The organism is Mixta sp., assembly GCF_024610815.1.
GTDB classification, from domain to species: Bacteria; Pseudomonadota; Gammaproteobacteria; order Enterobacterales; family Enterobacteriaceae; genus Mixta; species Mixta calida.
In genome coordinates this window covers 1-52,481 of record NZ_JANION010000219.1, presented here as the reverse complement: position 1 = coordinate 52,481, position 52,481 = coordinate 1, and the positions used below count along the sequence as shown (strand labels likewise).

Below are 52,481 nucleotides of genomic sequence, written 5' to 3'. Positions count from 1 at the left end.
TTTCTGAATCTTTAAAATGTGTAAATGCGCACATTTTTCTTTTTCAGCGACGCCTTTTTAGGGCTCCTTATGCCTGGCTGTGGCTGAGGTTACCCGATCGGATGCCGCATGGCGAGTGCTTTTACGCACTTTTTTATAGGTTTTTATGATGTGAAATCAATATATAACCATTTGGTTACTTTATAGACAAATGTGTGCAAATAATGGGGAGAGTAAAGGGGCTTTAACCGGCCAATTTAGCGGATTGAGGATGTTTTAAGAAAGTAGGGGCTGGACAAAAGCCTTTTCGTCATAATATGCGTTTAATATTGCCGAAATAGCGTCTTTGCGAATTTATCATTAGCATGCTTATTATCAACTGGTAAAAAAGGCCCGTCGGTTCATCGCCGACGGGCCTTTTTCAGGCGACGCTGCCGGGTTTGTATCTGCCTGGCAACGTACGATAGAGCCAGTTGACCAGCCAGTCGCTGGCGGGCGTGATTAGCCACCAGCTGAGTCCCACCAGCACAACCGACAGCGATCCCACCGCCACATCGGTAAACCAGTGCGCCCCGGCCATAATGCGCGGCAGGGAAAACAGCACCGCAATCACCAGCGCGGTAGCAAATGCCTTAACGCCGAAATAACGCAGCATAAAGCAGGCGAAAATGATCAGCATCATGCCGTGATCGCCGGGAAAGCTGTCTTTCGACGCATCTTTCGCCGGAATGCCGGTCAGCTCGCTGACGCGCCAGATATTATCGAAGAACAGCGTTGGACTGGAATGCTTCACCGGCAGCAGGTGGCCCAGCTGATTCAGGATCACCGCTGTCAACAGCATACAGATGCCGATAGCCAGCATGCGGCGACGCCCTTGCGGCGTCTCACTGCGCCAGTAAGACCAGTAAAGCAGGCCCATCGCCAGTAAAGAGACGGCGTCGAAACCACGGAAGTTAGTCACCGCCAGCAGCAGGGCGAAAGCATAACTGGTTGCCATATGCTGGTTGAACCAAAAAAATATCGACTTATCAATGCCGAACCAGGGGCCGTGGTTGCCTGGTAAATACCAGGATAAAAACAGCGCCGCTCCAGCCAGGTTCAGCAGCAGAATAATCGCTAACCGTTTTGCGTTCATAGGGACTCAAGTTAAAGGTCAAAAATAACGGCATAAGTTAACGCTTATCACTTAAACGGAGTTTCAACAATTCGTTTTGCAGCTGATTCCAGTCCGCGTCGCTGTGATGAATGATCTCGATGCGGCTATCCGGCGGCGGCGCCTGGCGCGTTTCAATGCGAAAGTCGGCGCCCTGGCGGTTAATGCTGACCGCGCCCTCGGCGATGCGCATCACGCCTTTTACGCGTTCGACCGGCGCCAGGCGCGCCCACTCCAGCACGCCGACGGTATCGAAAACGGTCTCGCTGTCGAAAGCCCAGCCGCAGGCGTAGTAGCCCTGGCCCTGATTAAAGGCGCGCCGCCAGCGCGCATTATTGTCAAGACGCAGCGCGCCCAGACCGGAATCGCGCCGCGGATGGCTATGCTGATGCGTTTCGCTCTGCGGCAGGGCGCGCAAATTGCGGCGCGGCTGCGCCAGCAGAGCGGGATCGATGCGGCCATACTCGGTGCCGATCAGTTGACGATCGCCGAGTTCCTCTGCCTGCCACTGCGCCAGCGCCTGTCGATCCTGTTCCTGCCAGCGATCCTGCTTATTGGCGACCACGATATCCGCCGCCGCCAGCTGATCGCGAAAGTTCTCGTTTTCCCGCACGCGCGCGTCGCTGAGCTGGCGCGGATCGAGCAGCGTCAACGACGCCTGTAAGGTTAGCCAGGGCTGATAGACCTCGGCGCTGAGCATATCAAGGATCTGTTTGGGATGGCCCAGGCCGGTCGGCTCAATGAGCAGTCGGTCAAGCTGATGCTGACGCAGCAGCATGTTCAGGCCAACCTGCATCGGCAGACCGTTCACGCAGCACATGCAGCCGCCGGGGATCTCTTTCAGCACCGCGCCGCTTTCCGCCAGCAGCGCGCCATCGATGCCGATTTCGCCAAATTCGTTCACCAGAATCGCCCAGTTTTCTCCTTCCGGCTTATTGGCCACTAAATGCAGCAGCGTGGTGGTTTTGCCGCTACCGAGAAAGCCGGTAACTAAATTGACCTTGATCATACTTACCTCTTTTTATCTGCATCAGGCGTTTTTCTTATACGCAAAAAAGCCAGAAGCGTTTTTAGTTAATCGTATTACTAATGAACCAACCTATCGCCTGGAGCAATTATGAAGCCTGTAGCTTTATCTGGCCTGATGCTGTTCAGTGTTGCCGCTTCTGCAGGAAACGGCATGATACTTTTTACCGGCAGCATTTATGAAAGCGGCTGTCATTCTTTCGTTATAGAGCAAGAGCTGCGCATCAGCTGTTATCAACAGGGTGAATGGCGACAACAGGCGGAATCACTTGCTGAACTTGGCCTGGAAAAAATGCGGTCAACGCCCGTGGCGGATATGCAGCTGACCTGGCTCGACAGCCAGCAAAAAATGGGCATAGTGACGATCAGTTTACATTAGATGTTTTGTTATAATATAACAAAAATACCGGCGGGGATGCCGCCGGGTGAGGGCGTTACTCGGCGCGGCCCATATAGCGGCGCTCAGCGATATGTATACGAATTTTTTCGCCGTTGCTGAGATATTCCGGCACCTGAATGGAAAGGCCGGTGCTCATTACGGCGGGTTTGGTGCGCGCGCTGGCCGATGCGCCTTTAATGCCCGGCGAAGTATCGACGATTTCCATATCTACGGTCTGCGGCAGTTCAAGCGCCAGCACCTGACCATCCATTGTTAATACCTGAATGCCGGGAATGCCGCCTTCAGGAATAAACAGCAGTTCTTCTTCAATCTGCTCTTTTTTGAAGGTGTAGGGCGTATAGTCTTCATCGTCCATAAAGACATACTCGTCGCCGTCGACGTAAGAGAAGGTCACCGAGCGGCGGCTCAGCGAAATGACGTCCAGAATGTCGTCGCCTTTAAAGCGTTCTTCCACTTTCAGGCCGGTGCGGATATCGGTAAAACGCATTTTATACAGGGTTGATGCGCCGCGGGCGCTGGGACTCTGGATATCGATATCTTTCACCAGCAGCAGCTTGCCGTTCCAGGTTACGGCCATTCCGCGCTTAATTTCGTTAGCTCTTGGCATGTCAACTCTCTCTGCGTGTCGAAATAAAGAATCGCGACAAAGTACTCCCGGCCAGCTGATCAGGCAAGATCCCCATGGAATTTTTCCCGGCGCGCATGGCAATTGCGGCGGCGGACTGATATTGTCGCGGAAATTTCTGAAGGGGAAAGGTATGGAGTGTCGCACCGCCTGCGGCGCCTGTTGTACGGCGCCGTCTATCTCATCGCCTATTCCCGGCATGCCGCAGGGCAAACCGGCCAATACGCCCTGCGTTCAGCTCGACCCGCAGCAGCGCTGCAAAATTTTCGGTTCGCCGCTGCGGCCGAAAGTGTGTGCCAGCTTACAGCCGTCCGCAGAGATGTGCGCCTCGACGCGCGAGCAGGCGATGACCTGGCTGCTGACGCTGGAAGCGGCGACCGCGCCCTGACATTATCCTGCTGACCTGCTGACCTGCTGACCTGCTGACCTGCTGACCTGCTGACCTGCTGACCTGCTGACCTGCTGACCTGCTGACCTGCTGACCTGCTGACCTGCTGACCTCTGACCTGTTGACCTCTCTTGCCCTGGTCCCTCTGTGACTTTCGCGCGCTTTCACGCCCCATGAGCGTAGTTAAACAACGCAACGGGAACGTGCGCCTGCGTCTGTTTTCCGCCTGCTGATAAAAGCTGAAATATGAGCGTTGAGTTTAGTTCCTTTCAGCAAAGGCATCAGCTGCACAGCAGGTTTATTCCGAAAAGGTAAATGAAATGTGCGTTGCTTCAAAAATATGCTACGCAAATTTACGTATAACTTGCGTGCAAACGGCACTCTGTACCAAACTCATTGAAACGTTTCAGCGTTATCTCGGGAGTCATGTTGGCATGGGATAACGCTTTTTTTCTCAATACAGCTGAAACGATTCAATTTCGGCAGGAGAGGAGAACTATGTTCCAGCTCGATATTAAGGCCATTCATCCAGGTCAGACGGCCAGCAATAAGGAAGAGGCTATTCGTCAGGTTGCCGCCGCGTTGACCGCCGCTGGCAACGTAGGCGAAGGCTACGTGCAAGGCATGCTCGCCCGCGAACAACAAACCTCAACCTATCTGGGCAACGGCATCGCAATTCCGCACGGCACCACCGATACGCGCGACTTAGTGCTGCAAACCGGCGTGCAGGTGTTTCAGTTTCCGCAGGGCATCGCCTGGGGCGACGACCAAACCGCTTATGTGGTGATCGGCATCGCCGCGCGCTCCGATGAACACCTGGCGCTGCTGCGTCAGCTGACGCACGTGCTGAGCGATGACGATGTGGCCGCGCAGCTGAGAACAACCCACTCCGCAGAGGAGCTGCGCAGCCTGCTGATGGGCGAAAAGCAGGGCAGCGAATTTAAATTTGACGCCTCCCTGATCGCCCTTGACGTCAATGCCGGCGATCTGATGACGCTAAAGGCGCTTAACGCCGGTCGTTTACAGCAGGCGGGCGCCGTAGACGCGCGCTTCGTCACCCACGTGATCGGCGCGAAGCCGCTGAATCTGGGGCAGGGCATCTGGCTGAACGACAGCACCGAAGGCAACCTCGGCAGCGCCGTGGCGGTCAGCCGCGCCGCGCAGCCTTTCACCGTTGACGGCGAACCGGCAGCGATGCTGGTGACGGTCGCGGTGGCGGACGATAAACCGTTGCAGGTGCTGAACTATCTCAGCGACCTGCTGCTGAAGCAAAAAGCGGATCGCCTGCTGAAGGCGGACGCGGCGGGCGTGCTGGCGCTGATGACCAGCGAGGTGAACGAACAGGCAGAGGTGTTGACGGCGGAGTTTATCATTCGCAACGAGCACGGCCTGCATGCCCGTCCGGGCACCGCGCTGGTCAGCGTGATCAAACAATTTAACTGCGACGTCACCATCACCAATCTTGACGGCAGCGGCAAACCCGCCAACGGACGCAGCCTGATGAAAGTGGTGGCGCTGGGCGTGAAAAAAGGACATCGCCTGCGCTTTACCGCCAGCGGTGAAGATGCACAACAGGCGCTGGACGCCATTGAAGAGGCGATTAACAGCGGCCTCGGCGAGGGGGCAGCATGAGCAGACGCGTCGCAACCATTACCCTTAATCCGGCCTATGACCTGGTCGGCTATTGCCCGGAAATCGAGCGTGGCGAAGTCAACCTGGTGAAGACCACCGGCCTGCACGCCGCAGGCAAGGGCATTAACGTCGCGAAAGTGCTGAAAGATTTAGGCATCGACGTCACCGTCGGCGGCTTCCTTGGTAAAGAGAATCAGGACGGTTTTCAGCATCTGTTCAGCGAGCTGGGCATCGCCAACCGTTTTCAGGTGGTGCCGGGCCGTACCCGCATCAACGTCAAGCTGACGGAAAAAGATGGCGAAGTTACCGATTTAAACTTCTCCGGCTTCGACGTCAGCGCGCAGGATTGGGAACGCTTTACCACCGATTCTCTCACCTGGCTGGGCCAGTTCGATATGGTCTGCGTCAGCGGCAGCCTGCCTGCGGGCGTCGCGCCAGAAGCCTTTACGCGCTGGATGAGCGATCTGCGCACTCATTGCCCGTGCATTATTTTCGACAGCAGTCGCGAAGCGCTGGTGGCCGGTCTGAAAGCCGCGCCCTGGCTGGTGAAGCCTAACCGCCGCGAGCTGGAAATCTGGGCCGGACGCAAGCTGCCGACGCTGGAGGATGTGATTGAAGCGGCGCACGCCCTGCGTGAACAGGGCATTGCTCACGTAGTGATTTCGCTCGGCGCGGAAGGCGCGCTGTGGGTGAACGCCTCCGGGGAATGGATCGCCCGACCGCCGGCCTGTGAAGTGGTCAGCACCGTGGGCGCCGGCGATTCCATGGTCGGTGGGCTGATTTACGGCCTGCTGATGCGCGAATCCAGCGAGCACACTCTGCGTCTGGCGACTGCGGTCGCCGCGCTGGCAGTCAGCCAGAGCAACGTAGGCGTTACCGATCGTACTCAGTTGGCCGCAATGATGGCGCGCGTCGACCTGAAACCTTTTAACTGACAGCAGGAGAGGCATAATGAAAACGCTGCTGATGACAGATCCTTCGCTGGGGCTTGCTTCCGGCTATATGGCAAAACAAATTCTTGCGGCGGCGGCGGGCAAAGCTGGCCTGACGCTGGTGGAAAACCCGGCCGAGGCCGAACTGGTTATCGCGCTGGGCGACAGGATGCCGACCGACAGCGCCCTGAATGGCAAAGCGGTATGGCAGGGCGACGCCGCCCAGGCGCTGCGCGATCCGCAGGCGTTCCTTGCGCGCGCCAAAGCGGAAGCGAAACCCTGGCAGGCGCCCGCCGCAGAGCCGATCGCCGCGCCGGTGAGCGCGGCCGCCTCGACCGGCGCGAAGCGCGTGGTGGCGATTACCGCCTGTCCGACCGGCGTGGCGCACACCTTTATGGCCGCCGAAGCGATCGAAACCGAAGCGAAAAAACGCGGCTGGTGGGTAAAAGTCGAAACCCGCGGTTCAGTGGGCGCCGGCAACCCGATCACCCCGCAGGAAGTGGCGGAAGCGGATCTGGTGATCGTCGCGACCGATATCGAAGTGGATCTGGCGAAATTCGCCGGTAAGCCGATGTATCGCACCTCAACCGGCCTGGCGCTGAAGAAAACCGCGCAGGAGTTCGATAAGGCGCTGGCGGAAGCGCGTCCTTATCAGCCGAAAGGCAACACGCAGAGCGCCGCCAGCGATGGCGAGCAGCAGCAGGAGCGCGCGGGCGCCTATCGTCATCTGTTGACCGGCGTTTCTTATATGCTGCCGATGGTGGTGGCGGGCGGCCTGTCCATCGCGCTCTCTTTCGCCTTCGGCATTACCGCGTTTAAAGAGCAGGGCACGCTGGCGGCGGCGCTGATGCAGATCGGCGGCGGCACGGCGTTCGCGCTAATGGTGCCGGTGCTGGCGGGCTTTATCGCCTTCTCTATCGCTGACCGCCCCGGCCTGACGCCGGGCCTGATCGGCGGTATGCTGGCCAGCAGCATCAACGCTGGCTTCCTCGGCGGCATCATCGCCGGTTTTATCGCCGGTTACGCCGCGAAGTTTCTCAGCAGTAAAGTGAAGCTGCCGCAGAGTATGGAGGCGCTGAAGCCGATCCTGATTATTCCGCTGGTGGCGAGCCTGATCACCGGTCTGCTGATGATTTACGTGGTCGGCACGCCGGTGGCGAAAATCATGGAAGGCCTGACGCACTGGCTCGGCAATATGGGTACCGCCAACGCGGTGCTGCTGGGCGCGATTCTGGGCGGCATGATGTGCGCCGATATGGGCGGCCCGATCAACAAAGTGGCCTATGCGTTCGGCGTCGGGCTGCTGAGTTCGCAGGCTTACGCGCCGATGGCGGCGATTATGGCTGCGGGCATGGTGCCGCCGCTGGCGATGGGCGTGGCGACGCTGCTGGCGCGTAATAAATTCAACAAAGGGCAACAGGAGGGCGGTAAAGCGGCGCTGGTGTTGGGCCTGTGCTTTATCTCTGAAGGGGCGATTCCGTTCGCCGCCCGCGACCCGATGCGCGTGCTGCCGTGCTGTATCGTCGGCGGCGCGGTCACCGGCGCCATCTCGATGATGGTCGGCGCGAAACTGATGGCGCCGCACGGCGGTCTGTTTGTGCTGCTGATCCCAGGCGCGATTACGCCGGTACTGGGTTACCTGCTGGCTATCGTCGTAGGTACGCTGCTGGCGGGCGTGGCCTATGCGGTGCTGAAACGTCCTGAGTCGGAGCTGGTGAAAGCCTGATTCTCTCATGCGAATAAAAACGCCAGCCTTCGGGCTGGCGTTTTTTTATCTGGCGCAGGACAATTTAACGCGCGATCGTGACGTCGCTCAGGGCGACCTCCATCATTTTGCCTTTCACGCTGCGCTTCAGCGGCAGGAAAATATTCAGATCGTTTAAGAAGGCGGACTCGGTTTTGAAGGTGCCTTCATCATTTTGCTGTTCACAACTGACGCGCCAGTAGCTGCCGCTAAAGGCGGTGTTCAGCGCGTGGGCGTCGCCTTTCTCCATCACCTCGCAGCGATCGGTCATCCTGTTTACTTTTTCCTTCTCGCCCAGGTCGCCGTTTTCTACCGTGGTGACGTAGCGCTGCCCCTGATAAAGCGGGAAGCGCAGCGTCGTGTCCAGCGAGCGGGTTTGATTAGGCACATGGCTGATGGAAAGAGCGGACTGCAACTGAATGGCATTGGCTATCATGATGCGCTGTCCCCTGAACAGACGATAGTCCTCCAGGCGCACCATCAGCCCGTCGGGACGCGCATCGAGGATATAGCTCACCTTGTCGCTGCTGGCGTCGCTTTCCGTCCAGCGCAGGCGGCGGAATTTTGGCGGCGCCCAGTTTTTTACCAGCTTCTGCGCCTGCGCCGTCAGCGCCGCATCGAGCGGAAACTGCGTCAGCCACTGGGTTGAGTTATCGCCGAACTGCGGCAGCATCGGTTTCAGCAGATCATCGCTGGCGGGCGTTTTTTTACTGACGTAACGGCCGAGGCCGCGAAAGTCGCTGGGCGCGCTGAGCTGGCAGATAGCGTCAAAGGCGGCGACGGTCGCTGGCGTATTTTCAAAGCTGTCGGCGCGGCGGATAGCTTCTTTATCGATCAGGCCGTCAGTGACCCGGCCCTGTGGGTCAACATCCAGCGCGCCAACCACTTTATCCGTCTTGTTGCCGCAGTGATATAAGTGCAGTTCGATTTTAAAATTATAGGGTGCGTCATAAGGCGGGTCCCAGCTGATTTTATCGTAGCCGAAGCCGACCCTGACGATAAGACTCTCGCCAGCCCGGATAATATTGGCGCGATCGATAAGCGTAGGGATATCCCAGCGGTTCTTTTTCTCTACGTAAACCCACTCCGCCTCTTTAAGCTTCACGTCGCAGAGCTGCGCGATCTGCTCCTGCGTGATTTCTGGCGCAGGCTGTGGCGGTGCGTAGCGGGCCAGATTTTCGCCGTAGAAGCGATGTTCTTTTAGCCCCTCTTTATCCAGCAGATCCCAGTAGAGCTGGTAAGCCTGGCGCTGCGTACAGTCAATCGCCGACCAACGCTGCACCTGTCGGTTGTCGCTAAAGGTGATGTTGGTGACTATATTGATCTGATTATGCAGGCGCATCATCATAAATGGATTAACCCAGACGGACTTGATGGTTTTCGGCTGGACGTCGGCGCTGGCGGGCGCGCCAATTATCGCGGCAAGTAATAGACTTGTAGAAAAAACAGCGCGTTTCATGTGTTACTCCCTGTAAAAGAATCTGGCATCCTTTATCGGCACTGCGCTGTTATTCTTCAGTTTTTTTAACCTTTTACCAGGCGGCAACGATGCCAGAAAGCAGGCGGCGGCCGTGGCCTGCAAGCATGTGGCGGGTCGAGACCAGCCCGTGCGGGCTGGCGGAAAACCGTAGCCTGGTCGATGCTGGCCGCATCGCGCTGCTGTGACTTCAGCCAGGCTATTTCATCCTTCCAGATATCGGGCTTAATGGTTTCCAGAATCAGCAGAATATTGTCGCGGCTGTCTTTCAGACGCTGGCCGCATCGCGCTGCTGTGACTTCAGCCAGGCTATTTCATCCTTCCAGATATCGGGATTGATGGTTTCGAGAATCAGCGGAATATTGTCGAAGCGGCTGTCTTTCATTAGCCAGCTAAACACCGTGGTGCCGATATTCCCTTCGCCTAAGCTATGGTGACGGTCAACGCGGCTGGCGTAAGCGCTTTTCGCGTCATTAAGGTGCATGCCGCGCAGATACCGGAAGCCGACGACGCGATCGAACTCGGCGAAGGTCGCCTCGCAGTCCGCTTCGCTACGCAGATCGTAGCCCCCGGCAAAGGCGTGGCAGGTATCGATGCAGACGCCGACGCGCGATTTATCCTCTACGCCGTCGATGATCGCCGCCAGATGCTCGAAGCGGTAGCCGAGATTGCTGCCCTGACCGGCGGTGTTTTCAATCACAGCGGTAACGCCGCGGGTCTTATCCAGCGCGATATTCACCGATTCCGCGATGCGCTTCAGACAGGCTTCCTCGTCAATCTGATTCAGATGGCTGCCGGGATGAAAATTGAGCAGCGACAGGCCCAGCTGTTCGCAGCGCTGTAGCTCGTCGATAAAGGCGGCGCGCGATTTTTCCAACGGCTCCTCCTGCGGATGGCCGAGGTTAATCAGAAAGCTGTCGTGAGGCAGGATCTGCGCGCTGCTGTAGCCATACTTTTCGCAGGCGTTGCGAAAGGCGCTGATGATCGCCGGCGTCAGCGCGGCCGCGCGCCACTGGCGCTGATTTTTGGTAAACAGCGCAAACGCGGTCGCTTCCAGTTCGTGGGCGCGCTGCACCGCCTGGTCCACTCCGCCCGCCGCGCTCACATGGGCGCCGATAAATTTCATGCCGTTCTCCTGTTAATGGCCTTACCTGAGCAAACCGGTCATGATAACTGATGCGCCAGCGGCATGAAATGGTGAACCAGCAGGTTAAGCGCGCCGCCGCCCACGATGAGCCAGAGAAACAACATTAACCCTAATAACAGCGGGCGCACGCCCGCCTGTTTCAGCGCGCTGAAGTGCGTCGTCAGACCCAGCGCGGCCATCGCCATCGCCAGCAACAGGGTATCGACCGCGTTGATCGCTGTTATCCAGCTGGCGGGCAGCAGATGGAAAGAGTTAAACAGCGCGACGGCGATAAACAGCAGCGCGAACCATGGGAAGGACAGGGCGCGCTTTTCGCTGCTTTCTCCCGGCGTCAGCCGCCGCAGCCGGGCGGCAAGCAGCAGCAGGAACGGGGCCAGCATCATCACCCGCAGCATTTTGGCGATTACCGCCGCGTTTTCCGCCTCCGGTCCGATGGCATGGCCCGCCGCCACCACCTGCGCCACTTCATGCACGGTCGAGCCGGTATAAATGCCGAACTGCGTCGCGCTCAGTTCGGCCCAGAGCGGGTGCGCCAGCGACCAGAGCAGCGGATAAACAAAGATCGCCAGCGTGCCGAACAGCACCACCGTGGCGATCGCCACCGCCACCTTCGACGCCTGCGCCCTGATTACCGGCTCGGTCGCCAGCACCGCGGCGGCGCCGCAGATGCTGCTGCCGGCGCCGATCAGCCAGCAGGTTTCCCGGTCGAGCCGCAGCCAGCGACGGCCCAGCCAGCAGGCGAGCAGAAAAGTGGAGCTTAACGTCAGCGCGTCAATCAGCACGCCGCTGACGCCCACATCGGCGATCTGCTGGAAAGTCAGACGAAAGCCATAAAGAATAATGCCGAGACGCAGCAATCGCTGCTTCGCCAGCAGCACGCCGCTGTCGCAGGCGCGGTGCAGGTGTGGATAAAGCGTGTTGCCGAGTATCATGCCGATGACGATCGCCAGCGTTAGCGCGCTCAGGCCCAGCGCGGCGATCCTGGGCTGGCTGCCAGCCAGCAAGGCGACGGCGGCGATCGCTGCGGTTAACAGCAGGCCGGGCAGCCAGCGTGACGGCGTATGCTGTGATTTGGTAACGATTAATTCAGCCATGGTTCGACTCCTCTCTGTTGCGGAGAGTGTGCGCCAGGAGTGGTTTAAAAGAGAAATTGATTATATATTTATTATTAACCGGAATAAGTGGTATAGCGCGGAGAAACTATGTTTGGTCGATTGCGCCGCTGGGCGCGGCTTATTAAGAGAGATGCGCTGACGCTGTGGTACGCCTGTCGCGATCCGCGCACCCCGCTGTGGCTGAAGCTGATGACCGGCGTGCTGGTGGCCTACGCCTTCAGCCCCATCGATCTGATCCCCGATTTTATTCCTATTATCGGCCTGCTGGACGATGCGATCATCGTGCCGCTCGGCGTCATGCTGCTGCTGCGTCTGCTGCCGAAAGAGATCCGCATCAGCAGCGAAGCGAAAGCGGAGCAGCGGCGGCGCAAGGGGAAAAAGGTGGTCAGCCGCGCCGGACTGGTGATGGTGCTGCTTATTTGGCTGGCGGTTATCGTCTGGTGCGTCAGACATTTTATGGCATAGGGAAAGCGCCATGCATATCACGTTGCGTCAGATAGAAGTGTTCACCGAGGTGTTGAAAAGCGGCTCGACCACCCAGGCTTCGCAGCAGCTGGCGCTGTCGCAGTCGGCGGTCAGCGCCGCGCTGGCCGATCTGGAAGGGCAGCTCGGCGTGCAGCTATTCGATCGCGTCGGCAAAAGGCTGGTGCTGAATGAGCATGGCCGCCTGCTTTATCCGCGCGCGGTCGGGCTGCTGGAGCAGGCCGCCGATATCGAACAGCTGTTTCGCGAAGATAACGGCGCCATCCGGCTCTACGCCAGCAGCACCATCGGCAACTATCTGCTGCCCGGCATGCTTGCCGTCTGGCGGCGCGACTATCCGCAGCTGCCGCTGGAGTTGAGCGTCGGCAACAGCCAGGACGTCATCAATGCGGTGGCCGATTTTCGCGTCGATCTTGGGCTGATTGAAGGGCCGTGTCATCTGAACGATATCGTCAGCGAGCCGTGGCTGGAAGATGAGCTGGTGGTGTTCGCCGCGCCGGAGGCCCCGCTGTTGCAACAGCCGGTGACGCTGGAGAGTCTGGCCGCCGCGCCCTGGATTCTGCGCGAGCACGGCTCCGGCACGCGCGAAATCGTCGATTATCTGCTGCTGTCGCATCTGCCGCAGTTTCAGCTGGCGCTGGAGCTGGGCAACTCGGAAGCGATCAAACATGCGGTGCGTCACGGCATGGGCATCAGCTGCCTGTCGCGCCGGGTAATCGCTGAACAGCTGGAGACCGGCTCGCTGGTGGAAGTGCCGATTCCGCTGCCCAAACTGTCGCGTACGCTTTACCGCATTCATCATCGACAAAAGCATATCTCGCGCGCGCTGGAACGCTTCCTGAGCTACTGCCGGGAGTAGGGCAGGCCGCGGCGCGCGCCGTTGCTAATAATCACGGCCGCATCATGAAGGTAACTTATAACGGTAGGTTATCGCTATACTTGACCGGACAGCTTGCTACAATCGCGCCTCATTTTTACCCATTTACAGCGTTTAAATATGGTTCAGGATAAAAAAACAACACAACAACCTGGGTTGCAGCGCGCATTGAAAGCGCGCCATTTAACCATGATCGCCATCGGCGGCTCTATCGGCACCGGGCTGTTTGTCGCCTCGGGCGCCACCATCTCTCAGGCGGGGCCGGGCGGCGCGCTGCTCTCCTACGCGCTGATCGGTCTGATGGTCTATTTTCTGATGACCAGCCTCGGCGAACTGGCGGCCTTTATGCCGGTTTCCGGCTCTTTCTCCACCTATGGTGCCAAATATGTCGAAGAGGGTTTTGGCTTCGCGCTTGGATGGAACTACTGGTACAACTGGGCGGTCACGATCGCCGTTGACCTGGTGGCATCACAGCTGGTGATGAGTTACTGGTTCCCGGATACGCCGGGCTGGATCTGGAGCGCCCTGTTCCTTGGCCTGATGTTCCTGCTGAACTACATTTCGGTGAAGGGCTTCGGCGAAGCGGAATACTGGTTTTCGCTGATCAAAGTGTCGACCGTGATTATCTTTATCGCCCTGGGCGTGCTGATGATCGTTGGGATTCTGCGCGGCGGCGAAAGCGCTGGCTGGCAGAACTGGCAGATCGGCGATGCGCCGTTCGCCGGTGGTTTTTCCGCGATGATCGGCGTGGCGATGATTGTCGGCTTCTCCTTCCAGGGCACCGAGCTTATCGGCATCGCGGCGGGCGAATCGGAAGATCCGGCGAAAAACATTCCGCGCGCGGTGCGTCAGGTCTTCTGGCGTATTCTGCTGTTCTATATCTTTGCCATTCTGATCATCAGCCTGATTATCCCTTACACCGATCCGAGTCTGCTGCGCAATGACGTGAAAGATATCAGCGTCAGTCCCTTCACGCTGGTGTTCCAGCATGCGGGCCTGCTCTCGGCGGCGGCGGTGATGAACGCGGTGATCCTGACGGCGGTGCTGTCGGCGGGCAACTCCGGCATGTATGCTTCCACCCGTATGCTGTTCACGCTGGCCAGCGAGGGCAAAGCGCCGCGCATTTTCGCGAAGCTGTCGAAAAACGGCGTGCCGCGCAACGCGCTCTACGCCACAACCGTGGTGGCGGCGCTCTGCTTCCTGACCTCGAAATTCGGCAACCAGCAGGTTTATCTGTGGCTGTTGAACACCTCTGGCATGACCGGCTTTATCGCCTGGCTGGGGATCGCTATCAGCCACTATCGCTTCCGTCGCGGCTACGTGATGCAGGGGCATGACCTGGCGGATCTGCCTTATCGCTCAGGCTTTTTCCCGCTGGGACCGATCTTCGCCTTCGTTCTCTGCCTGATTATTACCCTGGGGCAAAATTATCAGGCGTTCCTGGCGGACACCATTGACTGGTACGGCGTGGCCGCCACCTATATCGGCATTCCGCTGTTCCTGCTGATCTGGTTCGGCTATAAGCTGGCGCGCCGCACCCGCTTTGTACGCTATAAGGATATGGAGTTCCCGCGCTTCGGCGAGTAACGTTGAAGGCAGGCTGGTTAACATAAAGGCGCGACGCAGGTCGCGCCTTTTTTCGTATCCGCGCAGATGTTATAAATTGCATTGATAAGCATTATCATTTGTTTTATTGTTCCAGCCCTTATCGTTACGCCTCTATGACGGAAGCGCGTAGCGGGCAGGGCAGTCTACGTTGTTAAAAGCGAGCCCGCCGCGTCTGAAAGAACGGACATTGACAGGATTTAACATGAGTGTGACACACGACTCCGCGCACGTTTCCCGCACCGCGCCGCCCGCTGCGGTTATGGGACGCTACCGCCAGCTTCTGCGCCAGCGCCTGCTGCTGATGAGCATTTTGCTGCTGGCGATTCTGGCCTCGCTGGTTCTCGATTTTACCCTCGGCCCCTCCGGGCTGACGTTGAACACGCTGTGGCATACGCTGTTGCAGCCCGATAGCGTCGATGCCGGTACGCGAGTTATCGTCTGGGAAATTCGTCTGCCCTATGCGCTGATGGCGGTGGTGGTGGGGCTGGCGCTCGGCCTGGCCGGCGCGGAGATGCAGACCATCCTCAATAACCCGCTCGCCAGCCCTTTTACCCTTGGCGTCTCGTCCGCCGCGGCGTTCGGCGCCGCGCTGGCGATTATTCTCGGCATCGGCATTCCCGGCATTCCCGATCAGTGGTTCATCTCCGGCAACGCTTTTATCTTCGCGCTGTTCGCCGCGCTGATGCTTGATGGCGTTACGCGCTGGACGCGCGTCGCCACCTCCGGCGTGGTGCTGTTCGGCATTGCGCTGGTATTCACCTTTAACGCGCTGGTGTCGATGCTGCAATTTATCGCCAGCGAAGATACCCTACAGGGGCTGGTGTTCTGGACCATGGGCAGCCTGGCGCGCGCCTCCTGGGAGAAGCTGGCGATATTAAGCGTTGCGGTGCTGCTGCTGCTGCCGTTCTCTTTAAAAAGCGCCTGGAAGCTGACCGCGCTGCGCCTCGGCGAAGATCGCGCCGTCAGCTTCGGTATCGACGTGCGGCGCCTGCGTCTTGGCACGCTGCTGCGCATCAGCATTCTTTCCGCGCTGGCGGTAGCGTTTGTCGGACCGATTGGCTTTATCGGCCTGGTAGCGCCGCATATCGCTCGTCTGATCTTCGGCGAAGATCATCGTTATTATCTGCCCGCCAGCGCCCTGACCGGCGCGCTGGTGCTGTCGATGGCCTCGGTCGCCTCGAAGAACCTGATTCCCGGCATTATTATTCCGGTCGGCATCGTCACCTCGCTGGTGGGCGTGCCCTTCTTCCTGACCATTATTCTGCGCAACCGGGGGAATGTCTGATGGAAGGTTTACAGATCCGCGCGTTCCATACCGGCTATCCGAAGCGCAACGTCATCGAAAATCTGAACGTGCCGCAGCTGCCGCGCGGCAAAATCACCGTGCTGCTGGGGCCGAACGGCTGCGGCAAGTCAACGCTGCTGCGCGCGCTGGCGGGATTGAATCAGGCGCGCGGCGAGCTGTGGCTTAACGGCGAAGAGCTGATGGGGCTGCCGTTCGCCCGCCGCGCCGAGCGGGTCGTTTACCTGCCGCAGTCGCTGCCGGCGGGCGTGCATCTGCACGTGCTGGAATCGATCATCGTCGCGCAGCGCGCCTCCGGCGGTCACGGCGGAGCGGCCAGCGAAGCGGAGGTGATGGCGCTGCTGGAACAGTTGGGCATCGCTCACCTGGCGTTAAGCTATCTCGATCAGCTCTCCGGCGGGCAAAAACAGCTGGTGGGATTAGCGCAGTCGTTAATTCGTCGTCCGCACTTATTATTACTCGACGAACCTTTAAGCGCGCTTGATTTGAATTACCAGTTTCACGTGATGGATTTAGTGCGGCGGGAAACGCGGCGGCGCAATATCGTCACCGTGGTGGTGGTGCATGATATTAATATCGCGCTGCGTCATGCCGAACATGTATTAATGCTGCAACAGGGCAGGCTGATTGCCGACGGCGCGCCGGAGAAGGTGATTACCGCCCAAAGCCTCGCCGAGGTCTATGGCGTGCGCGGCCGCATTGAGCTGTGCTCGCAGGGGACGCCGCAGGTGCTGATTGACGGGCTGGTGGCGGAGCCAGGGCTTTAATTTTCGCCGCGCCTGCTAAATATAAAATTCGCAGGCGCAGCAAACGCGTGGAATAAATCAGTTAGCAGGCGATTTATTCCACCCATAATAAATAGATGTATTCCGCTTTAAATCATTTTTTTTACAGGCGACGGGTTGCGCCTTTTCAATGTGGGCATGAGCGTAAATTTATTTTGGTTACTTTTACCTCATGGAGAGAAATATGTTTCGCTTAAATGGTGTGATGCGCGCAGGCCTTTGCACGTCCGTTATTTGTCTGGCGCTGCCAGCCTACGCCGCCGGAGAAGATCACAACGATACGATGGTGGTGACCGCCTCGGCGAATGAAATTAATTTGCAGGATGCGCCAGCCAGCATCAGCGTGATCACCCACGAAGAAATTAAGCGCAAGCCGGTGCAAAACCTGCGCGAAGTACTGCGCGAAGTGCCGGGCGTTCAGCTTACCGACGAAGGAGACAACCGTAAGGGCGTCAGCCTGCGCGGGCTGGACAGCAGCTATACCCTGATCCTGATCGACGGCAAGCGCGTCAGCTCGCGCAACGCGGTGTTTCGTCATAACGATTTCGATCTCAACTGGATCCCGGTCGACGCCATCGAGCGCATCGAGGTGGTGCGTGGGCCGATGTCCTCGCTCTACGGCTCCGACGCGCTGGGCGGCGTGGTCAACATTATTACCCGCAAGGTCGGCAAAGCCTGGCACGGCACCCTGAGCGCCGACACCACCTTGCAGGCGCATCGCGATCGCGGCGACAGCTATAATGGCAACTTCTTCACCAGCGGCCCGCTGATTGAGGATCTGCTGGGCGTGAAGGTCTACGGCAACCTCGGCAAGCGTGAAAAAGACGACGCGCCAGCCAGCGGCGATTCGGCGCGCATTGAGGGCTACACCAGCCGCAACGGCAACGCTGAATTTACCCTGACACCCGACGATAATCAGGAGATCGGCTTCGGCTACGGCTTCGACCATCAGGACCGCGACTCCGATTCGCTGGATAAAAACCGCCTCGAGCGACAAAACTACAGCCTGAGCCATAATGGCCGCTGGGGCTTCGGCAATACCGAGCTGCGCTTCTACGGCGATAAAATCGATAACTATTCCAGCGACGTCATCACCTCGCGCAATAACAGCCTCGACGGCAAGCTGGTGCTGCCGCTGATGGCGATTAATCAGCTGCTCACTTTCGGCGGCGAGTGGCGTCACGATAAGCTGAGCGACAGCGTCAACCTCAAGAGCGGCGGCGACGCCTCCGCCAGTCAGTATGCGCTGTTCGTGGAGGATGAGTGGCGGCTGCTGGATTCGCTGGCGCTGACCGGCGGCCTGCGCATGGACGATCACGAAACCTACGGCGATCACTGGAGTCCGCGCCTCTATCTGGTGTGGAACGCCAGCGACACCGTAACGGTAAAGGGCGGCTGGGCGAATGCCTTTAAAGCGCCGTCGCTGTTGCAGCTCAGCCCCGACTGGCAGAGCAACTCCTGCCGTGGCAGCTGTTCCGTGGTGGGCAGCCCCGATCTGAAGCCGGAAACCAGCGAAAGCTTTGAGCTGGGACTTTACTGGCGCGGCGATGAAGGCTGGCTGGACGGCGTCAGCGGCAGCGTTACCGCCTTCCAGAACAACGTCGACGATATGATCAGCATCTCGCGCACCTCCGATCCCGCTTTAGCGCCCGGCTACAGCAACTTTGTCGGCTTTGATAAAAACGGCAAACCGGTGTTCCGCTACTACAACGTCAACAAGGCGCGCATCACCGGCCTTGAAACCGAGCTGAAAGTGCCGTTCAACGATAGCTGGAAGCTGACGCTGAACTACACCTACAGCGACGGACGCGATCTCAGCAACGGCGGCAACAAGCCGCTGAGCGAGCTGCCGCTGCATACCGCCAACGGCACGTTGGACTGGACGCCGCTGGATGACTGGAATGTGTATTTGCAGGCGAATTACTCGGGTCAGCGCCGCACGCTGAAAAATGACGGCGTAACGCCGGGCGGCTATGTGCTGTGGAACACCGGCGCCAGCTGGCAGGCGACCAAAGCGGTGAAGCTGCGCGCAGGGGTGCAGAATCTGCTGGACAAGGATTTCAGCCGCGATGATTACGGCTATAACGAAGATGGCCGCCGCTACTTCCTGGCGATGGATTACAACTTCTGAGAAAAGTAAAAAGGGCGGCCATGGCCGCCCTGAAGAGAGCGCTGCGCGCCCTGACTAACAGCAGGGCGCGTTTTTTTATGCCAGCAGATGCTGCGCATGGAAGCGCAGGTGATCTTCCACAAAAGAGGCGATAAAAAAGTAGCTGTGATCGTAGCCCGGCTGAATGCGCAGCGTCAGCGGCCAGTTCGCCTGCTGCGCCACCGCTTCCAGCTGTTCCGGCTGCAGCTGATCGGCAAGGAACTGATCGCTGTCGCCCTGATCGATCAATATCGGCAGCTGCGCTGGCGACGCCGCCATCAGCAGGCAGCTGTCATACTGCCGCCACTGTTCGCGATCCTCGCCCAGATAGGCGCTGAACGCTTTCACGCCCCACGGCACCGCCGCCGGGTTGACGATCGGCGCGAACGCCGATACCGAGGCGAAGCGATGCGGATTGCGCAGCGCCAGCACCAGCGCACCGTGGCCGCCCATCGAATGCCCCATGATCGCCTGACGATCGCTGACCTTAAAGTTGCTGGCGATCAGCGTCGGCAGCTCCTCGTTCAGGTAATCATACATGCGGAAATGCTGGCGCCAGGGCGCCTGCGTCGCGTTCAGGTAGAAGCCTGCGCCCTGTCCGAGATCGTAGGCGTCGTCATTGGGCACCTCATCGCCGCGCGGGCTGGTGTCCGGCATGATCAGCACCAGGCCCAGCTCCGCCGCCACGCGCTGCGCGCCCGACTTCACGACGAAGTTTTCATCGGTACAGGTCAACCCCGCCAGACACCACACCACCGGCGGCGGGGTGTCGCTTGTCGGCCCCGGCAGAAAAATGCCGAAGGTCATATTGCAGCCCAGCACCGATGAATGGTGGCGCCAGCGCTGCTGCCAGCCGCCAAACAGGCGATGCTCTTCCAGTAATTCCAGCGTTGTTGGCATGACGCCTCCCGTTTATTTACTGAAATGCACCACGGAGCGGATCGATTTGCCTTCGTGCATCAGATCGAACGCCTCGTTGATCTCTTCCAGCGGCATAGTGTGGGTAATAAAATCATTGAGCTGGAACTTGCCGTCGAGGTAATCCTGCACGATGCCCGGCAGCTGAGAACGGCCTTTCACGCCGCCGAAGGCGGAGCCGCGCCAGACGCGTCCGGTCACCAGCTGGAAAGGACGGGTGGAGATCTCTTCACCTGCGCCCGCTACGCCGATAATCACCGACTCGCCCCAGCCTTTGTGGCAGCACTCCAGCGCGGAACGCATCACGTTTACGTTGCCAATGCACTCAAAAGAGAAGTCAACGCCGCCGTCGGTCATCTCAACGATCACCTCCTGAATCGGCTTATCATAATCTTTCGGATTCACCAGGTCGGTTGCGCCGAGCTTGCGCGCCAGATCGAATTTGCTGGTGTTGATATCGATGCCGATAATGCGGCCCGCTTTCGCCATCTTCGCGCCGATAATCGCCGACAGACCAATGCCGCCGAGACCGAAAATCGCCACGGTGTCGCCTTCTTTGACTTTTGCCGTGTTCATCACCGCGCCCATGCCGGTGGTGACGCCGCAGCCCAGCAGACAGACTTCTTCCAGCGGCGCTTCTTTGCTGATTTTCGCCAGCGAAATCTCCGGCACTACGGTATATTCGGAGAAGGTGGAGGTGCCCATATAGTGGAAGATCGGCTTGCCGTCTTTAAAGAAACGGGTGGTGCCGTCCGGCATCAGGCCTTTGCCCTGGGTGGCGCGGATCGCCTGGCAGAGGTTGGTTTTGCCGGAGAGACAGAATTTACATTTGCCGCACTCCGGGGTGTAGAGCGGGATCACATGGTCGCCGACTGCGACGCTGGTAACGCCTTCGCCGACCGCTTCCACAATGCCGCCGCCCTCATGGCCGAGGATCGCCGGGAACACCCCTTCTGGATCTTTGCCCGACAGGGTGTAAGCATCAGTGTGGCAGACGCCGGTCGCTACGATGCGCACCAGCACTTCGCCTTGTTGCGGCGGCATCAGATCCACTTCTTCAATCTTCAGCGGCTCGCCTGGAGCCCAGGCTACGGCGGCGCGGGTCTTAATCATTTCCATTTATACACTCCTGAGGATGCATCAACTCATCGTTAATGGGGTTGTCGTCAAACTGTTCAATTATTAAATACTTCAGCGCTTCCACATTGGGGGTAAACGCATCGCGCCGCCAGATAAGCCAGGTGGCGGTATCGCGGAATCTGTCCGGCAGCCGGTGCGCCTGCACTCGCTCGCGCGCCGGCAACTGCGCCAGCACCGATTCCGGGATCAACGCCACGCCGGCTCCGCTTGCGACGCAGGCCATCATTGCGTGATAGGACTGAATCTCCATCACGTTGTGCGGCTGTACGCCGCTGTCGCGGTACCACTCTTCCAGCAACAGGCGATAGGAGCAGCTGGTGCGAAAGGCGAAAACCGTATCGCCGCTGGCGTCGGCAGCGCTGCGGATCGGCGTATGATCGACGCTGGAGATCAGCGTCATCCGCTCGCGAAAAGCGATGCAGCCGTTCAGCTCGTCATAGTTAGCCGGCCCGTCGACCAGCGCCGCCGCCAGCGTGCCCTCGCGCACCCGATCGATAATCTCGCCGGAAGTGCCGGTGATCAGCGACAGCGCCACCGTCGGATAGCGCTGATGATAGGCGGCCAGCAGATTCGGCAGGCGCGTGGCGGCGGTGCTTTCCATCGAGCCGAGCGCGAAGTTGCCGCCCGGCTCGCCGGCGCGCGCCATGCTTAGCGCCTCTTCGCTCAGCGCCAAAATGCGTTGCGCGTAACAAAGGAAATTATGGCCCATCGGCGACAATCGCAGGCGTTGTTTTTCACGAATAAACAGATCCACCCCGATCTCCTGCTCCAGCTGGCGCAGGCGCGTGGTCAGGTTAGAAGGGACCCGATGCAATTGCTCTGCGGCGCGCGCCACCGAACCGGTTTCCGCCACCGAACAGAACATACGTAACTGGACTAAATCCATCTGTTCTCTTACCGTAATTAACTTTATCAGAATCATTCACTTTTCGTGAGTGTAAACCTCGTGCATGATGGACGCAACGGTTAAACAAAAAAGATGATGTCACAATGCGGAAAACAGAGGCGAAACGGACCGTAGGAGCAGGGCGTATTGCGTTAAGCGCGCTGCTGTCGCTGGTGGTGGCGATGGGTATCGGGCGCTTCGCCTTTACGCCGCAGGTACCGCTGATGATTGCCGATGGCCAGCTGACGCTCTCCAGCGCCAGCCTGGTAGCGGCGCTCAACTATCTTGGCTACCTGTGCGGATCGTTTGACGCGATGCGCGCGCGCCGTCATGTGGAACGGCGGCTGCACGCCGGGGTTTGGGGAGCGGTGGTGCTGACGTTGCTGTCGGCGTGGCTGAACGACGCCTGGCTGCACGGCGCGGCGCGTTTCATTATCGGCTGGGCCAGCGGCTGCGCGATGGTGCTGGTAGCGGCATGGAGCAACGAGCGTTTACAGCAGCTCGGCAGGCCGGGGCTGTCGGCGGCGGTTTTCGCCGGTCCGGGCATCGGCATTTTCCTCAGCGGCCTGCTGGCGGTGCTGCTGAACGGCTGGCAGGTCACGGCGGCGATCGCCTGGCTCGCCTATGGCGCGCTGGCGCTGTTACTCATTGCGCCGATTGCGGTGAATCTGCCGCGCCGCGGGGAGCTGCATCGGCCGGAAACCGCGCCCGCGCCGCTGGTGCTGGACGGCAATCTGAAGCGTCTGGTGCTGAGCTACAGCCTCGCCGGGTTCGGCTATATTCTGCCCGCCACCTTTCTTTCCCAGCTGGCGGCGACGCGTTTCCCGCACAGCCTGTTCGCGCAGTTCGTCTGGCCGGTTTTCGGCGGCGCGGCGGTGATCGGCATCGCGCTGGGCATTCTCACCCGCCGCTGGGCCGCCGCCCATCTGCGGCTGGCGGTGGCGCTGTGGGCGCAGGCGATCGGCGTATTTATCGGCGGCCTGCTGCCCGGCCTCGGCGGACTGGCGGCGGGCGCGCTGCTGACCGGCGGCGGCTTTCTCTGCGTGGTGCAACTGACGTTGCAGTATGGCCGCGAACTGGCGCCGCAGCATATGCGCTATCTGGCGGGGCTGCTGACCACCGGCTACGCCGTCGGCCAGCTGGCAGGGCCGCTGCTCTCCTGGCTTTCCAGCCTGTTATGGCACCGGCTGGAGCCGGCGCTGTTCGTGGCGGGCGCGGCGCTGCTGCTGGCTGGCGCGCTGGTCTGGCGCCGCGCCGCATGAAGGGATTTCAGGGCCGATTAAAGGGATTCACTGGATAAACGACCCGGAGTGCTTCAGAATACGCGCTCTGATTATTATCCCGACGACGACGCTGGCGCGATCGTCGGCTGTCACACCTGCTGGAGAAACATCACATGGCGACGTTAAGTCATGAAGCCGCTCTGGTTCACGATGCGTTGGTTGCGCGTGGACTGGAAACCCCGTTGCGTGCCCCCGTACGTGAAATGGATGACGAAACGCGTAAAACGCTGATTGCCGGTCATATGACCGAAATTATGCAGCTGCTCAATCTCGATTTAGACGATGACAGCCTGATGGAAACCCCTCACCGCATCGCCAAAATGTATGTGAATGAGATCTTCTCCGGTCTGGACTACGCTAATTTCCCGAAAATTACCCTGATCGATAACAAGATGAAGGTGGATGAGATGGTGACGGTGCGCGACATTACGCTGACCAGCACCTGCGAACACCACTTCGTGATTATCGACGGCAAGGCGACCGTTGCTTATATCCCGAAAGATAAGGTGATCGGCCTGTCGAAAATCAATCGCATCGTGCAGTTCTTCGCTCAGCGCCCACAGGTGCAGGAGCGTCTGACGCAGCAGGTGCTGATTGCGCTGCAAACGCTGCTCGGCACCAACAACGTGGCGGTCTCTATCGACGCCGTGCACTACTGCGTGAAGGCGCGCGGCATTCGCGACGCTAACAGCGCCACCACCACCACCTCGCTGGGCGGCCTGTTCAAGTCGAGCCAGAACACGCGTCAGGAATTTTTGCGCGCGGTGCGTCATAATTAATTCCCTTTGAAACGCGGCAGGAACCGGCATGCAACGAAATATCACGCTGGATTTTATTCGTGGTCTCGCCATTCTCGGTATCCTGCTGCTGAATATCAGCGGCTTCGGCCTGCCTTCCGCCGCCTACCTTAATCCCGCCTGGAACGGCGTCCCCTCGTTCAGCGACGCGCTGAGCTGGGCGCTGCTCGATCTGCTGGCGCAAAGCAAATTCCTCACGCTGTTTGCGCTGCTGTTCGGCGCCGGTCTGCAAATGCTGCTGCCGCGCGGCAAGCGCTGGTTGCAGGCGCGCCTGAGCTGGCTGGTGATCATCGGTTTTCTGCACGCCATCTTTCTGTGGGAAGGGGACATTCTGCTGGCCTACGGAATTATCGGACTGATCGCCTGGCGCATGATCCGCGACATGCCCTCGACCCGTTCGCTGTTCAATACTGGCGTCATGCTCTACCTGGTCGGCGTCGGCGTGCTGCTGCTGTTCGGCCTGATCTCCGACCCGGCGCCGTCGCGCTCCTGGTTGCCCGGGGCGGCGGACATTCAGTATGAAACCTTCTGGAAGCTGAGCGGCGGCACGCTGGCGATTGAAAACCGTCTCGATCATCTTTCATCGATGCTGCTGGCGTTAGGTGCGCAGTATGGCTGGCAGCTGGCCGGGCTGATGCTGATGGGCGGGGCGCTGATGCGCAACGGCTGGCTGCAGGGCGCTTTCAGCCGTCGCCACTACCGGCGCACGGCGATGGTTTTGCTGCCGCTGGGCTGGCTGATTCAGCTGCCAGGGACGCTGTTGCAGTGGCATCTCGACTGGGCGTTTCACTGGTCGGCCTTTTACCTGCAGGCGCCGCGCGATCTGGCCGCGCCCCTGACCAGCCTCGGCTACGCTGCGCTCTGCTTCGGTTTCTGGCCGCAGCTGGGCCGCCTGAAAATCACGCACGCCGTTTGCTGCGTCGGACGCATGGCGCTCACCAACTATCTGCTGCAATCCCTGATCTGTACGACGCTGTTCTATCGCTTCGGCCTGTTCCTGCATTTTGATCGTGTTCATCTGCTGCTGCTGGTGCCGCTGGTCTGGCTGGCGAACCTGCTGCTGTCGACGCTCTGGCTGCGCCGTTTCCGCCAGGGGCCGCTGGAGTGGCTGTGGCGCAGGCTGACCGCTTTCGCGGCGCAGGCGCCCGTGCGACGCGGACAATGACCGCCATCACAAATGTTAAAAAATTGTATGTAACCGTTTTCATGAGTGTGACCTGATTCACGTAGCCGCGTGCTCTTGCCTGCCAGAATAGCCGCCAGCAACTCCAGTCGGCAGGTGAAGCATGCAATTTATCTCTTCTCTTTCAGGTCATTCATCATGATTACCATTCGCGATGTCGCACGACAGGCAGGCGTCTCCGTCGCGACGGTTTCCCGCGTGCTGAACAACAGCAACGCCGTGACGGCCGATACCCGCGATGCAGTGCTGTTGGCGGTAGAAGCGCTGGGCTATCGTCCTAACGCCAACGCGCAGGCGCTGGCGACGCAGGTCAGCGACACTATCGGCGTGGTGGTGATGGATGTCTCCGATCCCTTTTTCGGCGCGCTGGTGAAGGCGGTCGATACCGTGGCGCAGCGGGTGCAGAAGCATGTGCTGATCAGCAACTCCTGGCATCAGGAAGAAAAAGAGCGGCATGCGATCGAAGTGCTGATCCGGCAGCGCTGCAACGCGCTGGTGGTCCATTCCAAATCCCTGTCCGACGCTGAACTCGCCAGCTTTATGGATCAGGTGCCCGGCATGGTGTTGGTCAACCGCATTCTGCCAGGCTACGCGCATCGCTGCGTCGGTCTGGACAATATCACCGGCGCGATGATGGCGACGCGCATGTTGTTGCAGCAGGGGCATACGCGCATCGGCTATCTCGGCTCCAGCCATCCTATTGAAGATGAGGAGCAGCGCCGCGCTGGCTGGCTGCAGGCGCTGAACGAGCAGGGGATAGAACCGCCTGAGGTCTGGATCGGCAGCGGCGAGCCCGATATGCAAGGCGGCGAGGCGGCGATGGTGGAGCTGCTGGGACGCAACCTACAGTTGAGCGCCATTTTCACCTATAACGACAGCATGGCCGCCGGCGCGCTGACGGCGCTGAAGGATAACGGCATTCTGGTGCCGCAGCATTTCTCCGTGATCGGCTTTGATGATATTCCGATGTCACGTTACACCGATCCGCAGCTGACCACGGTGCGCTATCCTATTGTTTCAATGGCGAAACTGGCCACCGAGCTGGCGCTGAAAGGGGCTGCGGGCGAGCTGGATGTTTCCGCGCAGCACTGCTTTATGCCGACGCTGGTGCGCCGTCACTCTGTCGCCGCGCGGCAAAATGTGGCACCGGTCACTATTTCAACCGATTCCTCCATGTAACCGTTTTCAATCTGTGAGTAAATTCACAGTTAATTAACATCCAGCTCACTAAGATAGCAGCGTCTTAACGGCGCTGAAACATAATGTAACGGTCGATATGACTGGGTTGAAACCACCTCACGCGCGCCGTGCAATATTTTGTCATTACTTTCCAGGAAGCGTTACCGATTAAGGAAGTCAGGTTTTGTGTCAGCAATCCATCGGCTTTGGGTAACCTTTCGATAACGACCCGCCTGAACCGATTTTTTCACTGAATGTCCGCTTTTCTTTACCCGACAGGGTGAAGGGACCGGACGTAGAACGACCCTGCAAAAACCGGAGATACTATGAATAAGAAGGTTTTCACCCTCACAGCCCTGGTTGCCAGCATGATGTTTGGCGCAACGGCGCACGCAGCAGATACCCGTATTGGCGTCACCATCTACAAATATGACGATAACTTTATGTCGATGGTGCGTAAGGATATTGAAAAAGACGCGCAGGCTGCCGGCGGCGTGCAGCTGCTGATGAATGACTCGCAGAATGACCAGTCCAAGCAGAACGATCAGATCGACGTGCTGCTGGCGAAAGGGGTTAAAGCCCTGGCGATCAACCTGGTGGACCCGGCTGCGGCGGGCGTGGTGATCGACAAAGCGCGCAGCAATGACGTGCCGGTAGTGTTCTTCAACAAAGAGCCAAACGCGAAAGTGCTGGCCAGCTATGACAAAGCCTACTACGTCGGCACCGACTCCAAAGAGTCCGGCGTGATTCAGGGTCAGCTGATTGAGAAACACTGGAAAGCGACGCCAGCGTGGGATCTGAATAAAGATGGCCAGATTCAGTTCGTGCTGCTGAAAGGCGAACCGGGCCATCCCGATGCTGAAGCGCGCACCAAATATGTTATCGACACCCTGAACAAAGACGGCATCAAAACGCAGCAGCTGGCGATGGATACCGCGATGTGGGACACCGCGCAGGCGAAAGATAAGGTTGACGCCTGGCTCTCCGGCCCGAATGCCAACAAGATCGAAGTGGTGATCGCTAACAACGACGCGATGGCGATGGGCGCGGTAGAAGCGCTGAAGGCGCACAACAAAACGGCTATTCCGGTATTCGGCGTCGATGCGCTGCCGGAAGCGCTGGCGATGGTAAAATCGGGCGCAATGGCGGGCACCGTGCTGAATGATGGCGCTAACCAGGCGAAAGCCACCTTCGACCTGGCGAAAAACCTGGCCGACGGCAAACCGGCCGCTGACGGCACCAACTTCAAACTGGAAAATAAAATCGTACGTATTCCTTACGTCGCGGTAGATAAAGAGAACCTTTCTCAGTTCAGTAAATAAATCCTATTGGGCGCGGCGCTCACCGCGCCCTTATTCGCCAGACGCAGACAATTTTCAGCCAGGTAAATTATGGCCAGTGAAAACACAACACAGCAGCATGAATTCTTGCTGGAGATGACTAATGTCAGTAAGTCATTTCCTGGCGTGAAGGCTTTGGATAATGTGAATCTGAAAGTCCGGCCGCATTCCGTTCACGCGCTTATGGGGGAGAATGGCGCGGGTAAATCGACGCTGCTGAAATGCCTGTTTGGTATTTACAGCAAAGATAGCGGAACAATTCTGTTTCAGGGGAAAGAGATTAATTTCACCAGCGCGAAAGAAGCGCTGGAAAATGGCGTATCAATGGTGCATCAGGAATTAAACCTGGTGCTGCAACGTTCGGTCATGGATAACATGTGGCTGGGACGTTATCCGAAAAAAGGGCTGTTTGTCGATCACGATAAAATGTATCGCGACACCAAAGCCATTTTTGATGAGCTGGATATTGATATCGATCCGCGTGATAAGGTAGCGAATCTTTCCGTATCGCAAATGCAGATGGTGGAAATCGCTAAAGCCTTTTCCTACGACGCCAAAATTGTGATTATGGATGAGCCGACCTCCTCGCTGACGGAAAAAGAGGTGAATCATCTGTTCACCATTATCCGTAAGCTGAAAGATCGCGGCTGCGGCATTGTTTATATTTCGCATAAGATGGAAGAGATATTCCAGCTGTGCGATGAAATCACTATTCTGCGCGACGGCCAGTGGATCAGCACCCAGCCGCTGGAAGGGCTGGATATGGATAAGATCATCGCCATGATGGTTGGCCGTTCCCTTAACCAGCGCTTCCCGGATAAGACCAACGTGCCGGGCGAAGTGATCCTTGAGGTGCGCAACCTTACCTCGCTGCGTCAGCCTTCCATTCGCGACGTCTCTTTCGATCTGCATAAAGGGGAGATTCTCGGCATCGCCGGGCTGGTGGGCGCCAAGCGCACCGATATCGTGGAAACGCTGTTCGGCATCCGCGAAAAATCGGGCGGCACCATTAAGCTGCACGGTAAAGCGATTAATAATCACAGCGCCAATGAAGCGATTAATCACGGCTTTGCGCTGGTAACGGAAGAGCGCCGCTCGACCGGTATTTACGCCTATCTGGATATTGGCTTTAACTCGTTAATTTCCAATATTCGCCAGTATAAAAATAAGCTCGGCCTGCTGGATAACAGCCGAATGAAAAGCGATACCCAGTGGGTAATTGACGCCATGCGGGTAAAAACGCCGGGGCATCATACCGCTATCGGCTCGCTTTCCGGCGGCAACCAGCAGAAAGTGATTATCGGTCGCTGGCTGTTAACCCAGCCGGAAATATTAATGCTGGATGAACCAACGCGCGGCATTGACGTCGGCGCCAAGTTTGAAATTTACCAGCTTATTTCTGAACTGGCGAAGAAGGATAAGGGCATCATTATTATCTCTTCCGAAATGCCGGAGCTGCTGGGTATTACCGATCGCATCCTGGTAATGAGCAATGGCCTGGTCGCGGGCATCGTCGAAACAAAAACTACCACGCAAAACGAAATATTACGTTTAGCGTCGTTACACCTTTAATGATGTAAGGGTTGTTACCATGAAAGCTACAACGAAAAAGAATGCGCTGACCTGGTTGAAAGAGGGCGGCATCTATGTCGTATTGCTGGTGCTGCTGGCAATTATTATTTTCCAGGACCCGACCTTTCTCAGCTTAATGAACCTGAGTAATATTCTGACCCAGTCCTCGGTGCGTATTATTATCGCGCTGGGCGTCGCCGGGCTGATCGTGACCCAGGGCACCGACCTCTCCGCCGGGCGTCAGGTGGGCCTGGCGGCGGTAGTGGCCGCTACCATGCTGCAGGCGATGGACAACGCCAACAAAGTTTTCCCGCAGCTGGATACCGTGCCGATTCCGCTGGTGATCCTGACGGTGTGCGTTATCGGCGGCCTGATTGGTTTGCTGAACGGCATCATCATCGCCTACCTGAAAGTGACGCCCTTTATCACCACGCTGGGCACCATGATCATTGTCTACGGCATCAACTCGCTCTATTACGACTACGTGGGTGCGTCGCCGATCGCGGGCTTTGACGCTGGCTTCTCGAAGTTCGCTCAGGGCTTCCTGCGCTTCGGGGACTTCAAACTCTCCTACATCACCTTCTACGCCGTGATCGCTATCGTGTTTGTCTGGATCCTATGGAACAAAACGCGCTTCGGCAAAAACATCTTCGCTATCGGCGGCAACCCGGAAGCGGCGAAGGTCTCCGGCGTTAACGTACCGCTTAACCTGATCCTGATCTATGCGCTGTCCGGCGTGTTCTACGCCTTCGGCGGCATGCTGGAAGCGGGTCGTATCGGCAGCGCCACCAACAACCTCGGCTTTATGTATGAGCTGGATGCGATTGCGGCGTGCGTGGTGGGCGGAGTCTCCTTTGCCGGCGGCGTCGGCACCGTAGCGGGCGTGGTGACCGGCGTGCTGATCTTCACCGTTATCAACTACGGCCTGACCTATATCGGCGTTAACCCCTACTGGCAGTACATCATCAAGGGCGGCATCATTATCTTCGCCGTGGCGCTGGATTCACTGAAATACTCGCGTAAGAAGTAACCGGCAGGACGGCGGTGCAGCTCGCCGTCCTCCACTGTAAAAAAGCCGACCTGAGGGTCGGCTTTTTTATGGCGCGCGGTCACGGCTGAACCCTGTACGCGCAAGGGCAGAAACGCCTTATTTCTTCTTCTGCCGCTGCTCCAGCTCCAGCAGCTGCTCCGGCGTCACCGCCGGATAGCTCTGCGCATCCTGCGGCACTTCATGCACTGCCGGAATCGGCACCAGCGGGCCAAGGAAACGCGGCTCGCGCTTCATAATATAAAGATCGGCCAACGCGCCGAGACGGGCGGCGACTTCGCGCGCGCGCACGGTCAGCATATTTTTCGGCGACGGCACGGCGTAGCACTGCGCCTGAATGCCCATATGCAGCGCGATAAACAGCGCGCGCTCGCAGTGGAAACGCTGGGTAATGATAATGAAGTCGTTGGTGTCGAACACCTTGCGCGTGCGCACGATGGAGTCCAGCGTGCGGAAGCCCGCGTAATCCAGCACGATATCGGCAGGATTGACCCCGGCGGCGATCAGATCGCGTCGCATGGTCATCGGCTCGTTATAGCTCTGCTGGGCGTTGTCGCCGCTCAGCAGCAGGTAGTTCACCTTACCGCTGTTGTAGGCGTTCAGCGCGCCCTGAATGCGGTAGTGGTAATACTGGTTCGGCACCCCGGCGCGATAATATTTGGCGGTGCCCAACACCACGCCCACCTGACGGTGCGGCAGCGAGGTCAAATCGTCATACACCAGCGGGGCGGTTTTCCAGGCGATCCAGCGATCGAGGCCGAGCGCAGCCAGTATCATCAGCAGCAGGATGATAATCAGGCCATATGTCATGCGTTTCAACATGTTCGGCGTAGCTCTGGACGGGGCGGAATGAATGGCTCAAGGCTACTTGAGCCGGTAAGCTGACGCAAGCGCGCGCCGGTCAGACGCGGTTTTTTTAGACAATCTCCGCCATGACGCATGACGGAGATCGCGTTTGTGTTAAATCGAGGTGCGACGATAGTTACGATACTGCGGCATCCAGAAATTATTGGCTATCGCCTTCGACAGCACATCTTCCGAGGTGACGACCGCCACGCCCGCCAGCTGCGCCGCTTTGCCTACCGCCATCGCGATCACTTTCGACACGCCCTGAATATCTTTCACCTCCGGCAGGACCGGACCTTCGCCCTCGTTCACCAGCGGCGAACAGTCCGCCAGCGCGCGGCTGGCCGCCATCAGCATGCTGTCGGTGACGCGCGTCGCGCCGGAGGCGATAACGCCCAGGCCGATGCCGGGGAAAATATAGGAGTTGTTGCACTGGGCGATGGGATAAGTTTTATCGTGCAGGGTGACCGGCGCGAAGGGGCTGCCGGTGGCGACCAGCGCCGCGCCGTCGGTCCAGGCGAGGATGTCCGCCGGCGTCGCTTCCACGCGCGAGGTTGGGTTGGAGAGCGGCATCACGATCGGACGCGCGCAGTGGCTGTGCATTTCACGAATAATCTCTTCGCTGAACAGGCCCGGCTGACCCGATACGCCGATCAGAATATCAGGTTTGGCGTTGCGCACTACGTCCATTAGCGAGATCGCATCGCTGTCCAGATGCCAGCTGGCAAGGTTTTCGCTTTTCTGCACCAGCTTGCTCTGGAAGCTCAGCAGGTTCGGCAGCTTGTCGGTCAGCAGGCCGAAGCGGTCCACCATAAAGACTTTGGCGCGCGCCTCTTCGTCGCTCAGTCCCTCTGACTTCATCTGGGCGATAATCTGCTCGGCGATGCCGCAACCGGCGGAACCTGCGCCAAGGAACACCACGTTTTGATCGCGCAGGCGGCTGCCCGCCGCGCGGCTGGCGGCGATCAGCGTGCCGAGCGTTACCGCCGCGGTGCCCTGGATATCGTCGTTAAAGCAGCAGAGCTGGTCGCGGTAGCGCTCCAGCAGCGGCATAGCGTTCTTCTGCGCGAAATCTTCAAACTGCAACAGCACGTTCGGCCAGCGGCTGCGCACCGCCTGGATAAACTCGTCGACGAAGCGATCGTACTCCTCGCCGGTAATGCGCGGATGACGCCAGCCCATGTAAAGCGGATCGTTCAGCAACTGCTGATTATTGGTGCCGACATCCAGCACCACCGGCAGGGTATAGGCCGGGCTGATTCCGCCGCAGGCGGTATAGAGCGACAGTTTGCCGATCGGAATGCCCATGCCGCCGATGCCCTGGTCGCCGAGGCCGAGAATACGTTCGCCGTCCGTCACTACGATCACTTTTACATTCTGCTTGGTAGCGTTTTGCAGCATATCTTCAATGCTGGCGCGGTTCGGGTAGGAGATAAACAGACCGCGGGCGCGACGGTAGATTTCAGAGAAATGTTCGCAGGCGGCGCCGACCGTCGGGGTATAGATAATCGGCATCATCTCTTCGAGATGGTTATCGAGCAGGCGATAAAACAGGGTTTCGTTGGTATCCTGAATATTGCGCAGATAAACGTGCTTATCGTTATTGTTCTTAAAATCCTGGAACTGACGCCAGGCGCGTTCGGCCTGTTCTTCGATGGTTTCAACCGTTTCCGGCAGCAGGCCGTTAAGGTTGAAGTCGTTGCGCTCTTCGATGGTAAAGGCGCTGCCTTTATTCAGCAGGGGAAATTCCAGCAGGATAGGACCAGCGTAAGGGATATAAAGCGGACGTTTACTCTCGTAATCGAGTTCCATGCGGTGTTTGCTCCGGTTACAGGCACGTTCTCTTTGGGGAAGTGGCCAGTGTTTTTATAACAACAAGGGTGTGCCACGATCCTAAGAAAATTCACGCAGAAGTACAGCTTTTGTTAACCGCCGTTAACAAAAGCGGACGCTTTTTTGCGGAAAGCGTCTGAAAAGCGGAAGGCGGCGCGCCGCTGAGTGGGCCGCATTCGTTATCGACGGACGCGGCCGGTAAGACGAAGCCCGGACTTACGCTTTTCGCAGCGCAACCACTTCCAGTTGATGGCAGCCGAGCGCCTGTAAGGTCGCGGCGGTGGCGGGCTGCTGACGCAGCTGCGCGTCGGGGCTTTCCGCCAGCACGGCGCGTGTAATCTCATGGCAGCTTTCGCCGTGCATATTCAGCAGGATCAGCGCCGCCTGCAACGGCGGCAGGCTGGGGTTGAAGGCGACGTTTTCGATATAGCCGCCGTGATAGCAGGCGCCGCTGGCGGTTTGCAGCGCGACGCCGCTGTGCGCCTGGCTGTAGGGGGCATGGCTGCGGTTGGCGGCGGCGATCGCCGCCTGCGCCAGCGCGTCGCCCCCGGCGCGATAGCCGTGATCCACCTTATCCATCACCAGCGTGGTGATGTTCAGATCGCGCGGGCCGAAGGCGTCAGGCAGGTAGTCGGCCAGCGTCACCACCGGGCGGTCCGGCAGGCTGATGCGCAGCGCCGTGCCGCTGTTCAACTCATTCATAAACTGACGACAGTGGCCGCAGGGCGTGTAGTTGACGGTCATGGTCGCCAGACCGCTTTCGCCGCGTAGCCAGGCGTGGGTGACCGCGCTCTGCTCGGCATGCACCGTCTGCTGCATAGTGGCGCCGGCGAACTCCATATTGGCGCCGAAATACCAGTATCCGCTCTGACCGCGCGCGACCGCGCCGACGTTGAATTTCGACAGCGGCGTGACGGCGCAGGCGGCGGCCAGCGGCAGCAGCGCCAGCGCCAGCGCGTCTTCATTCAGGCCGCTCTCCTGGCAGAGTACGGCTACCTGGTCAGGGGTCAAAAAGGCGGCAAAATCGTCAGCGTCAAGGACAGGAAGTAGCGCGGCCTGAAGCTCGGCCGCTAAACCGGCAAAAGCCGGACGAAAACATGGATGCATTGCATGCCTCTTATAGCTGGGGTTATCCCAAAATTGTAAAGCACCGGCAGGGGGTTATATGTGATCTCTGTCGCTACGGCAATGTAATGCGTGAAATGAAATGACAATTTGCGCGATCTCTCGCAAATTTTAACCGTTGCGCGGCGCGTTTAACCCAACAGCGCCAGCAGCAGCGGAAACAGGAACGGCGCCAGCAGCGAAGTGATGATGCCGCAGATCACCAGCGCCAGCGAACTGAACGCGCCCTCCTGAAAATCGAGTTCGGCGCAGCGCGCGGTGCCGAGGGCATGCGAAGCGTTGCCGATGGCCAGCCCGCGCGACGCTTTGGTTTTTATGCGCATCAGGTTCAGCAGCATATGACCGAACACCGCGCCCAGCACGCCCGCCACCAGCACGCAGATGGCGCTGATGGCCGGAATACCGTGCAGCGAGGCGGAGACCGCCATGGCGATAGGCGTGGTGACCGATTTGGGCAAAACGGTGGCGGCGATTTCCGGCGTGGCGCCCAGCCAGAGAGCGATGGCGGTGCCGGAAACCATCGCGGTCATGCTGCCGATAAAGCAGACGGCGATAATCGATTTCCAGCGCGCGCGAATCTGATGCAGCTGTTCATAGAGCGGCAGCGCCAGCGCCACCACCGACGGTTGCAGCAGGCTATTGAGGATAGCGCTGCCCTGAAAGTAGCGCGCATAGGGCATATTGATCAGCAGCAGCAGGGGAATAATCACCGCCATCGAGATCAGCAGCGGATTAAACAGCGAGATTTTTACCCGCGCCGCCAGCCAGCGCGCGCCGAAAAACACCGCCAGCGTCAGCGGCAGCGACCACCAGATATCACTCATCATGCTTTTCTCCGACGATGGGCTTGCCGTGCAGACGATGCGAACTGTAGCCGACGACGATCAACACCAGCAGGGTGCTGAGCACGCAGGAGACGAAAATAGGCCCAAACTGGGCGGCGAGCACATCGGTGTAGTTCATCACGCCAACGCTGATCGGCACAAACAGCAGCGCCATATAGCGAATGATCAGGTAGCAGCCGGGCTTCACCCAGTTTACCGGAACGATTTGAAAACCCAGCAAAAGAAAGAGGATCAGCATCCCGATAATACTGCCGGGAATAACAATGGGCAGCAGGGATGAAATGCCGATGCCGGCATACAGACAGAGATAGATGATGATGAAGGCGCGCAGATAGCGCCAGCAGGCAGAGAGCACGGCGGCCATGGCAGACTCCTGTTTTTGACGCAGGTAATCATACGCTGAAACGGCTAATCGTGCTACCGATCACATAATCAGGCGATGCGGCAAAAAACGCCCCTGAGCGGGGCGTTATTAACAGCAGAGCGGCGTCGGGGAGGCTTATTTCACCGGCATGCCGGGCTGGGCGCCGTTGTCCGCGCCAAGAATGAACAGATCTTTTCCGCCCGGACCCGCCGACAGCACCATGCCTTCCGACACGCCGAAACGCATCTTACGCGGCGCCAGGTTGGCGACGATAATGGTGTGGCGGCCGACCAGCACCGACGGATCGGGGTAGGCGGCGCGAATACCGGAGAAGATCTGGCGCGTTTCGCCGCCCACGTCCAGCACCAGACGCAGCAGCTTGTCGGAGCCTTCCACCAGTTCGGCGGTTTTGATCAGCGCCACGCGCATATCCACCTTCGCAAAATCGTCGATGGTGATGGTGTCGCCGATGGGATCGTCCGCCAGCGGGCCGCTTGCAGCAGGCTGCGCGGCGGCCGCGGCGTCCTCTTTCGAGGCTTCGATCAGCGCGTTGATTTTCGGCATTTCGATGCGGCTGTAGAGCGCTTTAAACGGCGCGACTTCATGGTTCAGCAGCGGGGTGTCAATGGCATCCCACAGCAGCTCCGCCTTCAGGAACGCTTCCACGCGCTCGCTTAACGAAGGCAGCACCGGCTTCAGCCAGGTCATCAGCACGCGGAACAGGTTGATGCCCATGGTGCAGATCGCCTGCAGATCGGCGTCGCGGCCTTCCTGCTTCGCCACCACCCACGGCGCCTGTTCGTCAACGTAGCGGTTGGCCATATCCGCCAGCGCCATAATTTCGCGGATGGCGCGGCCATATTCGCGGCTGGCCCAGGCATCGCCGATGCTGGCGGAGGCGTCGGTAAAGGTTTTGTAGAGCGCCGGATCTGCCAGATGATCGGCCAGCTGGCCGCCGAAACGCTTGGCGATAAAGCCGGCGTTGCGCGAAGCCAGGTTCACCACTTTGTTGACGATGTCGGCGTTAACGCGCTGCACGAAATCTTCCAGGTTCAGGTCGATATCGTCGATGCGCGAAGAGAGCTTCGCCGCGTAGTAGTAGCGCAGGCTGTCGGCGTCCAGATGCTCAAGCCAGGTGCTGGCCTTGATAAAGGTGCCGCGCGACTTGGACATCTTCGCGCCGTTGACCGTGACATAGCCGTGCACAAACAGGTTGTTCGGTTTGCGGAAGTTACTGCCTTCCAGCATCGCCGGCCAGAACAGGCTGTGGAAGTAGACGATATCCTTGCCGATAAAGTGATAGAGCTCGGTAGTGGAATCTTTTTTCCAGAACTCGTCGAAATCCAGGTCGCCGCGTTTGTCGCACAGATTCTTAAACGAACCCATATAGCCGATCGGCGCATCCAGCCAGACGTAGAAATATTTGCCCGGAGCGCCCGGAATTTCAAAACCGAAGTAGGGAGCGTCGCGGGAGATATCCCACTGCTGCAGGCCGGATTCAAACCACTCCTGCATCTTGTTCGCCACCTGCTCCTGCAGCGCGCCGGAACGGGTCCAGGCCTGCAACATTTCGCTGAATGACGGCAGATCGAAGAAGAAGTGTTCAGAATCGCGCATCACCGGCGTGGCGCCGGAGACCACCGATTTTGGATCGATCAGCTCGGTCGGACTATAGGTCGAACCGCACACTTCGCAGTTGTCGCCATACTGGTCGGCGGCTTTACATTTCGGGCAGGTGCCTTTAACGAAGCGGTCAGGCAGGAACATGCCTTTTTCCGGGTCGAACAGCTGCGAAATCGTGCGATTCTTAATGAAACCGTTCTCTTTCAAACGGTTGTAGATCAGCGCCGACAGCTCACGGTTTTCATCACTGTGCGTGGAGTGGTAGTTGTCGTAGCTGATGTTAAAGCCAGCGAAATCTTTCTGATGCGCCTGACTCATCTCAGCAATCATCTGCTCAGGGGTAATGCCCATCTGCTGCGCTTTCAGCATAATCGGCGTGCCGTGCGCGTCGTCAGCGCAAATGAACCATACCTGATTGCCGCGCATTCGCTGGTAACGGACCCAGATATCAGCCTGGATGTGCTCCAGCATATGGCCAAGATGGATGGGACCATTTGCGTACGGCAGAGCGCACGTTACCATTATTTTTTTCGCGACTTGAGTCATAGCGGGACATGTTTCTTCTGGTTAAAAAGGGCTTTAGATGTTAACCGAAAGCCCGACCCGGCGTAAACAAAGGGATTTAGCGCATCGCCAGGCAAACACGATCTGTCGGGGCTTCTGGTATGCTTAAGACGATCGCACTATGTCCAATAATCTCCCGTAATGGAGACTGGCCGCACGCCGGACATAAAACAACCTGAATCACGAGGAGAAGGGATGAGTCCACAATCCCACGGGGCGCTTTCGCCCGATACGCTGCGCGCGATGGTCGCCGGCACATTGACGACTTTTGAACATCCGACGCTAAAGCATAACCTTACCGCCCTCAAGGCGCTGCACCATGTCGCGCTGATGGACGGCAAGCTGCACGTAGAGATTAAAATGCCCTTCGCCTGGGGCAGCGGCTTCGAGGCGCTGAAAGAGCAGACCAGCGCCGATCTGCTGCGCATCACCGGGGCGCAGGCGATCGACTGGCGGCTGAGTCACGATATCGCTACCCTGAAGCGGGTGAAAAACCAGCCGGGCGTCAACGGGGTGAAAAACATTATCGCCGTCAGCTCCGGCAAGGGCGGCGTCGGTAAATCGAGCACCGCCGTCAATATGGCGCTGGCGCTGGTGGCCGAAGGGGCGCGCGTGGGCATTCTCGACGCCGACATCTACGGCCCGTCGGTGCCGACCATGCTGGGCGCCGAAGATCAGCGTCCCGCCTCGCCGGACGGCAAGCATATGGCGCCGATTATGTCGCACGGTCTCGCTACCAACTCTATCGGCTATCTGGTGACGGAAGATAACGCGATGGTGTGGCGCGGCCCGATGGCCAGCAAGGCGCTGATGCAGCTGCTGAATGAGACCCTCTGGCCGGAGCTGGATTACCTGATTCTGGATATGCCGCCGGGCACCGGCGATATTCAGCTGACCCTGGCGCAAAACATTCCGGTCACCGGCGCCGTCGTCGTCACCACGCCGCAGGATATTGCGCTGATCGACGCACGCAAGGGCATCGTGATGTTTGAGAAGGTGGAAGTGCCGGTGCTGGGCGTGGTGGAAAACATGAGCATGCATATTTGCAGCAACTGCGGCCACCACGAAGCGATTTTCGGCAGCGGCGGCGCAGAGCTGCTGGCGGAGAAATACCACACCCGCCTGCTGGGCCAGCTGCCGCTGCACATTACGCTGCGTGAAGATCTGGACGCCGGCGAACCGACGGTGATCCGCCGCCCGGAGAGCAGCTTCGCCGCCCTGTATCGCGAGCTGGCGGGCGCGGTGGCCGCCCAGCTTTACTGGCAGGGCGAAATCATCCCCGGCGAAATCGCCTTTCGCGCCCTGTAATCCGGCCTACAGCGCCTGCTGATAGAGTTCCCGTACCTGCTCGCGCGTGGCGGTACGGGAATTGGCGGGCGCGCAGGGATCGGCCAGCGCCTTGTCCAGCCAGCCTTCGATATCCTTCTCTTCAATGCCTAACTGCCGGAAACCGGCGGGAATGCCCACGTCGTCAGCCAGCTGGCGCAGCGCCTGAATCGCGGCGTGGCTGGCGGCTTCGTCATCCATCTTCGTCGTATCGACGCCCAGCGCGGCGGCGATGCGGGCGAAGCGCTTAACGCTGGCGGGACGATTAAAGGCCGCCACCACCGGCAGCAGAATGGCGTTGCAGACGCCGTGCGGCAGGTTGTGCGTGGCGCCCGGCTGATGCGCCAGCGCATGCACCAGCCCCAGTCCGGCGCTGTTGAAGGCCATGCCCGCCAGATATTGCGCGCAGGCCATCATCTCGCGCGCCTCGCGATTTCCGCCATCCGCCACCGCCACAGGCAGCCAGCGATGAATCAGGGCGATCGCCTCCAGCGCGCAGGGGTCGGTCAGGACGTGCGCGCCTGTCGAGACATACGCCTCCAGCGCATGGGTCAGCGCGTCCATGCCGGTGGCGGCGGTAATGTCCCTGGGGATGCCGAGCATTACGGCAGGGTCGTCCACCGCGATATCAGGGATCAGATGCGCGTCGATAATCACCTGTTTAATCTGGCGCGCGCTGTCGGTGATCACCGCGTTGCTGGTGGCTTCGGCGGCGGTGCCGGCGGTCGTGTTGATCGCCACCAGCGGCACGCCGGGATGACGCACCTTGCCGACGCCCGCGTAATCAACCGCTCTGCCGGGGTTGGCGGTCAGAATTTTAATCGCCTTGGCGGTGTCGATCGGGCTGCCGCCGCCAAAGGCGATCAGAAAATCGCACTGCTGCTGACGAAAGGCGACCAGCCCTGCCTGTACCTGCTCTTCGGTTGGGTTCGGCGCCACGCCGGTAAACAGGGCGTAAGGAATAGTGTGCTGTTGCAAACTGTCGGTAAGGCTCTGCGTCAGTCCCAGCTCAGCGAGCTGGTCGTCGGTAACGATTAGCGCCTTGCCCCAGTTTTTCTGCGCCAGCAGCTGCGCCAAGTCGCTAATGGCGCCATAGCCGTGCAGGCTGATGCCTGGTAACGCCAGTTGAAAGCTCATGGTTCTCTCCCGTAATCAATAAAACGGCTGCCGTCTCGGCATCCTTTGGTTAGAGACAAAAGTAGCGTCGCGCGGCGCAGGAAACCTTTCCCGCACGGTCAGCCCTGCGGGAAAGGTGGCAACAGAGATAAGAATGCGGGGAGAAAGCTCACGCTTTTACAGTGTTAAGTGGATAAGTTAAATATTATCAATATGTTAACTTAAGACCCTTCCGCTTTTCTCGGCCAGGATGAGGCTTTCTTGAAGTGCATCAGCACATATTTTCCCTGCTCGCTTTCGCCGTGGGAAATGACCTGCCAGCCGTGCCGCAGATAGAAATTCTGTGCGCGGCTGTTCGCCAGCAGACACTTCAGCGCGCCGGTGGCGGTAAAGCGCTCCTGCACCGCCTTTAACAGCGCGCTGCCCGCGCCGCGCCCCTGAAACTGCGGATCGACAAACAGGCTGTGCAGAAAATTGTCATTCTCCAGAAAGGCGGCAAAGCCGAGCCGGTGTCCATCTTCCTCGGCGACCAGCACGCTTTCGCCTAACACCACCTGATCGAAATCCTCCAGCTGCCAGGCGCTGGAATCGAGCCATGTCCAGTTCGCCTTACGCGAGGCGAGGAACAGCGTCCGCAGAAAAGGGCGGTCGGCTTCAGTAAAGGGACGAATGCGCACGGGAGGTCTCCTTATGCAGCGCGCTGAAACAGCAGATGTGAATAAAACTAGCATCGTTAGCCAAAAGCGTCGGGAACGGAGCGGTCGGCTGCGCGAAAATTAATCAGCGATCGGAAGCGCGTCACTGTCTGCGCATAAGACACTGCGCCATGCTGCAACGTGTAGGAAGGCAGGTATAAAAAACATCTCGCAGAGACGGAAACGGGGAAAGTTCGAAGAGCAGGCCCGCCGGACGCGGGCCTGCAACGCCATCAGACCACGCCGGGCGGGGCGGCGTGCGCATGGTTCGGCGGCGGCTCGCCCTGATATTTTTCAATCTCCAGCTGCGCCATATGGCCGCAGTTGCCCTGCGCCAGCATCGAGGTGCCGATATCCACGGTCAGGCAGTTAACGTTGCCGTTGCGGCACAGCGCGCCGGGCTGTGCGGGATCGGCGGGATCGTACCAGGCGCCTTCGCTGATGCGCACCACGCCCGGACGAATATCGGCGGTCACCACCGCGCCGACCAGGATTTGACCGCGATCGTTAAAAGCGCGCACCAGATCGCCGCTCTGGATGCCGCGCCGGGCGGCGTCCCGCTCGTTAATCAGGATCTCCTCGCGGTTAGCGACGGCATGCTTCTCGCGCAGCGGCGTGTTATCAAGCTGGGAATGCAGCCGCAGGGTAGGATGGGCGGTATTCAGCGACAGCGGCCAGCGTTTGGCCGCTTCGCCGCCATGCCACTCCAGCGGCGGCAGCCAGCCGGGCAGACCGGGGCAGTCGGGATAGTTCATGCCCGCGATGCGCTGCGAGAAGATTTCAATTTTGCCCGACGGCGTGCCGAGCGGATTGAGCAGCGGATCGGCGCGAAAATCGGCGAAGCGCACCCACTGTTTATTCGCTTCCGGGATCGGGAAACGGATATAGCTGTTTGACTGCCAGAACATATCGAACGGCGGCAGCGCGCTGCCTGCGTCGCGTGCCTGGCTTTTCATATTGTCGTACATCGACTTCAGCCACAGCATCTCATCTTTGCCTTCGGTAAAGGCCTGTTCAACGCCGAGACGCGCCGCCAGCGCGCGGAAAATATCAAAATCGTTGCGCGCCTGATGCTGCGGCGCGACGCACTGATGCATCGGGAAAACGTAGAGCTGCGAATAGTCGCCGCCCATCTCCAGATCGTTGCGCTCATAGCTGGTGGTGCAGGGCAGCACGATATCGGCGTGTTTGGCGGTCGCCGTCCAGTAAGGCTCCTGCACCACAATGGTGTCCGGCCGCCGCCACGCCTGCAGCAGATTGTTGGTGTCCTGATGATGGTGGAAAGGGTTGCCGCCCGCCACGTAGACCATTTTCACATCGGGATAAGTCACCTGGCGACCGTTGAAGTTAATGGTTTTACCAGGGTTGGCCAGACAATCGGCGATGCGCGCCACCGGAATCGGCGCGGGCGCGTTGGCTGGCGCGCTGCCGGCGCTGATGCCGGAGATAATGCCGCCGCGCGCCGTCGGGCTGCCGCCGGAGGAGTAGTGATAGCTGAAGCCGAAGCCGCCGCCCGGCAGACCAATCTGACCCAGCATCGCCGCCAGCGTCACCAGCAGCCAGTGCGGCTGCTCGCCATGATGCTGACGCTGAATGCCCCAGCCCGCCATAATCATGGTGCGCTTGCGTGCCATCTCGCGCGCCAGTTGACGAATCACCTCTGCTTCCACGCCGCAGACGGCGCTGGCCCAGTCGGCGCTTTTCACCACGCCGTCGCTTTCGCCCAGCAGGCTGGCGCGGAAACGGTCGAACCCGACGGTATAGCGTTGCAAAAACGCTTCGTCGTGCAGGTTTTCACTCAGCAGCGTATGGGCGATGCCCAGAATGAGAGCGGAATCGGTATAGGCGTGCGGCGCGATCCACTGCGCGCTGAGCTCTTTCGCGCCCGGCTGATAAACCGGATCGATGCTGATCACGCGCGTGCCCTTGTTCGCCAGCTGCGCGAAACCGTCGAGGCCGACATGATCCGGCACGTTCCAGCTGTTTTTCAACGTGGTGTGCGGGTTGCAGCCCCAAAGGATCACCAGCTCGCTGTGCTCAATCACGTTGGGCCAGCTGGTCTGCTGTTCATAAACCTCCATCGAGCCGACGACGTGCGACATGATCACCTGCGCCGCGCCGGTAGAGTAGTCGCCGCTGTAGCTGAGGAAGCCGCCTGCCAAATTCATCAGGCGATGTAACAAGGCGCGGCAGTTGTGCAGCATGCCGGTGCTTTTCCAGCCGTAGGAGCCGGCGTAAATGGAAGAAGGGCCGTATGTCTGTTGCAGGCGGCGGATCTCATCGCTGACCAAATCAATCGCCTTATCCCAGCTGACCGGCACCCAGGCGTCGCGTCCGCGCAGCTCGGTATGGCTGCCGGGGCCGTTTTCCAGCCAGCTTTTACGCACCATCGGCGTTTTAATGCGGTTCGGCGCGTAGACCTGCCAGGGCGCCATCTCAATCAGCGCGTCGGGCGCCGGGTCATCTTTTACCGGCTGAACGCCGACCATGCGGCCCTGTTCGATAATGGCTTCAAACGCGCCCCAGTGGGCGGCGGTCAGCACCCCTTTTTGCGCCGGGCGCAGCGCGGTAAACTGCGGCAGCGCCTTGCCGATCGCCTGCGCCAGCGCGGATTTGCTGTAGCCGAAGTGCAGCGCGCTGGCCGCCATCAGCCCGCCGCCAGCCTGTAAAAAACGTCGCCGGGACCAGGCGGAAAGAAGATCTTTTTTCATTGTTCGCTTCCCTGTGGGTTAATGCTGTCGCTGGCGTGCTTTTGCGCATACTGCGTCAGCAGGCGCAGCTGTTCTTCATTCAGCGAGGTGCGCGGCGCCATGCCTTTCATTACGCCGATCCACTGATTGGCGGTGAAGTGATCCAGCGCGGTCAGGCCGTGACAGCCGGTACAGTTGGCCGACATCAGTCCGGCGGCGTACTGCCAGATTTTCTGTTGATCGTCGATCAGGATTTTTGTCGGCAGCCAGAGCGTCAGCGACACCCGATCCCAGCGTTGCCCGGTTTCGCCGTCGGTTTTCCCGCCGTTCACCTCAACCTGTTTTGCCGCCGCGTCGTCCAGCACGGCGCTCATGATGCGTTTGCCCGGCGCGGCGTAGATCGCGCCCGGCACATCCTGCTGTCGCCAGCCGTCCAGCCGCGCCTGCAATTGATCGCCGTCGCGTTGCAGAATGGTGACTTTGGTCGAAGGGAACAGCGTGCCGTCGGATTCCGTGCCGTTCTGCGCCAGTCTAAAGGGCTGCGTGGCGACGGCGTAGAGCGTGCTCGCCTTGTCCGATGCATGGGCGGCGGCGGCCAGCAGCTGCGCCGCGCCGCTGGCGTTACTGTCGCTCATGTCGGGCAGGATATGCGCCACGCCGCGATGACAGTCGATACAGGTTTGACCTTCGCGCATCGCCGTTGGATGCGCTTTGCGCGCTTCGGGACGCTGCGCCAGCGTATCCATCGCCTCGAAGCTGTGGCAGCTACGGCAGGTGGCGGAGTCATTGGCCTTCATGGTTTTCCACACCGATTCCGCCATCTCCAGCTTATGGGCGTTATATTTCTCTTCGCTGTTGATTTTACCGCTGATTTCGCCGACCACATCTTTCAGCGCGCCCGCCTTGGTCAACAGATAGTCTACCGGCTGCGGCGGTACGTGGCAGTCGGCGCACTCTGCGCGGATGCCCTTCGAATTCTGAAAGTGGATGCTGCCCTGATATTCCGCCAGCGGGCGCTGCATGCTGTGGCATGAAACACAAAATTCGCTGTCGCTGGTTTTATGCATCAGCGTGACGCCGCCGGCAAACAGCGCCACGCCCGCTATCGCCCCCAGTAACATCACCCCCAGCACCGGCCAGCCTTTCAGCCACGACATGCTCAAAAGGCGCCTTTTCCTCGCCATGTAACCTCCTGGTTATCGTTATTATCGCAACGGCTCATCGGACCCGTTCAAAAAAGCAGTTCTGTATACCTCTAAATGGGTAACTCAGGATTGTGCGGTATCAAAAAAGAAGGGGTTTAGGACCGATGAAAAGCATAAGCGTGACGCTGACGGGGTTATGCAACGGTGTGGCACAGGGGCGCGGTGAGGCATGGATATAACAGAGATACGCGGCGCAGGCGGTAAGAGGGCGCGGGTAGCCATCGCTGCGGACAGCGACATAAGTAGTTACAACATACTAAAGGATGCTACAGCGATAAGGGAAACCACGGCAACCCCTGAGAGGGCGCCGCCTGGCAGGAGGGAAAGGCGCACTTCCTTATCATCCTTTAAGGAAGCGCACGGGATTATTGCCCCAGGTCGCGCAGCTTCTTGCCCGACATCAGGTTCTTCTCGATATGCTCCAGCGTCACGTTTTTAGTTTCCGGGATAAGCCAGAAGGTAATGACCACAAACGCCAAATTAAAGCCGGTATAGAGCCAGAAAGTGCCCGCCGCGCCGATGGTGTCCAGCAGCGTCAGGAAGGTCGCGCCGATAATCATATTGGCGATCCAGTTGGTGGTGGTCGAGCAGGTGATGCCGAAATCGCGGCATTTCAGCGGCTGAATTTCCGAACAGAGGATCCAGACCACCGGCGCAGCGCTCATGGCGTAACCGGCGATGCACATCATCGTCATGCCGACCGAAAGCCAGGAAAGGCCAGTAGTGATCTCGCCCCGGCCCGCCTGCATCAGGCAGTAGCCGAGCACCAGCGTGGCGAACGCCATCACAGTAAAGCCGATTTTCAGCACCGGCTTGCGGCCTGCTTTATCAACGGTAAATACCGCAATCAGCGTCGCCAGCATAAAGGTCAGGCCGACCACCACTGTCGCCATCATCTGCTGCTGGGTATTGCTGAAGCCCGCCATTTTAAAGATCTGCGGCGCGTAGTACATAATGATGTTCATGCCGGTAAATTGCTGCATCGCCTGCAACAGCATGCCGAGGAACACCGCGCGTCGCACGTTGCCGTTGCGGCGGAACAGCGTCCAGCCGCCCTGTTTCATTTGCAGGCTCTGACGAATCTCATTCAGCTCCTCGCGCGCTTTATCCGACGTATCGCGCAGCATGCGCAACACCTCTTCCGCTTCGATATGCAGTCCCTTTGCCGCCAGCCAGCGCGGGCTGTTGGGCAGGAAGATCACCATGGCGAACAGTACCACAGCCGGCAGCGCCAGCACGCCGAGCATGGCGCGCCAGTTGCCGCTATAGCTCAGCGCGGTGTCAGAGAGAAAGGCCAGCAGGATGCCGAAAGTGATCATTAGCTGGTACATGCTGATCATTCTGCCGCGAATATTTTCGCTCGCCATTTCAGAAAGGTAGAGCGGGGCGGTATAGGAGGCGATACCGACCGCGACGCCCAGTACCACGCGCGCCGCCAGCAGCACCTCCAGGCTATTGGCGAACGCCGAACCGAGCGAGCCGAGAATAAACAGGATCGCGCCCGCCATCAGGCTGTATTTGCGGCCCAGGCGCGAGGAGACCCAGCCGTTGCAGAGCGCGCCCAGCGCCGCGCCGAGCATCATGCTGCTCACTACCCACTCCTGCTGATGGCTGGTAAGGGAAAAATGGTGGGTAATAAAGGGCAGCGCGCCTGAAATCACGCCGATATCCAGCCCGAACAGCAGGCCAGCCAGCGCGGCGGAAAAAGAGATAAACAGATTCATACGACGCACCTTGCGTCTGTGCGTATCGGCAATATCTAAGCTGTTGTTAACATAAGACATTTTACGGCTCCAGGATGAGAATGCTGCATCATACGGCAACATACAGAATTCTCTGGGGCGGGCGTGATGTTAAATGGTCCATAGAGATGGATATTCCTGCTGCTGCCTGAGGTTTTGTGATGCAGATCGCGCTTTATCTGGGATGTAACGGTCTCAGGCGTGATCCAGCCAGAAAATCGGTAACGTCAGAAGGAGGCTTTTTTATCCGATTTTACTGTTTATTTTGAGCATAAAATAAAGTTATCCTGTTGTGGATTGGACGATTAGTTTAAAAACACTCGGGAACAGAGATGAAAAATATTGCTATTGCGCTTAGCGCGTTATTTATCGCCTCTTCGGCATGGGCCGGAGCTAAATCCGATGCGGGACCGCATGCGAAACTGGAAAGCGTGGCGCCTTATCCGGCTGCGGAGAAAGGACAGATCAGGCAGGTGATTTATCTGCCGCCCCAGCAGAATGAAGAGCGCTATAAAGTGGAGCTGCTGATAGGCAAAACGCTGGAGCGAGACTGCAACCGGGTAATGCTGGGCGCGGAAACCGAGCAGCGCACGCTGGAAGGCTGGGGATATGACTATCTGGTGGTTAAGCGTCTCACGCCGCCTGCATCAACGCAGATGATGTGCGCGGATAAGCGCAAACATCGTGAATTTATCGCTGCTAATCTTCAGCAAGGTCTGCTGCGTTATAACAGCAAGCTGCCGATCGTGGTGTATACGCCTGCTGACGTTGAGGTGAAATACCGTCTCTGGCAGGCCGATCCCGCCATCGCCGACGCTGTGAAACAGTAACAGGTTCGCCGCGTCGTCCATTGGTCGGCGGCGCGGCATGGATATAACGAGGAGAGAAGATGAAAAAGAGCCTGATGTCTTTAGCGGTAATGCTGCTTGCCGGCTGCGGCGGTCATGCTTCGCGCCCGGCCGCCCCGCAAAAAATCGGCACGCCTAACCCGGCTTCCGTTTACTGCGTGCAGCAGGGCGGAAAAGTGGAAATGGAAAAGAGTCCCGAGGGTGTAATCGGTTACTGTCATTTGCCTGACGGCACACGGGTTGAAGAGTGGACGCTTTTTCGGCAAAACAACGCCAAAAAGCCCTAAAGCGCCAGCACGACAGTAAAATGCGTGCTGTTATCCGGCGGCGCTTCGGCGCCGCTTCAACCAGTGGAAAAATATTTTTCGGAAACCAGGAATTTTCTTTTACCTGACGCAGATCCCTGCTTACCATTATTCTTTTTCATCGCTGATTATATGGACTTTCAATGCGTCATCCTGGCATCCTCTTACCGCTGATTGTATTACTGGCTGCCTGTAGCAGCAAACCTTCCTCCCCACCGCCAACGCAGACCGGCAACCCGTTTCTGGGCGACGGCGGCTTTTTACTCAAGCCCAGCCATGAGATCCAGCCGCTGAGCGGCGACTTCTCCGGTAATCCGGCGGCGGAGCGCTTTATCGATAAAATGGTGCAGGAGCATGGCTTCAACCGTCAGCAGCTGCACAGCGTGCTGGCGCAAACCAAACGTCTCGACTGGGTGCTGCGCCTGATGGATCGCCAGGCGCCGACCCCCAGCTATCAGGGACCAACGGGGCCTAACGGCGCCTGGATTCGCTATCGCAATAAGTTCATTACGCCGGACAACGTGCAAAAAGGCGTGGCGTTCTGGAACCAGTATCAGGATGCGCTCCAGCGCGCGCAGCGCGAATATGGCGTGCCGCCCGAAATCATTGTCGGCATTATCGGCGTGGAAACCCGCTGGGGCCGCGTAATGGGCAAAACCCGTATTATCGACGCGCTGGCGACGCTCTCTTTCGCCTATCCACGTCGCGCGGAATATTTCACCAGCGAGCTGGAAACCTTTCTATTGATGGCGCGTAAAGAGGGCGACGATCCGCTGGATTTACGCGGCTCCTACGCGGGCGCGATGGGTTACGGCCAGTTTATGCCCTCATCGGAAAAGCTCTACGCGGTGGATTTCAACGGCGACGGCCACACTAACCTTTGGGACCCGGTCGACGCCATCGGCAGCGTGGCGAACTATTTCAAACAGCACGGCTGGCAGGCGGGCGAAACGGTCGCCATACCGGCCAGCGGACAGGCGCCTGGCCTGGAAACCGGCTTTAAAACCCGTTACAGCCTCGCAAATCTGGCCGCGGCGGGATTGCGTCCTCAGGCGCCGATCAACGGCAATCCGCAGGTCAGCCTGCTGCGCTTCGATATGGGCAAGTCTTATCAGTACTGGTACGGGCTGCCTAACTTCTACGTGATCACCCGCTATAACCACAGTAACCACTATGCGATGGCGGTCTGGCAGCTGGGCGAAGCGGTAGGGCTGGCGCGATAACAGAGGTTAAGAAGACGCTGCGCAGGGCCGTTTACAGCTGGCCTGATTTGCCAACGAAAACGGCTCCGCGAGCCATAAACCTGGCGTCTTTCTCAGTGTTTCATTATGGCCGCAGCCTGTTCCGCTGCGGCCTTTTTCATGGGTATGCGCTCGCGTTGAGCGCTTTCCGCGACGTTACCAGCAGACGAAGCCGCCGTCGACCAGCAGATCCACGCCGGTGCAAAATGAGGCCGCGTCGCTGGCGAGAAACAGCGCGGGACCTGCCATCTCGTCCACGCGCGCCATGCGTTGCATCGGCGTCTGGCTTTCAAAGGCCTGCGTCTGATGCACCATTTCAGGACGCGTATTCATCGGCGTCGCCGTATAGCCTGGGCTGATGCTGTTAACGCGAATGTTTTTATCTACCCACTCCATCGCCAGGCTTTTTGATAAATGGATCACGCCCGCTTTGGAGCAATTGTAGTGCGCCTGTTCCAGCCCGCGATTGACGATAACGCCAGACATGGAGGCGATATTGATAATCGAGCCGCCGCCCGACTGCGTCATCAGTTCCGCCTCCGCTTTACAGGCGTTCCAGACGCCGGTCAGGTTAATATCGATCACCTGCTGCCACTGTTCGCTTTCCATTTCCAGCGCTGGATTGGCGTTAGCGATGCCGGCAGCATTGACCGCCACGTCGAGACATCCATAGCGTTCTTTTACCGTGGCGATGGCGTCACGCAAGTCGGACAGCTGGCGTACATCGCCGGTAAAGGCGCAGGCGTCGCCCTCTATCTCTTCAATACGCTTCACGGTTTCAGCCAGCCCGCCATCCTGACGTAAATCGAAGCAGGCCACTTTCGCGCCCGCGCTGGCCAGGGCGATAGCGATAGTTTGTCCGATGCCGCTTCCGGCGCCGGTAACAAAAGCAACGCGTCCGGTCAGGCTGAACAGCTGCTGCGCAAAATCTTTCTTTATCATGGTCGATCTCTCGCTCAAGAGGTTATCAGCCGTCATGCGTCATGACATGATCAGGCCGCCGTCAACGTTAATGGTTTGTCCGGTGATATAGCGCGCATCGTCCGACGCCAGAAAAGCGACCAGACCGGCGACGTCTTCAGGTTTACCCGCGCGTTTCAGCGGGATGCCCTCAACCCATTCCGCCATCAGCTCGCCTTTACCGTAGCGCTTCTGTTCAGAGCTAAGAATCTCGCCCCAGACGCGATCGTTGTAGTCCCACATTTCGCTTTCAATAATGCCGGGGCAGAAGGCGTTGACGGTGATATTCCACGGCGCGAGTTCGTGCGCCAGGCTCTGCGTAATGCCGATCACGCCCATTTTGCTGGCGGCGTAATGCGGAGTGTAAATAAAGCCCTGACGCCCCTGACCGGAAGAGGTGTTAAGCAGGCAACCCTGATTCTGTTTAACCATATACTTTGCGGCTTCACGGCAGCAGAGCCAGACGCCGGTAGTGTTGACCGCCAGCACTTTTTCGAAATCCGCTTTCGGCATACGGTCAAAGTAATCAATGGTAATCACGCCTGCGTTCTGAATTGACACGTCAATCGTGCCGAAGCGTGCGGCCGCCTGCTCATAGAGCGCGCGAACCTGTTCTTCATCGGTGACATCCGCCTGTAAAGCGAGGATATCCGCCTGATAGCGCTGACGCAGCTGCGCCGCCGTCTCCTCCACGCGTTCTGAGTTCGACACCATCACCAGCCTGGCGCCGTCGCGCGCGAAGCGCTCTGCGATGCCGGCGCCGATGCCGCGGCACGCGCCGGTGATGACGACGGTCCTGTTATGGAAATCTCTTTGCATCTGTTCTCTCCTTATAGACGCCCGGCGGGAGAGCCCGGGCGGATGAATCGCTAGCCCGAAACGGTTGATTTGGCGGTCGTATTCATTTGCTCTTTGGACGCCTGGCGAACCTCATGGCGGCGCAATAAGATCACTTTGTTTTGCAGACGCTGCTGGAACTGATCGACCACGACGGCGGTGACGATGACGACGCCCTTAATCACCATCTGCCAGAAATCGCTGACGCCCATCATCACCATGCCGTCGGCCAGGAAAACAATCACGAAGGCACCGATGATTGAACCCGACACGCGCCCGCGTCCTCCGGCCAGCGCGGTGCCGCCCAGTACGGTGGCGCCAATGGCGTCCATCTCAAACATATTGCCGGTCATGGGGTGCGCGGTTTGCAGCTGAGAAGCGACGATCAGCCCCACCAGCGCGGCGCAAAGTCCCGAAAAGGCGTAAACGAAAACTTTCACCTTAACGATCGGCACGCCAGCAAGACGCGCGGCGGATTCATTGCCGCCGATGGCGTAGATATAGCGGCCAAGCGGTGTTTTGGTGGTGAGCCAGAAGCCCAGCAGCAGGAAGGCGAGCATCAGCCAGATGGGAAAATAGATGCCGAGCAGAGTGCCGGAACCGAGCGTGGCGAAACCGGTGTTGCCCAGCGCATCGATGCCGTTGAGATTGGCGTAAGTGCCGCCGTTGTTGAACAGCAGCGCGGCGCCTCTGGCGACGTACATCATGCCGAGCGTGCAGATAAAAGGCGCCACGCCGAAGCGGGTGATGACCGCGCCGTTAATCAGCCCGACCGCCACGCCGAACAGCGTGGTCCACAGGATCACTTCCGGCACGTTGAAAAAGATAATCTGTCCGTTCCAGAGCGGCAGGCCGTTGGTCAACAGCGCGCCCGCCACCATGCCGCAGATGCCGGCGACCGCGCCGACCGACAGATCGATGCCGCCCGTCAGGATCACTAACGTCATGCCGATAGCCAGCAGCGCGGTGATCGCCACATGCTGCGTCATAATCAGCAGATTAGAGAGCGTCAGAAAATTCGGCACCATCACGCTGAAGAAGGCGATAACCAGCAGCAGCGCAATAAAGGTTCTGGCCTTCAGCAGATACATATAAATCATATATTTCTGGTTCATAGGGAATTTCCGCCTGATTAATCTTGAGGAGTCGCCGCCGCGATCAGTTTTTCGCGGGTCGCCGCATGGCGCGGCAGATCGGCGGTAATACGGCCGTCGGCCATCACCAGAATGCGATCCGCAAGCGCCATCACTTCATCCAGCTCCGATGAGGAGAACATAACGGCAAGCCCCTCCTGCGCCATGTTGCCGATAAGGTGGTAAACGTCGGTTTTAGCGCCGACATCGATGCCGCGCGTAGGCTCATCCAGCAGCACGACCTGCGGTTGGGTCATCAGCGCCTTACCCAGCACCACCTTTTGCTGATTGCCGCCGCTCAGCGAGGTGATGGGCAGTTCAGGATCGCTGACCTTGATCGCCAGCTGGCGGATCATCTTGTTGACGCTGGCGCTTTCCTGCTGCGGATTCAACCATTTCCAGGCGCGGCGAAAGCCTTGCAGGCTGAAATCGGAAAGGGTCATATTGGACTGGATCGACATCATCTGAATCATGCCTTCGCCCTGACGATCTTCCGGCACCAGCGCCAGCCCTTTCTTTAAACGCGCCTGGAAGCGCGCCTTTTCCAGGCGCTGTCCGTTCAGCGCAATGCTGCCGCTCTGACAGGGCATCAGGCCGACCAGCCCTTTAAACAGCTCGGTGCGCCCTGCGCCGAGCAGGCCGTAGATGCCGATAACTTCGCCTTTACGCAGGCTAAAACTCACGTCGTTAAGCCTGTAGCCGCCGTTCTGATGCAGGGCGGTCAACCCGTTGACCTCCAGTACGGCGTCGCCCTGCGGCGCGGGTTGATAGTCGAAGTGTTTTTTCTTATCGCCGACCATCTGCTCAATAATCCACGGGATGGTGGCCTCGCTGACCTTGCGTTCGTCGATAAAGCGCCCGTCGCGGAAAATAGGGTAATGACTCCAACTTATTGATAGTGTTTTATGTTCAGATAATGCCCGATGACTTTGTCATGCAGCTCCACCGATTTTGAGAACGACAGCGACTTCCGTCCCAGCCGTGCCAGGTGCTGCCTCAGATTCAGGTTATGCC

General features: G+C 58.8%; 46 protein-coding genes and 1 pseudogene. 22 read left to right on the top strand and 25 right to left on the bottom strand.

Annotation, left to right across the window (positions count from 1 at the left end; translation table 11 throughout):
* Positions 1 to 400: 400 nt before the first annotated feature.
* Both MYY08_RS16925 and MYY08_RS16920 read right to left on the bottom strand, forming a co-directional pair.
* Entirely contained in the window at positions 401 to 1,114 is a 714-nt protein-coding gene (locus tag MYY08_RS16925; protein WP_038625193.1) for a phosphatase PAP2 family protein, read from the bottom strand.
* Between the two features lie 37 nt (positions 1,115 to 1,151).
* Positions 1,152 to 2,141, bottom strand: a complete 990-nt coding sequence (locus tag MYY08_RS16920) for a CobW family GTP-binding protein (RefSeq protein WP_288015040.1) — start codon at positions 2,139 to 2,141, stop codon at positions 1,152 to 1,154.
* A gap of 171 nt (positions 2,142 to 2,312) precedes the next feature.
* Between MYY08_RS16920 and MYY08_RS16915 the strand changes: the two genes are divergently transcribed.
* A complete protein-coding gene (locus MYY08_RS16915; protein ID WP_288015037.1) occupies positions 2,313 to 2,537 on the top strand; it encodes a YmdA family protein in 225 nt (74 codons plus the stop codon).
* A 55-nt stretch (positions 2,538 to 2,592) separates the two neighbouring features.
* Here the strand turns inward: MYY08_RS16915 and yeiP are convergent, their stop codons facing one another.
* Positions 2,593 to 3,165: an elongation factor P-like protein YeiP gene (gene yeiP, locus MYY08_RS16910; protein WP_038625198.1), complete on the bottom strand. Its 573-nt coding sequence runs from the start codon at positions 3,163 to 3,165 to the stop codon at positions 2,593 to 2,595.
* A 151-nt stretch (positions 3,166 to 3,316) separates the two neighbouring features.
* On the opposite strand from yeiP, the gene MYY08_RS16905 reads away from it, so the two are divergent.
* From MYY08_RS16905 to fruA, 4 genes are all read left to right on the top strand, one after another.
* The gene (locus tag MYY08_RS16905; protein WP_038625199.1) at positions 3,317 to 3,571 is read left to right on the top strand and encodes a YkgJ family cysteine cluster protein; all 255 of its coding nucleotides are present in this window, start codon (positions 3,317 to 3,319) and stop codon (positions 3,569 to 3,571) included.
* A gap of 498 nt (positions 3,572 to 4,069) precedes the next feature.
* Positions 4,070 to 5,203, top strand: coding sequence for a fused PTS fructose transporter subunit IIA/HPr protein (fruB, locus tag MYY08_RS16900; protein ID WP_038625200.1), 1,134 nt, complete (start codon positions 4,070 to 4,072; stop codon positions 5,201 to 5,203).
* Positions 5,200 to 6,138: a 1-phosphofructokinase gene (gene fruK, locus MYY08_RS16895; RefSeq protein ID WP_038625201.1), complete on the top strand. Its 939-nt coding sequence runs from the start codon at positions 5,200 to 5,202 to the stop codon at positions 6,136 to 6,138. The genes fruB and fruK overlap by 4 nt, the downstream gene beginning before the upstream one ends.
* Positions 6,139 to 6,154: 16 nt before the next feature.
* Positions 6,155 to 7,861 (top strand): PTS fructose transporter subunit IIBC, encoded by a 1,707-nt coding sequence (fruA, locus tag MYY08_RS16890; RefSeq protein WP_038625202.1) that lies wholly within the window; start codon positions 6,155 to 6,157, stop codon positions 7,859 to 7,861.
* Between the two features lie 64 nt (positions 7,862 to 7,925).
* Here the strand turns inward: fruA and MYY08_RS16885 are convergent, their stop codons facing one another.
* The 3 genes from MYY08_RS16885 to MYY08_RS16870 all read right to left on the bottom strand — a co-directional run bounded on the left by MYY08_RS16885 (position 7,926) and on the right by MYY08_RS16870 (position 11,597).
* On the bottom strand, positions 7,926 to 9,338 hold the full coding sequence (locus tag MYY08_RS16885; protein ID WP_038625203.1) for a hypothetical protein: 1,413 nt from the start codon (positions 9,336 to 9,338) through the stop codon (positions 7,926 to 7,928).
* A 286-nt stretch (positions 9,339 to 9,624) separates the two neighbouring features.
* Entirely contained in the window at positions 9,625 to 10,482 is an 858-nt protein-coding gene (gene nfo / locus MYY08_RS16875) for a deoxyribonuclease IV (RefSeq protein ID WP_038625204.1), read from the bottom strand.
* A 38-nt stretch (positions 10,483 to 10,520) separates the two neighbouring features.
* Positions 10,521 to 11,597 (bottom strand): YeiH family putative sulfate export transporter, encoded by a 1,077-nt coding sequence (locus tag MYY08_RS16870; protein WP_038625206.1) that lies wholly within the window; start codon positions 11,595 to 11,597, stop codon positions 10,521 to 10,523.
* A gap of 108 nt (positions 11,598 to 11,705) precedes the next feature.
* Between MYY08_RS16870 and MYY08_RS16865 the strand changes: the two genes are divergently transcribed.
* The 6 genes from MYY08_RS16865 (at position 11,706) to cirA (ending at position 18,805) form a co-directional block, all read left to right on the top strand.
* Positions 11,706 to 12,083, top strand: a complete 378-nt coding sequence (locus MYY08_RS16865; protein WP_084971199.1) for a YkvA family protein — start codon at positions 11,706 to 11,708, stop codon at positions 12,081 to 12,083.
* A 10-nt stretch (positions 12,084 to 12,093) separates the two neighbouring features.
* Entirely contained in the window at positions 12,094 to 12,960 is an 867-nt protein-coding gene (gene yieE / locus MYY08_RS16860) for a DNA-binding transcriptional regulator YeiE (RefSeq protein ID WP_038625209.1), read from the top strand.
* 138 nt (positions 12,961 to 13,098) lie between these two features.
* Entirely contained in the window at positions 13,099 to 14,565 is a 1,467-nt protein-coding gene (locus tag MYY08_RS16855; RefSeq protein ID WP_038625210.1) for an amino acid permease, read from the top strand.
* Between the two features lie 223 nt (positions 14,566 to 14,788).
* Positions 14,789 to 15,871, top strand: coding sequence for a FecCD family ABC transporter permease (locus tag MYY08_RS16850; protein ID WP_038625211.1), 1,083 nt, complete (start codon positions 14,789 to 14,791; stop codon positions 15,869 to 15,871).
* Positions 15,871 to 16,656: an ABC transporter ATP-binding protein gene (locus MYY08_RS16845; protein ID WP_288015028.1), complete on the top strand. Its 786-nt coding sequence runs from the start codon at positions 15,871 to 15,873 to the stop codon at positions 16,654 to 16,656. The genes MYY08_RS16850 and MYY08_RS16845 overlap by 1 nt, the downstream gene beginning before the upstream one ends.
* A gap of 202 nt (positions 16,657 to 16,858) precedes the next feature.
* Positions 16,859 to 18,805 (top strand): catecholate siderophore receptor CirA, encoded by a 1,947-nt coding sequence (gene cirA / locus MYY08_RS16840; RefSeq protein WP_288015025.1) that lies wholly within the window; start codon positions 16,859 to 16,861, stop codon positions 18,803 to 18,805.
* Positions 18,806 to 18,880: 75 nt separating this feature from the next.
* Here the strand turns inward: cirA and fghA are convergent, their stop codons facing one another.
* From fghA to ptrR, 3 genes are read right to left on the bottom strand one after another with little or no spacing between them, the layout of a single operon-like run.
* On the bottom strand, positions 18,881 to 19,723 hold the full coding sequence (gene fghA / locus MYY08_RS16835) for an S-formylglutathione hydrolase (protein ID WP_038625214.1): 843 nt from the start codon (positions 19,721 to 19,723) through the stop codon (positions 18,881 to 18,883).
* A gap of 12 nt (positions 19,724 to 19,735) precedes the next feature.
* Positions 19,736 to 20,860: an S-(hydroxymethyl)glutathione dehydrogenase/class III alcohol dehydrogenase gene (locus MYY08_RS16830; protein ID WP_038625215.1), complete on the bottom strand. Its 1,125-nt coding sequence runs from the start codon at positions 20,858 to 20,860 to the stop codon at positions 19,736 to 19,738.
* Entirely contained in the window at positions 20,847 to 21,767 is a 921-nt protein-coding gene (gene ptrR / locus MYY08_RS16825; RefSeq protein ID WP_190296891.1) for a putrescine utilization regulator PtrR, read from the bottom strand. Before ptrR ends, MYY08_RS16830 begins: the two co-directional genes overlap by 14 nt.
* Before the next feature lie 104 nt (positions 21,768 to 21,871).
* Between ptrR and MYY08_RS16820 the strand changes: the two genes are divergently transcribed.
* From MYY08_RS16820 to mglC, 7 genes are all read left to right on the top strand, one after another.
* A complete protein-coding gene (locus tag MYY08_RS16820; protein ID WP_288015021.1) occupies positions 21,872 to 23,029 on the top strand; it encodes a YbfB/YjiJ family MFS transporter in 1,158 nt (385 codons plus the stop codon).
* 134 nt (positions 23,030 to 23,163) lie between these two features.
* Complete coding sequence (gene folE / locus MYY08_RS16815) at positions 23,164 to 23,829, top strand: GTP cyclohydrolase I FolE (RefSeq protein ID WP_038625217.1); 666 nt, start codon at positions 23,164 to 23,166, stop codon at positions 23,827 to 23,829.
* A 28-nt stretch (positions 23,830 to 23,857) separates the two neighbouring features.
* Positions 23,858 to 25,012, top strand: a complete 1,155-nt coding sequence (yeiB, locus tag MYY08_RS16810; protein WP_288015019.1) for a DUF418 domain-containing protein YeiB — start codon at positions 23,858 to 23,860, stop codon at positions 25,010 to 25,012.
* A gap of 156 nt (positions 25,013 to 25,168) precedes the next feature.
* Positions 25,169 to 26,209, top strand: a complete 1,041-nt coding sequence (gene galS, locus MYY08_RS16805; RefSeq protein ID WP_190296031.1) for an HTH-type transcriptional regulator GalS — start codon at positions 25,169 to 25,171, stop codon at positions 26,207 to 26,209.
* Positions 26,210 to 26,535: 326 nt separating this feature from the next.
* Positions 26,536 to 27,531 carry a galactose/glucose ABC transporter substrate-binding protein MglB gene (gene mglB, locus MYY08_RS16800; RefSeq protein ID WP_038625220.1) on the top strand — a complete coding sequence of 332 codons (996 nt, stop codon included), beginning with the start codon at positions 26,536 to 26,538 and terminating at the stop codon, positions 27,529 to 27,531.
* Between the two features lie 69 nt (positions 27,532 to 27,600).
* Positions 27,601 to 29,121, top strand: a complete 1,521-nt coding sequence (gene mglA / locus MYY08_RS16795; protein WP_038625221.1) for a galactose/methyl galactoside ABC transporter ATP-binding protein MglA — start codon at positions 27,601 to 27,603, stop codon at positions 29,119 to 29,121.
* Positions 29,122 to 29,140: 19 nt separating this feature from the next.
* A complete protein-coding gene (gene mglC, locus MYY08_RS16790; protein ID WP_038625222.1) occupies positions 29,141 to 30,151 on the top strand; it encodes a galactose/methyl galactoside ABC transporter permease MglC in 1,011 nt (336 codons plus the stop codon).
* 117 nt (positions 30,152 to 30,268) lie between these two features.
* Here the strand turns inward: mglC and sanA are convergent, their stop codons facing one another.
* The 6 genes from sanA to metG form a co-directional block, all read right to left on the bottom strand.
* The gene (sanA, locus tag MYY08_RS16785; RefSeq protein WP_038625223.1) at positions 30,269 to 30,991 is read right to left on the bottom strand and encodes an outer membrane permeability protein SanA; all 723 of its coding nucleotides are present in this window, start codon (positions 30,989 to 30,991) and stop codon (positions 30,269 to 30,271) included.
* Between the two features lie 138 nt (positions 30,992 to 31,129).
* Complete coding sequence (locus MYY08_RS16780; RefSeq protein WP_038625224.1) at positions 31,130 to 32,827, bottom strand: NAD-dependent malic enzyme; 1,698 nt, start codon at positions 32,825 to 32,827, stop codon at positions 31,130 to 31,132.
* A 237-nt stretch (positions 32,828 to 33,064) separates the two neighbouring features.
* A complete protein-coding gene (gene cdd, locus MYY08_RS16775) occupies positions 33,065 to 33,955 on the bottom strand; it encodes a cytidine deaminase (protein WP_288015015.1) in 891 nt (296 codons plus the stop codon).
* Between the two features lie 149 nt (positions 33,956 to 34,104).
* Complete coding sequence (locus tag MYY08_RS16770; protein ID WP_103790966.1) at positions 34,105 to 34,800, bottom strand: CidB/LrgB family autolysis modulator; 696 nt, start codon at positions 34,798 to 34,800, stop codon at positions 34,105 to 34,107.
* Positions 34,790 to 35,182 carry a CidA/LrgA family protein gene (locus MYY08_RS16765; protein ID WP_038625227.1) on the bottom strand — a complete coding sequence of 131 codons (393 nt, stop codon included), beginning with the start codon at positions 35,180 to 35,182 and terminating at the stop codon, positions 34,790 to 34,792. Before MYY08_RS16765 ends, MYY08_RS16770 begins: the two co-directional genes overlap by 11 nt.
* 135 nt (positions 35,183 to 35,317) lie before the next feature.
* Complete coding sequence (gene metG, locus MYY08_RS16760; RefSeq protein ID WP_288015013.1) at positions 35,318 to 37,351, bottom strand: methionine--tRNA ligase; 2,034 nt, start codon at positions 37,349 to 37,351, stop codon at positions 35,318 to 35,320.
* Positions 37,352 to 37,564: 213 nt separating this feature from the next.
* On the opposite strand from metG, the gene apbC reads away from it, so the two are divergent.
* Positions 37,565 to 38,677 (top strand): iron-sulfur cluster carrier protein ApbC, encoded by a 1,113-nt coding sequence (gene apbC, locus MYY08_RS16755; RefSeq protein WP_038625229.1) that lies wholly within the window; start codon positions 37,565 to 37,567, stop codon positions 38,675 to 38,677.
* 6 nt (positions 38,678 to 38,683) lie between these two features.
* On the opposite strand, the gene fucO is transcribed toward apbC, so the two are convergent.
* From fucO to MYY08_RS16730, 5 genes are all read right to left on the bottom strand, one after another.
* Positions 38,684 to 39,832, bottom strand: a complete 1,149-nt coding sequence (gene fucO / locus MYY08_RS16750; protein ID WP_084970583.1) for a lactaldehyde reductase — start codon at positions 39,830 to 39,832, stop codon at positions 38,684 to 38,686.
* 200 nt (positions 39,833 to 40,032) lie between these two features.
* The gene (locus MYY08_RS16745; protein ID WP_084970582.1) at positions 40,033 to 40,488 is read right to left on the bottom strand and encodes a GNAT family N-acetyltransferase; all 456 of its coding nucleotides are present in this window, start codon (positions 40,486 to 40,488) and stop codon (positions 40,033 to 40,035) included.
* A 251-nt stretch (positions 40,489 to 40,739) separates the two neighbouring features.
* Positions 40,740 to 43,217: a trimethylamine-N-oxide reductase TorA gene (gene torA / locus MYY08_RS16740; RefSeq protein ID WP_288015009.1), complete on the bottom strand. Its 2,478-nt coding sequence runs from the start codon at positions 43,215 to 43,217 to the stop codon at positions 40,740 to 40,742.
* Positions 43,214 to 44,353 carry a NapC/NirT family cytochrome c gene (locus MYY08_RS16735; protein WP_244555306.1) on the bottom strand — a complete coding sequence of 380 codons (1,140 nt, stop codon included), beginning with the start codon at positions 44,351 to 44,353 and terminating at the stop codon, positions 43,214 to 43,216. Before MYY08_RS16735 ends, torA begins: the two co-directional genes overlap by 4 nt.
* A 413-nt stretch (positions 44,354 to 44,766) precedes the next feature.
* Positions 44,767 to 46,185 (bottom strand): sugar porter family MFS transporter, encoded by a 1,419-nt coding sequence (locus tag MYY08_RS16730; RefSeq protein ID WP_038625234.1) that lies wholly within the window; start codon positions 46,183 to 46,185, stop codon positions 44,767 to 44,769.
* A 290-nt stretch (positions 46,186 to 46,475) separates the two neighbouring features.
* Here MYY08_RS16730 and eco point away from each other — a divergent pair, with 290 nt between their 5' ends.
* The 3 genes from eco (at position 46,476) to mltB (ending at position 48,519) form a co-directional block, all read left to right on the top strand.
* Positions 46,476 to 46,973 (top strand): serine protease inhibitor ecotin, encoded by a 498-nt coding sequence (gene eco, locus MYY08_RS16725; protein ID WP_038625235.1) that lies wholly within the window; start codon positions 46,476 to 46,478, stop codon positions 46,971 to 46,973.
* Positions 46,974 to 47,032: 59 nt separating this feature from the next.
* Positions 47,033 to 47,278, top strand: a complete 246-nt coding sequence (locus MYY08_RS16720) for a putative hemolysin (protein WP_038625236.1) — start codon at positions 47,033 to 47,035, stop codon at positions 47,276 to 47,278.
* A 161-nt stretch (positions 47,279 to 47,439) separates the two neighbouring features.
* Positions 47,440 to 48,519, top strand: coding sequence for a lytic murein transglycosylase B (gene mltB / locus MYY08_RS16715; RefSeq protein WP_038625237.1), 1,080 nt, complete (start codon positions 47,440 to 47,442; stop codon positions 48,517 to 48,519).
* A gap of 174 nt (positions 48,520 to 48,693) precedes the next feature.
* Here mltB and MYY08_RS16710 read toward each other — a convergent pair whose 3' ends face one another.
* From MYY08_RS16710 to MYY08_RS16690, 5 genes and pseudogenes are all read right to left on the bottom strand, one after another.
* Positions 48,694 to 49,479 (bottom strand): SDR family oxidoreductase, encoded by a 786-nt coding sequence (locus tag MYY08_RS16710; protein WP_038625238.1) that lies wholly within the window; start codon positions 49,477 to 49,479, stop codon positions 48,694 to 48,696.
* Between the two features lie 39 nt (positions 49,480 to 49,518).
* Positions 49,519 to 50,316, bottom strand: coding sequence for a glucose 1-dehydrogenase (locus tag MYY08_RS16705; RefSeq protein WP_084970581.1), 798 nt, complete (start codon positions 50,314 to 50,316; stop codon positions 49,519 to 49,521).
* Positions 50,317 to 50,366: 50 nt separating this feature from the next.
* Positions 50,367 to 51,449 (bottom strand): ABC transporter permease, encoded by a 1,083-nt coding sequence (locus MYY08_RS16700; protein ID WP_084970580.1) that lies wholly within the window; start codon positions 51,447 to 51,449, stop codon positions 50,367 to 50,369.
* Positions 51,450 to 51,466: 17 nt separating this feature from the next.
* A pseudogene (locus tag MYY08_RS16695) lies at positions 51,467 to 52,339 on the bottom strand (ATP-binding cassette domain-containing protein); the annotation flags it as partial.
* Between the two features lie 17 nt (positions 52,340 to 52,356).
* Positions 52,357 to 52,481 (bottom strand): IS1 family transposase (locus MYY08_RS16690; protein WP_001680212.1); only part of this gene is annotated, 125 nt, incomplete at its 5' end.

Coding starts and splice junctions, on each gene's coding strand:
- fruB (WP_038625200.1), top strand. CDS start 4,070: ATGTTCCAGCTCGATATTAAGGCCATTCATCCAGGTCAGACGGCCAGC.
- MYY08_RS16705 (WP_084970581.1), bottom strand. CDS start 50,316: ATGCAAAGAGATTTCCATAACAGGACCGTCGTCATCACCGGCGCGTGC.
- fghA (WP_038625214.1), bottom strand. CDS start 19,723: ATGCCAACAACGCTGGAATTACTGGAAGAGCATCGCCTGTTTGGCGGC.
- yeiP (WP_038625198.1), bottom strand. CDS start 3,165: ATGCCAAGAGCTAACGAAATTAAGCGCGGAATGGCCGTAACCTGGAAC.
- MYY08_RS16925 (WP_038625193.1), bottom strand. CDS start 1,114: ATGAACGCAAAACGGTTAGCGATTATTCTGCTGCTGAACCTGGCTGGA.
- yieE (WP_038625209.1), top strand. CDS start 12,094: ATGCATATCACGTTGCGTCAGATAGAAGTGTTCACCGAGGTGTTGAAA.
- fucO (WP_084970583.1), bottom strand. CDS start 39,832: ATGAGCTTTCAACTGGCGTTACCAGGCATCAGCCTGCACGGCTATGGC.
- MYY08_RS16780 (WP_038625224.1), bottom strand. CDS start 32,827: ATGGAACTCGATTACGAGAGTAAACGTCCGCTTTATATCCCTTACGCT.
- MYY08_RS16730 (WP_038625234.1), bottom strand. CDS start 46,185: ATGTCTTATGTTAACAACAGCTTAGATATTGCCGATACGCACAGACGC.
- MYY08_RS16820 (WP_288015021.1), top strand. CDS start 21,872: ATGCGGAAAACAGAGGCGAAACGGACCGTAGGAGCAGGGCGTATTGCG.
- mglB (WP_038625220.1), top strand. CDS start 26,536: ATGAATAAGAAGGTTTTCACCCTCACAGCCCTGGTTGCCAGCATGATG.
- MYY08_RS16845 (WP_288015028.1), top strand. CDS start 15,871: ATGGAAGGTTTACAGATCCGCGCGTTCCATACCGGCTATCCGAAGCGC.
- MYY08_RS16905 (WP_038625199.1), top strand. CDS start 3,317: ATGGAGTGTCGCACCGCCTGCGGCGCCTGTTGTACGGCGCCGTCTATC.
- MYY08_RS16915 (WP_288015037.1), top strand. CDS start 2,313: ATGATACTTTTTACCGGCAGCATTTATGAAAGCGGCTGTCATTCTTTC.
- fruA (WP_038625202.1), top strand. CDS start 6,155: ATGAAAACGCTGCTGATGACAGATCCTTCGCTGGGGCTTGCTTCCGGC.
- nfo (WP_038625204.1), bottom strand. CDS start 10,482: ATGAAATTTATCGGCGCCCATGTGAGCGCGGCGGGCGGAGTGGACCAG.
- MYY08_RS16920 (WP_288015040.1), bottom strand. CDS start 2,141: ATGATCAAGGTCAATTTAGTTACCGGCTTTCTCGGTAGCGGCAAAACC.
- MYY08_RS16710 (WP_038625238.1), bottom strand. CDS start 49,479: ATGATAAAGAAAGATTTTGCGCAGCAGCTGTTCAGCCTGACCGGACGC.
- eco (WP_038625235.1), top strand. CDS start 46,476: ATGAAAAATATTGCTATTGCGCTTAGCGCGTTATTTATCGCCTCTTCG.
- apbC (WP_038625229.1), top strand. CDS start 37,565: ATGAGTCCACAATCCCACGGGGCGCTTTCGCCCGATACGCTGCGCGCG.
- sanA (WP_038625223.1), bottom strand. CDS start 30,991: ATGTTGAAACGCATGACATATGGCCTGATTATCATCCTGCTGCTGATG.
- MYY08_RS16720 (WP_038625236.1), top strand. CDS start 47,033: ATGAAAAAGAGCCTGATGTCTTTAGCGGTAATGCTGCTTGCCGGCTGC.
- cirA (WP_288015025.1), top strand. CDS start 16,859: ATGTTTCGCTTAAATGGTGTGATGCGCGCAGGCCTTTGCACGTCCGTT.
- MYY08_RS16765 (WP_038625227.1), bottom strand. CDS start 35,182: ATGGCCGCCGTGCTCTCTGCCTGCTGGCGCTATCTGCGCGCCTTCATC.
- MYY08_RS16830 (WP_038625215.1), bottom strand. CDS start 20,860: ATGGAAATGATTAAGACCCGCGCCGCCGTAGCCTGGGCTCCAGGCGAG.
- mglC (WP_038625222.1), top strand. CDS start 29,141: ATGAAAGCTACAACGAAAAAGAATGCGCTGACCTGGTTGAAAGAGGGC.
- MYY08_RS16850 (WP_038625211.1), top strand. CDS start 14,789: ATGAGTGTGACACACGACTCCGCGCACGTTTCCCGCACCGCGCCGCCC.
- metG (WP_288015013.1), bottom strand. CDS start 37,351: ATGACTCAAGTCGCGAAAAAAATAATGGTAACGTGCGCTCTGCCGTAC.
- mltB (WP_038625237.1), top strand. CDS start 47,440: ATGCGTCATCCTGGCATCCTCTTACCGCTGATTGTATTACTGGCTGCC.
- MYY08_RS16700 (WP_084970580.1), bottom strand. CDS start 51,449: ATGAACCAGAAATATATGATTTATATGTATCTGCTGAAGGCCAGAACC.
- galS (WP_190296031.1), top strand. CDS start 25,169: ATGATTACCATTCGCGATGTCGCACGACAGGCAGGCGTCTCCGTCGCG.
- MYY08_RS16885 (WP_038625203.1), bottom strand. CDS start 9,338: ATGAAACGCGCTGTTTTTTCTACAAGTCTATTACTTGCCGCGATAATT.
- torA (WP_288015009.1), bottom strand. CDS start 43,217: ATGAAAAAAGATCTTCTTTCCGCCTGGTCCCGGCGACGTTTTTTACAG.
- mglA (WP_038625221.1), top strand. CDS start 27,601: ATGGCCAGTGAAAACACAACACAGCAGCATGAATTCTTGCTGGAGATG.
- MYY08_RS16735 (WP_244555306.1), bottom strand. CDS start 44,353: ATGTCGTGGCTGAAAGGCTGGCCGGTGCTGGGGGTGATGTTACTGGGG.
- cdd (WP_288015015.1), bottom strand. CDS start 33,955: ATGCATCCATGTTTTCGTCCGGCTTTTGCCGGTTTAGCGGCCGAGCTT.
- fruK (WP_038625201.1), top strand. CDS start 5,200: ATGAGCAGACGCGTCGCAACCATTACCCTTAATCCGGCCTATGACCTG.
- MYY08_RS16865 (WP_084971199.1), top strand. CDS start 11,706: ATGTTTGGTCGATTGCGCCGCTGGGCGCGGCTTATTAAGAGAGATGCG.
- folE (WP_038625217.1), top strand. CDS start 23,164: ATGGCGACGTTAAGTCATGAAGCCGCTCTGGTTCACGATGCGTTGGTT.
- MYY08_RS16770 (WP_103790966.1), bottom strand. CDS start 34,800: ATGATGAGTGATATCTGGTGGTCGCTGCCGCTGACGCTGGCGGTGTTT.
- MYY08_RS16870 (WP_038625206.1), bottom strand. CDS start 11,597: ATGGCTGAATTAATCGTTACCAAATCACAGCATACGCCGTCACGCTGG.
- yeiB (WP_288015019.1), top strand. CDS start 23,858: ATGCAACGAAATATCACGCTGGATTTTATTCGTGGTCTCGCCATTCTC.
- MYY08_RS16855 (WP_038625210.1), top strand. CDS start 13,099: ATGGTTCAGGATAAAAAAACAACACAACAACCTGGGTTGCAGCGCGCA.
- ptrR (WP_190296891.1), bottom strand. CDS start 21,767: ATGGATTTAGTCCAGTTACGTATGTTCTGTTCGGTGGCGGAAACCGGT.